This window comes from Actinoplanes sp. NPDC051388 (genome assembly GCF_055586225.1).
In genome coordinates this window covers 1-55920 of record NZ_JBVJIP010000006.1, presented here as the reverse complement: position 1 = coordinate 55920, position 55920 = coordinate 1, and the positions used below count along the sequence as shown (strand labels likewise).

Below are 55920 nucleotides of genomic sequence, written 5' to 3'. Positions count from 1 at the left end.
GGATGCCGGTGCTCGACGGGCTCGCGGCGACCAGCGCTCTGCTCGGCCCGGAGCGCGTCGAGGGGCATCAGCCGCGGGTGCTGATGCTGACCACGTTCGACCTGGACGACTACATCTACGAGGCGTTGCGGGTGGGCGCGAGCGGCTTCCTGCTCAAGGACAGCGAGCCGGAAGAACTGCTGCAGGCGGTGCGGGTGGTGGCGGCCGGCGAGGCGCTGTTGTCGCCGAGCGTGACCCGGCGCCTGATCGAGAACTTCGTGGCCGCCCGCCCGCGCCCGTCCACCGGGGCGACGGCGCTCAACGGGCTGACCGACCGCGAACGCGAGGTGCTGCGCCTGATCGCGCTGGGCATGTCGAACGCGGAGATCGCGGCGAGCCTGTTCATCGCCGAGCAGACCACGAAGACGCACGTCAGCCGCATCCTGCAGAAGCTCGGCCTGCGCGACCGGGTGCAGGCGGTGGTCTTCGGCTACGAGTCCGGCCTGGTCACCCCCGGAGCCCCGCGCTGAGCACGTTCGTGCACATGGCGATGTCTGTGCGCGAACGTGCACATCGGCTAGCACTGGGTAAGCCGCCGTCGGCGAAATATCAGAGTGAGGGCGGCCCCTCTCCCGAGCAGATCATCGAGCTGCTCCGCCGGGGGCGGGTCCGGGATCTGGCCGGGCGGCTGCCGGAGGCGTTTCGGGAGGCGGCCGGCGGCGAGGCGGTAAAGGCGTTGCGGTCGGGTTGCCCGGGCGCTTGGCTGAGCGGGTGGACGAGCATGCGAAGCGGTGCCTCGACGCTCTGGCGGAGTCGTGATCCGGGTGGCTCGGGCCGACGAGCTCGGGCGGCTGCAGGAGATCGAGCTGGCCGGCGGGCAGCTCTTCGCCACGATCGGGCTGGATGAGGTCGCGGGGCATCCGCCCTATTCGGTGGCTGAGCTCGAGCACTTCCGGGACGGCGGCGGGCTCTGGGTCGCCGGGGACCCGGCGATGGGTTACATCGCCACCGAGCGGGTCGACGGGTGCCTGCACATCGAGCAGGTGACCGTCCATCCCGAGCATGCCGGCCAGGGGATCGGGCGCGAGCTCATCGAGCACGTCGCGCGGCTGGACGGTGGGCCGGTCACGCTCACCACGTTCGTCGAGGTGCCGTGGAACGGGCCCTATTACGAGCGGCTCGGCTTCCGGCGGCTGGCCGACGACGAGGTGACCGAGGGGCTGCGCCGGATCCGGGAGCGCGAGGCCGCCATCGGCCTGGACAAGTGGCCGCGGATGGCGATGCGCCGCGAGTCAACTCCGGCGCAGGCGGGATAGCCACTTCCGCTCGATCTCGGCTTCCACGTCCGACCTCCTCCTGCAACTTCAGCAGGAACCAGGCGTCGTCCGGCTCGAACTCGTGCACCTCCGCGTAGCGACGCGAGATGGCGACGACGTCCTCGGTCAGCCCGCGCAGATCCATGCGCCGCACGCTAGCGGACGGTGATGACCACCTTGCCGCGGAACTCGCCCGCGGCTCCGCGAAGCCTAGGAAGCCGGCACCGGGGCGTCCGCCACGGTCGAGCGGATGAGCTCGGCCAGCCCCACCATCGGGTCGCCGTCGTTCGTGCCCAGGTGGTTCTTCAGGCACGCCACCGACAGGTTCAGATCCGGGTACATGCCGGCCAGGCTGCCGCCCATGCCGCCCCAGCCGCAGCGCTGACCGTTCACCTCGACCGCGTAACCCAGCGACTTGGGCCCGTCGCCGCCGAACGACCAGTCCGGCCCGCTGGTCTGCACGCTGGTGATCGTGCGCAGCCGGTCCGGCGAGATCAGCCGCACGCCGTCGACCTCGCCCATCAGCGCGGCGTACATGCGGGCGATGCCCTTGGCGCTGACCGTCCCGACCGCCGGGATGTCGGTGCGCAACACGTCCCGCCGATTGCCGAGCGCGGCGTCCGGGCGTACCCCGGGGGGTGCGATCTTGTCGAAGTTCTCCATGTGCGCACTGATCGTCTCGACCGCGGCGGACCAGTTGCGGTCGCTGAGCCGGGCCAGGTGGCCGAGCGGGATCTTCTCCGGCACTCCGAAGAACAACTCGCGCTCGGCGCTCAGCGGGCGCGCGACGTCTTCCGCCAGCACCCCGGGCAGCAGCCGGCCGGTGGCCCGGCGCACGGTCTCGCCGACCAGCCAGCCATAGGTCCACGCGTGGTAGCCCCGCTGGGGTGCCCGGCTCCCAGAGCGGCGCGGACATCGCGATGGTCCGGCACATCCGGTCCCAATCGAGAAATCCTCGGGCGTCGTGTACGACGGCAGCTGCGGCACGCCGGCCGAGTGGGTCAGCACGTGCCGAAGCGTCGTGGCGCCGTGGACCGCTCATGGTCGGGTTATCCATACCCTGGATCGACGTGTCAGCGGGATCGGCGGGAGTTCCCCGCACGCATAGGTTCAATGCCATGAACGCCTCCCGGATCCTTCGCCAGCTCGGCCAGGACACGCAATACGTTTTGCTCGGCTTCCCGCTGGGCCTGATCGCCGTGGTCCTCAGCATGGTTCTCTTCTGGCTCGGCGTCGGTCTGACCATCATCTGGATCGGGCTGCCGCTGCTGATGGCCGTGATGCTGCTGATGCGCGGGTTCGCCGTGCTGGAGCGGGCCCGGGTCGGCGCGGTGCTCGGCAAGCGGCTGCCGCACCCGAACTACAAGCGAGTGGTGGGGCCGAGCTTCTGGCGCCGCGTCTTCACCCCGATCTCCGACGGGCAGTCCTGGCTGGACCTGGTGCACGCGATGTTCCGGTTCATCCCCAGCACCATTGCCTTCTGCTTCGTGGTGACCTGGTGGGCGGGCGCTCTCGGCGGCCTGACCTTCCCGCTCTGGGACTGGTCGATCCCGCGCGGCCCGGACAACGTGGATCTGCCCGAGCTGATCGGTCTCGGCGCCGGCCTGGGCACCCGATACGAGTTCTACATGGCCGCCGGTCTGTTCTTCGCCCTCACGCTCTATCCGGTGCTCCGGGGCAGCGCGATGCTCGAGGCCGGGTTCGCCAAGATGCTGCTGAGCAACGTGAGCGAGCTGCGCGAGCAGGTCGCGGTGGCGCAGGCCGACCGGGACACCGCCCGGGCGCAGAAGGACGCCGCGGTGTCCGCCGAGGCGATCGCGCTGCGCCGGCTCGAACGCGACATCCACGACGGACCGCAGCAGCGGCTGGTCCGGCTGGCCATGGACCTGGGCCGGGCCGAGCAGCAGTTCAGCACCGACCCGGAAGCGGCCCGCGCGACCGTGGCCGAGGCGCTCACCCAGACCCGCGAGACGCTGGACGAGCTGCGTGCCCTCTCCCGGGGCATCGCGCCGCCGATCCTGGTGGACCGGGGCCTGCCCGCCGCGCTGACCGCACTGGCCGGCCGCTGCACGGTGCCGGTCGAGCTGGTGGTTCCGACGATCGGGCGGCTGGACCCGGCGACCGAGACGACCGCGTACTTCGTGGTGGCCGAGGCGCTGACCAACATCGCCAAGCACAGCCAGGCCACCGAGGCCCGGGTCGCGGTCGAGCAGTCCACCGGCCACCTGACCGTCGAGGTGATCGACGACGGGGTCGGCGGAGCCAGCCTGGCCAAGGGGCACGGGCTCGCCGGCCTGGACGATCGGGTGCGCGCGGCCGGCGGCTCGCTGAACGTGCAGAGCGCCGAGGGCGTCGGCACGCTGCTCCGGGTGGCCCTGCCGGTCTAGCGATAGGGCAGTATGGCGGCATGCGTGTAGTGATCGCCGACGACGCGGTGCTGCTCCGCGAGGGCCTGGTGCGGCTCATCGAGGAGAACGGGCACACGGTGGTGGCCGCCGTCGGCGACGGTCCCGCCCTGGTCGACGCGGTCGTCGAGCACAAGCCCGATGTGTCCATCGTGGACGTTCGCATGCCGCCCTCGCACACCGACGAGGGTCTGCGGGCCGCGGTCGAGGCCCGGTCCCGGGTGCCCGGCAGCCCGATCCTGGTGCTCTCGCAATATGTCGAGGTCTCCTATGCCGACGACCTGCTGGCCGACCGGGCCGGCGGGGTGGGTTATCTGCTGAAGGACCGGGTCTCCGAGGTCGCCGACTTCCTCGACACGCTGGCCCGGGTGGCCGGCGGCGGCACGGTGCTGGACCCGGAGGTGGTGTCCCAGCTCTTCGTGCGCCGCCGCCGCGACGATCCACTGCGGAGCCTGACGCCCCGCGAGCGCGAAGTGCTGGCGCTGATGGCCGAGGGCCGGTCGAACACCGCGATCGCCCGCAAGCTGGTGGTCACCGACGGCGCGGTGGAGAAGCACATCCGCAACATCTTCACCAAGATCGACCTGCCGCCGGACGACGAGCAGCACCGCCGGGTGCTCGCGGTCCTGGCCTATCTCCAGGGTTAGTAGGGGTAGCCCTACTACGGACCGGCCTGCTCGCCGGATCGAGTCCGGGCAGCGCAGTTCCTAGCGTCTCTGTCATGCAGAAGCAAAGGCAGATAAAGGGTCTGGCCGCCCGCGCGGCGGTCTGGAGCGCACGTCATCGCACCCTCGCCATCCTCGGATGGCTCGCCTTCGTGGTGGCCGCCAGCGTCCTCGGTGGACAGGTCGGCACGATCTCGGCCACCGACGCCGATCAGGGCCACGGCGACTCCGCCCGGGCCGACCGCATCGTGGCGGACGCGGGCTTCCCGATCGAACCGGCCACCGAGATGGTCATCATCCAGCGCGGCACCCCCGGCGACCGCGAGGACGTCGCCGCGGAGGTCGCCGCCGCCCTGAACGGCCTCGGCACGCCGGGCGAGCCGATCGTCTCGCCGGACGGGCAGTCCACGCTGGTCACCTTCACGCTGCCCGGTGACCCGGACACCGCCAAGGAAAGGGTGGCCCCCGCGCTGGACGCGGTGGCCGGCGTGCAGGCCGCGCATCCGGAGCTCTACGTGGCCGAGAGCGGCCCGGCCAGCGCCGACCTGCTGATCGACGACAAGCTGGAGAGCGGGCTCACCACGCTGGGCCTGCTGAGCATCCCGCTGACCCTGGGCATCCTGCTGGTCGCGTTCGGCGCGCTGGTGGCGGCGCTGCTGCCGGTGGCGCTGGCGGTGACCGCGATCATCGCCGCGGGTGGCCTGCTCGCCTTCGCCAGCCGGGCGGTGCCGGCGGTGGACGCCACCACGCACGTGATGCTGGTGCTCGGGCTGGCGGTCGGCGTGGACTACTGCCTCTTCTACATCCGGCGGGAACGTGACGAGCGGCGGGCCGGCGCCGATCCGGAACGGGCGCTGGTGGTCGCCGCGCAGACGTCCGGCCGGTCGGTGTGGATCTCCGGCCTGACCGTGGTGGTGGCGATGTCCGGCATGTACTTCACCCAGGACGCGACCTTCGCGAGCTTCGGGACCGGCACCATCCTGGTGGTGGCGACCGCCGTACTGGGTTCGCTGACCGTGCTGCCGGCCATCCTGTCGCTGCTCGGCGACCGGGTCGACGCGGTCAAGATCCCGGGTCGCTATCGCCGCCGGAACGACAACCGGGTGTGGCGCGCGATCGTCCGGGTGGCTCTCGCCCGGCCGCTGCTCTCCGCGCTGGCCGCCGGTGCGGTGCTGGTCACGCTGGCGCTGCCGGTCTTCGACCTGCGCACCAAGGCCGAGGGCATCGACGACCTCTCGCCGGGCGAGCCGGTGGTGGCCGCGGGACTGGCCACCCGCGACGCGTTCCCGGCCCGGGTGGGCCCGGCCGAGGTGGTGGTGCGGGGCACGGTGAGTGGGCCGGCGTTCGACGCCGCGGTGGCTCGGCTCTCCCCCGAGGGCGAGGTACGCGTGAACCCGGCCGGCACCGTGGCGATCATCCCGTCCCGGCTGCCCGTCGAGGAGTTGCGCGCAACGGCGCCCGGGGTGTTGCCGGGCGCCCTGGTCACCGGCGACACGGCCCGTGACCTGGACTTCAACAACCAGCTCGAGGACAGCGTCCCGTACGTGTTCGGCTTCGTCCTCGGCCTGGCGTTCATCCTGCTGCTGGTGTCGTTCCGGTCGGTGGTGATCGCACTGACCGGTCTGGTGCTCAACCTGCTCAGCGTGGCCGCCGCGTACGGAATGCTGGTCTGGGTCTTTCAATATGGCCACTTCACGTCGCTGCTCGACTTCACCCCGGCCGGCGGCATCACCAACTGGCTGCCGCTGTTCCTGTTCATCACACTCTTCGGCCTGTCCATGGACTACCACGTGTTCGTGCTCAGCCGGATCCGCGAGGGCCACGACCGCGGCCTGCCCACGAGGCAGGCGGTGGCCGAGGGGATCGGCGGCACGGCCGGCGTGATCACCAGCGCCGCGGTGGTGATGGTGGTGATCTTCGGGCTCTTCGCGACGCTGCCGATCGTCTCGATGAAGCAGCTCGGCGTGGGCCTGGCCGCGGCCGTGCTGCTCGACGCCACGATCATCCGCGCGGTGCTGCTGCCCGCGGTGATGGCGCTGCTCGGCAAGCACAACTGGTGGCTGCCGCGCTGGCTGCGGTGGCTGCCCGAGATCAGCCACGACGTCGCGACCACTTCGGCGCCGGCCGTCGACACCGAGGAGGAGCGCGAACTGGCGCGGGCGTGACACTTTCCTCGGTGGCGGACACATGCCAGTGGGAGGGGATGGCATGGACGACTCCGAGAAACGGTTCACCGCGATGTACGAGGCGCACTACGACTCGGTAGCGCGCTTCGTACGTCGCCGCGCGCCCGACGTGGACCTGGCCGACGTGCTGGCCAGGGTCTTCCTCGCGGCCTGGCAGCGATTCGCCGACGTGCCGCCGGACGCCGCGCTGCCGTGGCTCTATCGCACCGCGGGCAACGTGCTGGCCAACGAGATCCGCGGCCGGCAGCGCGCGGTGCGGCTCACCGAGCGGGCCGGGCTGCTGCACGAGACCGGGCCGGATCACGCCGAGCACGTGGTCGACCGGGTGGCGCTGGCCGCCGAGTTCGACCGGCTCGAGCCTCGCGACCAGGAGATTCTGCGGCTGATCGCGTGGGAGGGGCTGTCCGTGCGGGAGGCGGCGACGGTGCTCGGCCTGCGCCGGACCACGGTCGCGATGCGGGTGAACCGGATGCGGCGGCGGCTCCGGCCGGTCCCGTCCGATCAGGGGTCGTGGCTGTTCCGCGATGTCACCGAAGGGAGCACATCATGAACGCCGCCGATGAACTGCGCCGGCAGTGGCAGCCGCTGGATCCGGCGGCCGGGGAGACCGGGCCGGGGCTGGAGACGCGGGTCGACACGCTGGCCGGGATCCTGGCCACGCGGCCGGCGCGAGTGCGGCAGAACCCGGTGAGCCGACGGTGGGTTCTGGCCGGCGCGGGGGCCGCGGCCGTCGGAGCGGGGGTGGTCGCCGTGCTGCCGCGGGAGAAGAAGAAACCCGGCGAGGGTTATCGCATGACCCCGGCGATGTTGTCCTACGCGTCGTTCGACGGCGAGCAGGGCGCGCGGGCCCGGCTGGAGAAGATCGCCGACGCCGCGGCGGCCCGGCCGTTTTCGCCGAGCGGGCTGCCGGAACACCTGAAACGCAAAGGCTGGTACCTGTACACCGACGCCCGCCAGGGCTATTCGGCGACGTTCGTCCAGGAGATCGAGGTGTGGCGCCGGCCGGACAACTCGGGTGTCGAGGCGATCACCGAGGGCGACACCACGCGCCGCCTGGACCACGGACCCGGCAAGCTGGCCGGGATGTGGCCCGCCGGGAACGACCGGCCGCCGACCGGCACGGACGCCGCGAAGAAGTGGCTGGCGATCGGTCACCCGCCGGAGAACGGCCCGGCCGAGGTGATGACCGCGGTCACCGACCTCATCCGCGAGCGGGTGCTGACCCCGGCCGAACTGGCGGCGGTGCTGAGGGTGCTGGCCCAGCAGCCGGGGCTGACCGCGAACGGCGAGGTCGAGGATCGGGCCGGGCGGGTCGGGCAGGCGTTTTCGCTGGACTCGGACTACAGCGGCCTGATGACCCGATACACGCTGATCGTGGACCCGGCGACCGGCGTGGCGCTCGGCCACGAGCAGATGCTCACCACGAGCGCCGGCAAGCTCGGAGTGCCGATCCCGTCGGTGATCGGCTATGAGTCCTACCTGGTCAGCGACCACGCGGCGATCCCACCGAAGTAGGCGGCAGACCGGCGGCCGGGGCGGAGGTGGCGGCCTCCACCCCGGCCGGTCCGGAGTTGGTGCGTGGTCTCGCCGGTGCACGCCGCGGACGGGCGGCAAGCACCGAGGGGTCCACAGTAGGTGATGGCCGAGGGATGACGATCATCGAGATCATGCATCACAGCGAATCGTTACGCAGCACTACGCGAGAGTGAGCGGTCCTTCACTCTTCTCCGGGGAACAGCAGCTCACCCATGGCGCTGCCGGTCAGCGGCTCGGCGAAGTAGTATCCCTGACCCAGCTCGCAGTTCCCGTCGGTGAGCTCGGAAAGCTGGTCGGCGTCCTCGATCCCCTCGGCGATCGTGGACAGGTGCAGCGCCTGGCCGAGCTGGATGATGCCCAGGGTGAGCGCCGCCGCGGTCGGCTCGTCGCCGACGTCGTCGACGAACGACTTGTCGATCTTGATGATGTCCACCGGGAACCGGCGGAGGTACGCCAGCGACGAATATCCGGTGCCGAAGTCGTCGATCGCCAGGCGTACGCCGAGGGCCTTGACCCCCTCGAGCTGCCGCAGCGTGCTGGACCGATGGTCGACCAGCAGGCTCTCGGTCAGCTCGATCACCAGCAGCTGTGGCGCCAGGCCGCTGTCGGCCAGCACCGCGCCCACGAGGGCCGGCAGGTTGCCCTGGTCCAGCTGCACCGCGGAGAGGTTCACGCTGACCGTCAACGGGGCGTCGCGGCGCTCGTTCCACCGGGCCGCCTGCCGGCACGCCTCGCGCAGCACCCACTCGCCGATCGGCACGATCATGCCGGTCTCCTCGGCGAGCGGGATGAAGTCCAGCGGCGGGATCGTCCCGCGATCCGGGTGCTCCCAGCGGACCAGCGCCTCGAGCCCGGTGATCTCCTTGGTGCGCAGGTGCACGATCGGCTGGTAGCGCAGCTGGAACTCGTGCCGCACGATGGCCCGGCGCAGGTCCGCCTCCATCTGCAGGGCGGCCTGGAACTCGTCCTGCAGGGCCGGCTGGAAGATCTCGAAGCGGTCCTTGCCCTGTTTCTTCGCCTGGTACATGGCCAGGTCGGCGCGGACCATCAGCTCCTCGGCGTCGTGCTCACCGGTCTCGGCGAACGCGATGCCCACGCTGGAACTCACGTAGGTCTCCTTGCCGCCCAGGCGGAACGGCTCGCGGATCGCGTCCAGGATGCGCTGGGCCACCGGCACGACCTCCTCGACGCTGCTCACCGAGGGCAGCAGCACGGCGAACTCGTCGCCGCCGAGCCGGGCCGCGGTGTCGCCCTTGCGCAGGCACTGCTGGATTCGCTCGGCGACGCCCTGCAGCAGCTGGTCGCCGGCGGCGTGCCCGAGCGAGTCGTTGACCACCTTGAACCGGTCCAGGTCGACGAAGAGGGCGGCCACGCCGTGCGGCGTGCCGGCGAACGCCTTCTCCATTCGGGTGGTGAACAGCGCCCGGCTGGCCAGACCGGTCAGTGAGTCGTGGAAGGCCTGGTTCATCGCCTCCAGCGTCTTCGCGTCGGTGACCGCGAGGCTGACGTGCTCGGCGAACGCCTTGAGCACGTCCTGCGACGGCTTGTCCCACTCGCGCCCGGCGTCGTAGGAGCCGACCGCCAGGGCGCCGACCACCCGGCCGTTCTCGTGCACCGGCACCGCCATCACGGCCTTCATCCCGTGCACGGCGATGTCCGGGACCGCGATCGGCGACCCGTCGTAGTCCTCCACCGCGACCAGCTCGTCGCCCATGATGGCCAGCCCGGACACACCCGCCGAGGGCAGCGGCACGCGGGTCAGCCCGGCCTGCGCCGCCGCCGAGATGCCGATCCCGGAGACCATGCTGGCCACCGAGGGATCGTCCGGCTCCAGCAGGGCGAGGCAGGCGAAGGCGACGTTCAGCAGCTCGGCGGCACCGGCCGTGACGGTGTCCAGGATCTGCTGCAGCGGCGCTCGGCGCGCGATCGCCCGCTGGATCGCGGAGAGCTGCTCGAAGAGGCGCTCACGCTCGTGCAGCGAGTCGACCAGGCGGCCGTTCTCGGCCGCGTGCCGGCGCTCCGACTCGATGACCTCCAGCGCCTGCAGGCTCAGTTCGAGCACCCGGGCCATGCCGCGGAGCAGACAGATCTCCTCCGCACTGAACGCCGGGCCGCGCCGGGCCAGCACCAGCACGCCGGCCGCGAGCCCCCCGATCTCGGCGAAGGTCACCGCATGGGTGCCGCCGCCGATCTCCAGCGTGCCGCGCCGTCCGGAGGCGATCTCGGTCAGATCGTGTGCGGACACGAGGTCGGCCGGAATCCCGACCGCGGCCGTCACCGCGCCGTCCACCACGAGCACCGCGATCTCCGCCTCGAGCGCGAGAGCCGCGCACTCGACGGCAGCGTGCTGCGCGGCCGGTCCCGAGGGCCGGTCGGCGACGACGGACAGGAATTCCGTCAGTTGCTGGGTTGCGAGCGCCACGGTTCAAGAGGTCGGCGGGCGATCGCGGAACCTGAGTGCTTCCGGCCCTCGGCGATGACCGTTCGGACACGACCGCTTGGACCGCTCTCACACCACCGGGCATGCTTCGGGCACGCTTTCCGGGCAATCGGTCATGACCTTCATCCTGGTTCGTGTCGCGCTGGCACGATATCAAGGGTGTCGCGGTTGCCGGAAAACGGGCAAGGACACAACAAAGTTGCTTAGGCTGTGACGGGGACCACACGTTTCGCCGGTGTTACAAATGGTCCACGGCAGGCGCGGCACGAAAAACGCCTGCAGTGGCGGCCGGAGGTGCGGGTTGAATGCGGACGAGCGGCAACACCAGATTGTCACTCTGGCTCGGCGGCAAGGCGAGGTCGACGTCGCCAAACTGTCTACCGAGCTGACCGTTTCAGCCGAGACCATCCGTCGTGACTTGCGATTGCTCGAAAAGCACGGTCTGCTCCGGCGCACGCATGGCGGTGCGTACCCGGTGGAGACCGCGAAATTTGAAACCGACCTCGCGATGCGCACCACGCGCGGGGTTCCCGAGAAGCGTCGAATTGCGGCGGCCGCGGTCGCACTCATCGGCGATGCCGAAACCATTTTCATCGACGAGGGCTTCACGCCGCAGCTGATCGCCGAGGCGTTGCCCACCGACCGTCCGCTCACCGTGGTCACCGCCTCGCTGAACACGGCGGCCTGGCTGTCCACCAACTCGCCGGTCACGGTGCTGCTGCTCGGGGGCCGGGTCCGGGGTCGCACACTGGCCACGGTCGATCACTGGGCCAGCACCATGCTGGCCGGTTTCGTCCTCGACCTGGCGTTCGTCGGAGCCAACGGGATCTCCCGCGAGGTGGGCCTCACCACGCCCGACCCCGCGGTGGCCGACGTCAAGACGCAAGCCGTGCGCGCGGCCCGCCGGCGCATCTTCGCCGGCATTCACACCAAGTTCGGCGTACGCACGTTCTGCCGATTCGCCGAGATATCGGATTTCGAGTCACTGGTCACGGACACCGGCCTCCCGGCGTCCGAGGCGCATCGCTATTCACGGCTCGGGCCACAAGTGATCCGAGTCTAAAAACGCAACACGCGTCACCACACCGGCAAATAGTCTTCAGGTCGGTTGAATCGTGCATTTCTTAAAACGGAGGATCTGCCGTGCAGAAACCAGGTAGGAAACTGTCGCTCGTGCTGGCCGGCGCAATGGCCGGCTCGCTCGTGCTCTCCGGTTGCTCGGGCGCCGGTTCGACCGGCGGCGGGGGCACCGAGGGCGGCGACAACACCATCACCGCTCTGATGGTCGGCAACCCGCAGATGGAAGACATCCAGAAGCTCACCGCCGACAACTTCACCAAGCAGACCGGCATCACCGTGAAGTTCACGATCCTGCCGGAGAACGAACTGCGCGACAAGGTGACCCAGGACGTCGCGAACCAGGGCGGTCAGTACGACGTCGCCACCGTCGGCGCGTACGAGGTGCCGATCTGGTCCAAGAACGGCTGGCTGCACGAGCTGTCGACCCAGGCCGCGGCGGACAGCGCCTACGACCAGGCCGACCTGCTCAAGCCGATGGTGACGTCGCTGACCGGTGACGACGGCAAGATGTACGCGGCGCCGTTCTACGGCGAGTCGTCCTTCCTCATGTACAACAAGGACCTCTTCGCGGCGGCCGGCCTCACCATGCCGGAGAAGCCGACCTGGGCGCAGGTCGCCGACTTCGCCCAGAAGCTGAACAAGGGCGACGTGGCCGGCATCTGCCTCCGCGGCCTGCCCGGCTGGGGTGAGCTGTTCGCCCCGCTGACCACCGTCGTCAACACGTACGGCGGCACCTGGTTCGAGAAGGACTGGACGCCGAAGGTGAACTCGCCCGAGTTCAAGGAGGCCACCGACTTCTACGTGAACCTGGTCAAGAACTATGGCGAGTCCGGCGCCCCGCAGGCCGGCTTCACCGAGTGCCTGAACACGTTCGGCCAGGGCAAGGCGGCGATGTGGTACGACGCCACCTCGGCGGCCGGCACGCTGGAGGACCCGAGCGCCTCGAAGGTGGCCGGCAAGGTCGGTTACGCGTACGCGCCGGTGAACAAGACCGAGTACTCCGGCTGGCTGTGGACGTGGGCGTGGGCCATGCCGAAGACCACCAAGAAGGCCGACAACGCCTGGAAGTTCATCTCCTGGGCGACCAGCAAGGACTACGAGCAGCTGGTCGGCAAGAACCTCGGCTGGTCGCGGGTGCCGTCCGGCAAGCGCACCTCGACGTACTCCATCCCGGAGTACAAGGAATCGGCCAAGGCGTTCGCCGACATCACGCTGAAGTCGATCGAGAACGCCAACCCGCAGAACCCGGGTCTGCAGCCGCGGCCCGCGCTGGGCGTGCAGTTCGTCGGCATTCCCGAGTTCGCCGACCTCGGCACGAAGACCTCGCAGGAGGTCAGCGCGGCCATCGCCGGCAGCAAGACGGTCGACCAGGCACTAGCCGACGGTCAGAAACTCGCCGAAGACGTGGCGGCGAAATACAAGTAGGGCCAACCGCCGCCGCCGGACGTGAGTCCGGCGGCGGCGCGCCACAACAGGAAGGCTCTTTTCCGATGACCGATGTCATCCCCCGGGCGGACGAGAAGACCGAGACCCCGCCCCCCAGCAGCCCCCCGTCCGTCAAAGGCAGCGCCGGTGAACGTTGGTCGCGCCGCGCACCGCTCCTGCCGGCCCTGATCTTCGCCATCATCGTCACCCAGCTGCCGTTCCTGTTCACCATCTACTACTCCACCCTGAGCTGGAACGCGCTCCGGCCGGGCGTGCGGGATTTCGTCGGGATCGACAACTACGTCACCGTGCTCACCGACGACCGGCTGCGGTCGGCGCTGCTGAACACGGTGCTCCTCACCGCCGGCGCGGTGATCTTCTCGATCATCCTGGGCCTGTTCTTCGCGATCCTGCTGGACCGCAAGTTCTTCGGCCGGGGCATCGTGCGGACGTTCTTCATCACGCCCTTCCTGATCATGCCGGTGGCGGCCGCGCTGCTGTGGAAGCACGGCATCCTCAACCCCGACTACGGCCTGATCAACGGCGTCTTCGGCGGCGACACGGCGTGGACCACGTCCTACCCGAAGACCACGATCATCGCGGTGCTGGTCTGGCAGTGGACGCCGTTCATGATGCTGATCCTGCTGGCCGGCCTGCAGTCGCAGAGCAACGACGTGCTCGAGGCGGCCCGGGTGGACGGCGCCGGCGCCTGGCGGATCTTCACCACCATGACGCTGCCGCACCTGCGGCAGTACCTGGAGCTGGGCGCGCTGCTGGGCTCGATCTACCTGGTGAACACGTTCGACGCGATCTTCACCATCACCCAGGGCGGTCCGGGCACGGCGACGACGAACCTGCCGTACGAGATCTACCAGACCATTTTCAGCAAGTACGAGTACGGCGAGGCCTCGGCGGCCGGCGTGGTCGTGGTGATCCTGACGATCATCGTGGCGAACTTCGCGCTGCGCGTCATCTCGGGCCTGTTCAAGGTGGAGGAGGGCCGATGACCACGATCACCGCGGCGGCGACACCCGCCGCGAAGCGCCGCCAGTGGGGCAACGGCGTCTGGGGCGCGGTCGCCTGGATCGCCGCGATCATCTTCGTGTTCCCGGTCATCTGGATGGTGCTGACCGCGTTCAAGCAGTCCAACGACGTCACCACCAACCCGCCGGTGTGGATCTTCACGCCGACCGTGGAGCACTTCGAGACGGTGCTCGGCGGCAACATCGTGCCCTTCCTGCTGAACTCGCTGATGGCCAGCGTGTTCTCCACCCTGCTGGTGGTCGTCCTGGCCACCCCGGCGGCGTACGCGTTGTCGCTGCGGCCGGTGCGGAAGTGGACCGACGCGCTGTTCTTCTTCATCTCCACCAAGATGATGCCGCCGGTGGCCGCCGTGCTGCCGGTCTATCTGCTGACGGTGAAGATCGGCATGAAGGACAACATCTGGACGATGGTCATCCTCTACACGTCGATGAACCTGCCGCTGGCGATCTGGATGATGCGCTCGTTCCTGCTCGAGGTGCCGCGGGAGGTGCTGGAGGCGGGCGAGGTCGACGGCGCCGGGCTGGTGCTCTCGATCCGCAAGATCGTCCTGCCGATCGTCGCGCCCGGCCTGGCGGCGACCGCACTGATCTGCTTCATCTTCACCTGGAACGAGTTCTTCCTGGCGGTCAACCTGACCGACACCAACGCGAGCACCGCGCCGATCTTCCTGCTCGGCTTCATCTCCGGCCGGGGACCGTTCCTCGCCGACCTGTCCGCCGCCGCCACGCTGCTCTCGCTGCCCGTGCTGATCGCCGGCTGGGTCGCCCAGAACAAGCTGGTCCGTGGTCTGTCGATGGGCGCCGTCAAGTGAGGGCAGCCGTCGTCGTCACACCCGGCACGATCGAGATCCAGGAGGTGCCGGACCCGGCGCCCGGACCCACCGACGTGGTGGTCAAGCCGGCCGCCGTCGGGATCTGCGGCACCGACCTGCACATCATGGACGGCGAGTTCGCGCCCGCCTTCCCGATCGTGCCGGGCCACGAGTTCGCCGGCGAGATCGTCGCGGTGGGCTCGGCGGTCAGCGGCTACACCGTGGGCGACCAGGTCGCGGTCGACCCGTCGCTGTACTGCGGGCACTGCTACTACTGCAAACGCGCCCGCGGCAACCAGTGCGAGAACTGGAACGCGATCGGGGTCTCGGTCAGCGGGGGAGCGGCGGAGTTCGTCGCGGCCCCGATGGCCAACCTCTTCGCGCTGCCGCAGCACCTGGCCGCCAAGGACGCCGCGCTGATCGAGCCGTTGTCCTGCGCGGTCCGCGGCTTCGACCAGCTGCCCCGCAACATGGCGGACAACTTCCTCATCTACGGCTCCGGCACGATGGGCCTGATGATGATGGAGCTCGCCAAGCGGGCCGGCGCGGCGACGGTGTCCATCGTGGACCTCAACCCGCAACGGCTGGAGACGGCTAAGCGGCTGGGCTGCACGGCGGCGGTGACCAGCGCCGACGAACTGGAGGCGCCCCGCGGCTGGGACATCGTCATCGACTGCACCGGGGTGGCCGCCGCGATCCGGGACGGCCTCGGGCGGGTCGGCCGCGGCGGCACGTTCCTGCAGTTCGGGGTGGCCGGCTACGACGCGCGGGTGGAGATCGAGCCGTACGACATCTATCGGCGCGAGATCACCATCACCGGGTCGATGGCGGTGCTGCACAGCTTCGACCGGGCCGGCCAGCTGATGGCGGCCGGCGTGCTCGACCCGTCGGTGTTCGTCAGCCACCGGTTCCCGCTCGACTCCTATGCCGAGGCGCTCGATCAGTTCCGCCAGGGCGTCGGGCGAAAGATCCTGATCGAACCGTAGTTGCGACTGTCATTTCTGTCACCTTCAGTTATGCGTTGGTGACTTCGGGTTGTCAGGGCACTGCTCCACGGGTGGAATGGAGCAGTGCCCCCGCCCGCGACGCACCCCCTCGCCGCCGGCCGGCTCGGCGCGCCGGCGCTGATCTTCGTCGCCCTCGCCGCGGCCGTTCCGCTCTCCGTCGTCACGACCATCACCCCTTTCGGGTACGCGGACAGCACGATCCCGTTCGTACCGCTGGCCTTCCCCGCGGCCGCCGTGATCCTGCTGCTCTTCGCGGTGGGCTATGCGGCGATGGCCCGCCGCTCGCCGAACGCCGGCGCCCTCTACTCGTTCATCGCCCGCGGCCTCGGCCGGCCGATCGGCGTCGGTTCCGCCTGGCTGGCCCTGTTCTCCTACAACGCCCTGCAGATCGGCCTCTACGGCGCGGTCGGCATCGCGGCCGCGCCGATGCTGGACAGCTGGTTCGGGGTGGCCGCGCCGTGGTGGGCGGTCGCGGGCGGTTGCTGGATTGTGGTCACGCTCTGCGGCCTCCTCCGCGTCGAATGGGTCGGCGCGATCCTCGCCCTGGTGGTGCTCGCCGAGGTCGCGGTGATCACCGGTTTCGGCGCGGCGAACGTGCTCGAACCGGCCGGCGGCCGGGTCACTCTGGACACGCTCACCCCCGCCGGTTGGGCGACGCTGGACCGTCCGGCGCTGGGCGTGCTGCTGGTGGTCGCCGCGTTCAGCTTCGTCGGCGTCGAGACGACCGCGGCCTACGGCGAGGAGACCCAGCGCCCGCGCCGGTCGATCGTGCGGGCCACGTACCTGTCGATTTTGGCCCTTGGTCTGCTCTATGCCTTTTCGGCGTGGGCACTGAGCGTGGCCGCCGGCCCCGGCCGGATCGGAAACCTGTCCGCGGGACGCGGCGCCGAGCTGATGTTCGACCTGATCGGCGAGCGCCTGGCGCCGTGGGCGGTGACGCTGGGCCGGGTGCTGGTGCTGACCGGCCTGATCGCGGCGATGATCTCGCTGCACCACACCATCGCGCGCTACACGTTCGCGCTCGGCCGCGAGGGCGTCCTGCCGGGCCGCCTGGGCCGCACCGGCGCCCGCACCTCGATCCCGTTCACGGCGTCGCTGGCGCAGAGTGTGGTCGCTCTGCTGGCCCTGACCGGCGCCTACCTGGCGGGCTGGGACCCGTTCACCCAGCTCTACCCGTGGCTGACGACGGCCGGCGCGCTGGGCGTCCTGCTGCTGATCCTGGCCACGTCGCTGGCCGCGCTGCTGTTCCTCAACCGAGCCCCCAACGACGAGAACGCCTGGGTGCGTTTCGTCGCTCCCGCCCTGGCCACGGTCCTGCTGGGCGCACTGGCCTACCTGGCGTTCGCCAACCTGCCCCACCTGCTGGGCGTCCACGCCGGTCACTTCATGGTGATAGCGGTGCCGTCGGCGTATGCGTTGTGCCTGCTGTTCGGCGTTTCCTACGGGACGGCGTTGCGAGCGATCAGCCCGATCACCTATGCGGGGATCGGGCTGGGCGGCACGGCGGTGGTGGTGGCGCCGGCCGTCCCGCGCCCACGCCAGCCCGGAGCCCACCGCCCCGAACGCATCGAAAGCTGATCACGCCGGCCCGAGCCCCGCTCCCCCTGTCCACTCCCTGTCGATCGCCGATGTCCCAGCGGCGCCGTCGTAATATCGACGGCTCCCGACAGTCTGGCTCTCTGATCGGCCTGACCGGGTGCCGGCGGAGGGGTCAGATTCGTGTTGAACATCGAGCGGGGAATGACGTGCGATCACGTCGTGGAACTCATCGGACCGCCGCTCAGCACGATGAGTCGCGACGAATTCCTCGCTACCTACCAAAGGGCAACCGACGTGAGCTCGCCGCAACCGCGTGGGCTGCTCGCGCGTCTGCCCCGGCGACAGCAGCCGCGGCCTGAGCGCCCGCAGCCGCGGTCCGAGCCCATTACCTGGTATTACGCAAACGTTCCCGAAGGGCAATCGACGTCTGTCTCGTTCCGGCAGGGGGTCGTGGACACGGTCACCTCATCGCCTCACCTACCGGCCCGGGGCGGCCCACAGCATGACTACCTACCCGCGGAAACAAAAGGCTTTAGCGCGCTGGTCCCCGTTGATCTGCTGTCCGGCGAGGAGCGACGCGGAACTCTGCGGTGAGCCGCCGACCACTGGAATCTCCACCGCGCGCCACCAGGCGCCCGTAGCCGTAGGAGCGCCCGCCCGAAGGTGGAAGGGTGTCGACCGGCGAAACCTGACAATTGTCAGCGGTCCGTCTGACTCCACTCACCGTCAGCCGATGACAGCACTCACTGGGTTGAGCGCGCGCCGGCGATGAGGCTTGTCGATGACAGCAGAAGCCAGACGGATCATTCAGCAGGAGGAACGATGACGCATCGGCAACGACTAACGATGATCGTCTTTACGGTGCTCGCGGCGATGGGACTCACCCTCGCCGGCCCGGGCGTGGCCAGTGCCGCCCCGAGCCCCCAGGCGGCCGCGGCGCCGGTCACCGCCCTCACCACACCGGTCACCGGTACGGGCGACAACGGCTCCTTCGACGGCGCCTTCACCCCGACGTCCTTCATGGAGCAGAACGGGCAGCTGGTGGCCAACGGCGTGCTGACCGGCACGGTCAAGGACGCCGACGGCGACACCGTCGGCACCGTCACCCGCAACATCAGCGCGCCGGCGGCCATCGCCGCGGCGACGTGCCAGGTGCTGCACCTGGTCCTCGGGCCGCTGCACCTCGATCTGCTCGGCCTGACGATCGACCTGAACCGGGTGAACCTCCTGATCAACGCGGTGGCAGCGCCCGGCAACCTGCTCGGCAACCTGCTGTGCGCGATCGTCCACCTGCTCGACGGCAACCCCACCGCCGGTGGACTGGCCGCCCTGCTGAACTCGATCCTGGCTCTGCTCGGCCAGCCGTGACCCGTCCAGCTTGACCAGCAGACTGACGCAGCCGCACCCCGCCATGGTGCGGCTGCGTCGCCGTCTGGTCAGAGCCAGCCGGCGCCCTCGGCCAGGCGGACCGCCTCCAAACGGTTACGGGCACCGGTCTTGCGGAGGATCGTCGAGATGTAGTTGCGTACGGTGCCCGTGCTCAGGTGCAGCTCCGCGGCGACCTCGTTGGACGGCACGCCGGATGCGGCCACGCTCAGCACGTTGAGCTCGCGCGCGGACAGTGGACTTCGCGGGGCCGCCACCATCGCGACGGCCAGGTCCGCGTCGATGACCCGTTCGCCCTGCACCAGCAGGCGGATGCCGCGGACCAGCTCACACGGCGCGGCCTGGGTGCTGACGACCCCGCCGACACGCAGCTCGAGCGCCTGACCGAGCAGTGCCGACTCGTCCGGGCCGGCCAGCGCCAGGACCGCGCAATCCGGCAGCTCGGCGGTGAGCCGGGTGATCGTAGCCAGACCGTCGCCGGCCAGCAGAGCGATGTTGACCACGACCACGTCCGGCCGCACCGCGCGGGCGATGTCCAGCGACTGGTCGAGGTCGCCCAGCTCGGCGACTACGTCGAGTTCTTCCTCCAGGGACAACGTCACGGCGAGCGCGCCGCGGAGCAGATTAGTGGGTTCGATGAGCAGAATGCGGATCACGATTCGGCCTCCCAGCCAGGTCTTCGCTACGGCCGCACCAAGTGGTGCCGGCCGGATTCCGGTGGGAGGTCGTTCAGCTGGGAGGACCCGCGTAGCGGACGATGCGTCCGCAGGCGCGGAGATCAGTGGCCAGGCGATGGCCGGCGGCCGCCGCGTCAGGCCGCCACGACGACGAGACGGTGCCCATCGCGGGGGAGTTGCCGCCACCGGAGTCACGCGCTTGCCCGGTGAAAATCGAGCGGTCGACAGGCTGCCTCGGCGACGCGGGGAGCGGCGCTGAACCGGGGTGAGCCGACGGTGCCGGCGGCTTGGCCACGTCTGACACATCGGACGCAGGCGCGGGAGCCGGCGGTTGCGGGAGCGGGAGAATCTGCGCGGGCACCGGCGGTGCAAGCTGTGCCAGAGGCGGAATCGCCGGCGCCGTGACTCCGCTCAGCGTCGGCGCCGGAACCAGGCCGGGCTGTAGCGACACAGGCAGTTGCGGCAACGCGTGCAGTTCGGTCTGCGGCGGCGGCAAGGAGGGTAGCTGCGGCAACGCGGGCAGCTCGGCCTTCGGCAGATCCGTCAACGTCTGCCGGATGGCCGCCGTTCGCTTGTGCCGAGAGGTGTCGATCTTCTTGTTCGCCAGATGAGCTCTCGGCGGCCGAACCTCAGCCACCTTCACCGTCGGCCGGTGACTCCGCTGTGAGCGAGCCTTCGCCTTCGGCCGAACCGACTTCTGCTTCGAGACCACCTTGCCGGCTCCCCCGGCCACGGTCTTGATCGATGCGACTTGATCCGTCACACCGCTCTGCTTGATCGGCTGGTCGTTCGCCCCCGAATCGGCCCGCGCCGCGTGGTCGAAGAAGCTCAGCACGAAGAACGCAGCGACGGCTACGCCAAGCAGAACGAGCAGGCGAACAATGCGCCGAGTCTCCCCGGCCGCATCGTCCCCTCCTCGCACGCTCGCGCTCCGCATCCAACCTGCGGTACCCACTGCGGGCAAGCTGACACTCATCAGGTCCGCCGGAGTGGCGGCGGCGACGCCGACGCCGGGCTGTGGATCGCCTCGCCGTTGCCCACGGCCAGGATGGCTCGGGTCATCTCCTCGTAGTTCTGCGGAAGCCCGCGGCCGTCGTCGGTGAACGGGCGCTGTCTTTCGCGCCGAGAACCAGGTTCGGCAGGTCGAACTGTGGGACATCGGCGTGGGACCGCCGCACGGGTTAAGGTCGCGTGTTCGGCATGGGGGAGGGTGGATGGCGCGCGCCGGTGGGGTGTTCTGTGTCGAGGGGCAGTGGGACGACGATCTGACCCGGCAGGGCTCGGTGCTGCCATTGCTCGAACTGCTGGAGAGGCTCGGCCGGATCCGATTCATCCACCGGGACACGGCCACCCCCGACGAGCTGCACCACTACCTGGAAACGTGGCTGACCCGCCGCTACGCGACCTTCAAGGTCGGCTTCTTCGCCATGCACGGCAACCCGAGTCAGCTCTGCCTGACCGGCAAGCAGACGGTGGAGCTGGACGAAGTGGCCGGCTGGATGTCCGGCCGGTGCGCGGGCAAGAAGCTCTACTTCGGCGCCTGCTCGATCCTGCGCGCCCCCAACGGCGACCTCCAGGAGTTCCTGCACGAGACCGGCGCCACGATGCTCTGCGGCTACACGAAGCAGATCGACTGGATCGAGAGCGCCGCCCTCGAGACTCTGGTGCTGGACACCCTGGTCAACGGCGCTCGGGTGGACAGCCTGGAACGCCTGATGCACTCGGCGCGCTGGCGGACCCTGGCCGACCACCTGGGCTTCCGGGTCATCTATGCGGCCTGACCCGTCAGCCGAAGAACTCCTGGATCTGAGTCAGTGTCAGGTAGCCCTGCTGGTCCGGCCCGCGGGTGTCGCCGGACAGCGGCCGGGCGGTCACCTCGAGGTCCTGGGGCCGGGCCGGAAGCTCCGGCACCGGCGGGACCGGCGGCAGCGCGGTCAGCCCGATCGCCTCCCGGATCACCTCGAACATGCCGGTCAACTCGGCCGTCGCCAAGCCCACGATGTCCCCGCCGCCGGCGACCGGTGGCGCGCTGGTGAAATTTGCCCGCACCCGGTCGCCCGCCTTGCGGATGTCGGCGCTCGGGCGAAGATGATCAAGGCGGTCCTCGGCGACGATGCCCAGCTCACACGCCGCCATGCCGGAATCCTGCCACCAACGGCGCCAGGCGGGGTCGGCGTCCAGCGTGACGGCGACGTGTCGCAGCGCCGCCATGTATGCCCGCGGCGCCTGCCCGTCGCGAGTGGTCGTACCCAACTGCGGATGCAACCACGTATCCATCAGCGCATGGTGACAGTGCCGTCACGCATCTCGGGGGATCGCGCCGTGGCGCGTCGGGGTGGATGGTCATCGTCACACCCGCCAGGACTGCATAAGCCAGTGATATACATCAGGAGTGCAGCCAGTGGCCATGGAGATCGCCCCGGATCACGCGCGGATCATCGCCGGCTTCGAGCGCTTCTCCGAGGTGCTCCGCCGCCTGACGCCGCGCGAGGAGCTGAGTCTGACCGCCGCGTCGACACTGCGCCGGCTCGAGCGTTCGGGGCCACATCGGCTCAGCGAGCTGTACGTACCGGAGGGTGTCTCGCAGCCCGCGATGACCCAGCTGATCACCCGCCTGGAGAAGGACGGCCTGGCCCGGCGCGACAGCGATCCGGCCGACGGCCGCGCGGTGGTGGTCACCATCACCGAGGCCGGCCGGGCCGCCGTGGCCCGCCGCCGCGACGGCCGCGCCCAGGCCCTGTCCGCTCTGCTCGCGCAGCTCCCGGAGGCCGACCACGACGCTCTGCTGGCGGCGCTGCCGGCGGTGGAACGGCTGAGCGACCTGATCACTGAACGGTAAAGACTCGCCCACCCCGGCGGCGAGCGGCAATCAGTCGAGCTGACTGTCGATCAGGGTGGCGGCGATCGCTTTGGCGGTCGCCGCCGAGCCCGGCCGGTGATCCATCCGCGAGCCGACCATCGCGCCGTCATAGAGCAGCACGAGCTGCTCGGTCAGCGCCTCCGGGTCGCGGACGCCGGCGTCGCGGGCCAGCTCCACGAACAGCCCGCGGGTCCAGGCCCGGGTGCTGTCCGCGACCTCCTGCACCGGCCCGCCGCTCGGCGACTCCGCGGAGGCGTTGTAGAACGCGCAGCCCCGGAACGTCGGCTGATCGGTGACGTCGGCCATCACGTCGAAGATGCCGAGCAGCCGCTCGCGCGGGTCGGCGTATTTCGCCAGGCCCGCGAGCAGGCGCGCGCGGCGCCGCTCGTGCCTGCCCTCGAGATAGGCCTTGACCAGGCCGTCCTTGCTTCCGAAGGTGCTGTAGAGCGAGGCCTTGGCGACCCCGGCCCGATCGATGACCCGGTCGATGCCGACGGTGTGCACGCCCTCGGCATAGAAGAGCTCATCGGCCGCGGCAAGCAGTCGCTCCCGGGCCGGCGCCCGCTTGGGCTGGGTGGTCGGAGCCACGGCGGTGGTCGGAGCGACGGCGGTGAGTGATCCAGCTGACATGCCGTTGACGATAACAGACAGACCTGTCTAGTGTCCTGGATTCAGACAGACCTGTCTGTGCGGCGTGTCGAGGAGGAACTTTGTCCACCACCATCGAGGACCGCAGGGCGACATCGTCGCTGCCGTTCGTCGCGACTGCCGCGATCCTGATCATGTTCATGGCCGCGTCCGCCGCGCCGAGTCCGCTCTACGTCGTCTATCAGTCCCAGTGGGACTTCTCCGCAGGCGTGCTCACGGTGATCTTCGCGATCTACGTGCTCGGTCTGACCGCCACCTTACTGGTACTTGGCGGACTTTCCGACCATATCGGGCGTAGACCGGTTCTCGGCGCGGCGATCGCCCTCGAGGTCGTGTCGATGGCGCTGTTCCTGACCGCGGGCAACGTCGCCGTGCTGCTGCTCGCCCGGCTGCTGCAGGGCATCGCGACGGGCGCCGCCATCACCACGCTGGGCGCGACGCTGATCGACCTGAATCCGCCGCACGCACCCGGCCGGGCCGGGCTGATCAACGGCATCGCGCCGGTCTCCGGGCTGGCGGTGGGCGCGCTCGGCTGCGGCGCCCTGGTGCAGTACGCGCCCCAGCCCACCCACCTGGTCTGGGCCCTGCTGCTGCTCGGCATGCTGCTCGCCGCCCTGGTGGTGGCGTGGATGCCGGAGACCGCGATCCGCCGCCCCGGCCTGCGCGCGTCGCTCAAGCCGCGGCTCGGCGTGCCGTCCCGGCTGCGCGCCGACGTGCTCGCAATCAGCCCGATCATCGTGGCGAGCTGGGCCCTCGGCGGCCTCTACTTCGCGCTCGGCCCCTCGGTGTCGGCCGGCGAGCTGGGACTGAGCAGCCACCTGATCGGCGGCCTGGTGATCACCCTGCTCTGCGGCACCGGCGCGATCACCTCGTTCGCGCTGCGCCGCACGCCGGCCGCGCGGGTGCTCACCATCGCCGGCGCCGGCCTGCTGATCGGCACGGTGGTGAGCATCGCCGGCGTCGAGCTGGGCGACGTGCTGCTGGCGGCCGGTGGCACGGTGATCTCCGGCATCGGTTTCGGCGCCGCGGCGCTGGCCTCGTTCGGCACGCTGTCGTCGCTGGCCGCGCCCGACGAGCGCAGCGAACTGCTGGCGGTCTCGCTGGTGATCGCGTACGTGGCGTTCAGCGTCCCGGCGGTGATCGCCGGCGTGGCGGCCACGGCCGTCGGGCTGCACGTGACCGCGCTGGTCTACGGCATCGTGGTGGCCGCGCTGGCCGCCGCCGCGCTGGTCGCCCAGCGCGCTCGGGCTGCCTCGTAAGTCGCAATTCGCCCGTGTCGCGGCGTGGGCGGCCGTCATCCGTCGCGCGACCCCCGACCATATGGGGCGAAACGCGACGAGAGGGACGGAATGCGAAGAGTTGTGGTGGTTGCCGTGGCGCTCGGCCTGACTGTGGCCGGTGCCACGGTCACCGCGAGCGCCTGGGCCGAGGACGACCGTGGCAGGGACGTGGTCGCCGGCAAGGGGATCGCCTGGGGCAAGTGCACGGATCAGGCGCTGGCGTCGCGCAAGGCGGAGTGCGGGTTCGTCACGGTGCCACGGGACCATGCCCAGCCCAAGGGCGCCACGATCAAGCTCGCGGTGTCCCGGATCAAGCACACGGCCAAGGACTACCAGGGCGTGATGCTGGTGAACCCGGGCGGTCCCGGCGGTTCCGGGCTCGTCCTGTCGGCGCTCGGTGAGTTCGTGCCGGACGGGGCCGGGGCGGCGTACGACTGGATCGGTTTTGATCCTCGGGGTGTTGGTTCCTCTCAGCCGTCGTTGAGCTGCGACGGCGCCTACACGGGTTACGACCGGCCGGCCTACGTTCCGTCGACGCCGGCCGTCGAGAAGGCGTGGCTCAAGCGCACGAAAGGCTATGCCAAGGCTTGTGCCCAGGCGGGCGGGCCGCTGCTCGACCATCTGAAGACCGTGGACAACGTGCGCGACATGGACGCCATCCGCCACGCGCTGGGCGCCGAGAAGATCAACTTCTACGGCTTCTCGTACGGGACCTATCTCGGCCAGGTCTACGCCACCATGTTCCCGCAGCGGGTGAGCCGGATGGTGCTGGACGGCAACGTCGACCCGGGTCGCGTTTGGTATCAGGCCAACTTCGACCAGGACATCGCGTTCGACCGCAACATGAAGGTCTACTTTGCCTGGCTGGCCGCCCACGACAAGGTCTACCACCTGGGCAAAACCGGCCCGGCGGTGGAGAAGCTCTACTACGCGACGCTGGCCAAAGTGGACGCCAAGCCGGCCGACGGGGTGCTCGGCCCGGCCGAGTTCACCGACGTGTTCCTGCAGGCGGGCTACTACGTGTTCGGCTGGCAGTCGGTGGCCGAGGCGTTCGCCGCCTATGTCAACGACAAGAACCCCAAGCCGCTGCGCGCGCTCTACGACGACGGCAACCCGCAGGAGGACGGCGCGGACAACGGGTACGCGGTCTACCTGGCCGTGCAGTGCACCGACGCGAAGTGGCCGAAGTCCTGGGCGACGTGGCAGCAGGACAACGCCAAGGTGCACCAGCAGGCGCCGTTCGAGACCTGGGCCAACGCCTGGTACAACGCGCCCTGCCGCACCTGGGCCGCCAAGCCCGGCACGCCGGTCGCGGTGACCGGGGCCAAGGCGCCGCCGGTGCTGCTGATCAGCGAGACGCTGGACGCGGCGACACCGTTCAGCGGCAGCCTCGAGGTGCGCAAGCGGTTCCCGCAGTCGGCGCTGGTCGAGGGCGTCGGCGGCACCACGCACGCCGGGTCGCTCTTCGGCAACATGTGCGTGGACAACGCGGTCGCGGCCTATCTGAAGGACGGCAGCCTGCCCAAGCGGGTCAAGGCGAACACGTCGGATCTGAAGTGCAAGCCGCTGGCGCCGCCGGTGCCTTCGGTCGACGAGAAGCGTGCCGCGCTCAGTAGAGCGGACCTTCAGACGAGAGTCGGCGTGCGCTGAGCTCGGCACTCTGACGCAGCTCCGCCGGGATCAGCTCGAGCAGTTGATCCCGGCGCAGCGGCAGGTCGAGCAGGCTGAGCTTCACTCGGCTGCGGCTGGCGTGCGCGCCCGCGGAGAGCCGCACCACCTGGGCGGCGTCCACCCGCAGCCGGGCGGTGAGCAGGTCGTCGCGCGCCAACTCGCCGGCGGCGGTGCCGTCCACGTCGACCGCGACCGGCGCGCTGTCCGGCGAGATGGTCAGCGACACGTGGTCGCCGGCGCCGAGCACCACCGCGCGGCTGATCCCGGCCATCGGCGCGACTGGGGTGATCACCGTGCAGGCTGCCGAGGGGGAGAGCACCGGGCCGCCGGCCGCATAGTTGTAGGCCGTGGAGCCGTTCGGTGTGGACAGCACGACGGCGTCGCATTTGTAGTAGCCGTACTGCTGATCATTGACCGCGAGGTCGACGGAGACCGCGCCGGTGCGACCCAGCCGGGCCAGCACGACGTCGTTGAAACCGAACCGCGTGCCCAGCTCGACCCGCCCGGCGTCGGCCACCAGGCAGCCGTGCTGCTCGATGGTGAAGTCGCCGGAGGCCAGCTGCTCCAGCGCCGCGCTCAGCCCGCCGGGCGTGACCTCGACCAGAAATCCCAGGTTGCCGTGGTTGACCCCGAGCACCGGCACCGGCCGATCGACCACCAGCCGCATCGCGCCCAGCATGGTGCCGTCACCGCCCAGCGCCACCAGGCCGCCGACCCGGGCGACGAACTCCGCGTCGGACACCACCTCCACCCCGGCGGGCACCCGGCTGCCGTCCGCCTCGCGGGCGAGCACCTTGGCGCCGTGCGTGCCGGCCCAGGCCAGGATCGTGGCGATCGACTCGCCGACCGGCTTCGTCGGGTGCAGGGCCAGCCCGACCGTGTCCACCCCAGGTCCGTGAGTCACACCACCACCCTAGCCAGGCGGCCATGATCGCGCGGTAGTCTGGCAGCGCGAAGGGGAGTAGTCCTCAACGGCGTGGGTCGACACACTGAAGCGCTTCTGGCTTCCGGCCGCGCGGCCTCGATCGGAGGCGGACGAGACTTTCGGCTCGGTTGATCGTGTGCCGGGTCGAGGTCGCCCCGGCACAGACCGAGGAGCCCCTGATCCGGTGTGAGTCCGGAAAGGGCACTTCATGGACGGCTTCCTGGTGGCGACCGCGGTCAGCTTCGCGGTCATCTTCGTCGCCGAGCTGGGTGACAAATCCCAGCTCATGGCGCTCACCTTCGCCACCCGCTTCAAAACCTGGCCGGTGCTGATCGGCATCACCATCGCCGCCGCGGTGGTGCATCTGGTCTCGGTCGGTGTCGGATACGGCCTCGGCGCCGCCCTGCCCACCGGCTGGATTTCGCTGGTCGCGGCCATCGCCTTTCTCGCCTTCGGCGCCTGGACCCTGCGCGGCGACAAGCTCACCGACGAGGAGAAGACCAAGGCGGAACGTTCCACCGGCTCGGCGATCCTGGCCGTCGGCGGCGCGTTCTTCCTGGCCGAACTCGGCGACAAGACGATGCTGGCCACGATCACGCTGGCCACCCAATATGGCTGGTTCGGCACCTGGGTCGGCTCGACGGTCGGCATGGTCGCCGCCGACGCGCTGGCCATCCTGGTCGGTCGGCTGCTCGGGCGGCACCTGCCGGAGAAGGCCATCAAATACGGCGCCGCGGCCCTGTTCGCTATCTTCGGCATCTGGCTGCTCGTCGAGGCGGTCGTCGAGCTGACCTGACTCTGGGGGCCGTCATGCAGGAGTTCCGAGCAGAATTCGACGCCAAGGTCACGCTGAGCGACGGCGGGGCCCTCCAAGCCCGCGCGTTCCGCCTGGACATACCCCGCAGCGACGTCACAGAGGCCGAGATCGGCTCACTCTTCGTCGCCGCGTGCGGCTTGCGGTCGGTCACCCAGGTGCAGATCTCTTCGGTACGGGTGTACGCCTCTTCCTCGTCGTCGCCTGCGCATTCTTCGCCGCCTGCCGTGCGCCTGACCGAGTTGAGCCACGTGATCGGGGACGGGCTGATCACGTACCCAGGTCTGCCCGGCCCGGAGATCTCCGAGCACCTGACCAGGGCAGACTCGCGAGCCAACTACGCCGAGGGCACCGAGTTCTCGATCGGCCGCATCACCATCGTCGGCAACACCGGCACCTACGTGGACAGCCCGTTCCACCGCTACGGCGACGGCACCGACCTGGCCGGCCTGCCACTCGAAAAGCTCGCCGACCTCCCGGCCGTGGTGGTCCGCGCGACCGACGGCCCGCGCGGCGTGGACGTCCCCGCCCTGGAATCCCTGGCGGTCGCCGGCCGAGCGGTTCTGCTGCACACCGGCGGCGACCGGCACTGGGCCACTCCCGCCTACGCCGTGGACGCCCCCTACCTGACCGAAGCCGGCGCAACGTGGCTGGCCGAGCACGGCGCCACCCTGGTCGGCATCGACTCGGTGAACATCGACGACATCTCCCCGGCAGCGGCCGGCCGCCGCCCGGCACACAGCGTCCTGCTGGCCGCGGGCATCCCGATCTGCGAACACCTGACCGGCCTGGAACAACTCCCACCATCCGGAGCCCGCTTCACCGCCGCACCCCCGCGGGTAGCCGCTTTCGGCACCTTCCCGGTCCGCGCCTACGCTGCAGTCCCAGCCACGGAGAGTCACGATCACCTCAGGTCCGGCGGCTGGCTGCCGACAGCAGGCGAGTGACCCCCGATCACCCTGAACCCCCCGCCCACCCTTCCGCCCCGCGCCAAAGCGCAGCCAGCCGAGCCGCGGCGCACTGGTCCGTGCCCGGCGCTGCGCACCCCGGCGCAGACCCTCCCGCCGCCGCCCGCGCCGCCATGGACCACGCGGCCGCAGGCCGCCCCGGCACGGATCCTCCCGCCGGCGCTGGCTCCGCCTCGGGCTCTCCCGGAACCGGCTGGCCTGCCGCCGGCCGCTCCGCCTCGAGCTCGCCTGCCCTCGGGCGGCCTGCCGCAGGCCGGTCTGCCTCGGGCCGGTCTGCCGCGGGTCGGTCCGCCTCGGGTCGGTTTGCCGCGGGTCGGCTCGCTGCCGACGACGGCCGGTCCGACGGGGCGACCGCCGACCGCGCCGCGCGCAGGCGGACCCTCCTGGACCGCCTGATTCAGGACCCGAACGACCTCGAAGCCCGCCGCGACCTGGTGGCGCTGATGGCCGAGGTCGACGAGTCCCGGCATTCCACCGGCCTGGGCCTGCTAGCCGTGGTGGCCGTGCTCTGCGCGATCCTCGCGCTGTTCGCGCTGCTCAGCGGCCTGGACATCACTGCGGCCTTGCTCGCGGTGGCCGGCCTCTACACGGTCTGGATGATCCGCCGACGCCGCTGACCCCGCGCCCTTTGCTCTGCTTCCTCTGAGGAAGCGGTCGCGTGCCCTTTGCTCTGCACACATATATACGCAACACCCTGAGCAGGACCGCCTTGCTCCGCTCGTTTCAGGGAGTGGTGCGGTCTACTTGCTGTGCTGCCTGTGGGGAATCGACGGCATGCGCCGCCTTTGGATCGTGGATGGCGTGTGCTTGCTCTGCTTCCTTTGAGGAAGCGGGTCGCACGCATTTCTCCCTGGTGACAAGGGGTGCATACACTGTGCGGATCGCCCATAGACATTGCGCGCCCAGGCCGATGGCTTGCCTTCCTGGCCGCCGGCTTGTGCTTCTTTCCTCGCGGTGCGCGCCTACTCCCTCCTCGAGAAAGCGGCGATTCACGGCTGCTGCTTCCTTTGAGGGAGTAGGGGAAAGGGCACGTGGCCGCTTCCTCTGAGGAAGCAGAGCAAGCGGTTCGGATCAAGGTGTTGCGTATGGGTGTGCAGAGCAAGGGCACGCGGCCGCTTCCTCTGAGGGAGCAGAGCAACAGGCGTGCGGCTGCTTCCTCTGGGGGAGCAGAGCAAGGGTGCGTGGCCGCTTCCTCTTGAGGAAGCAGAGCAAGCGGTTCGGACCAGGGTGTTGCGTATGGGTGTGCAGAGCAAAGGGCGTGCGGCTGCTTCCTCTGGGGGAGCAGAGCAAAGGGCACGCGACCGCTTCCTCAGAGGAAGCAGAGCAAAGGGCGTGCGGCAAAGCGGTGCGCCGCCGGTAACGCGTCTTTGTGCTCAGAGCGGCCACACCAGGCCGTTGCGCATATGTATGCAGAGCAAGACCACACCGCGCTCGATGGGGCGAGAATTTCTGATTTGGCTTTGATCGTTGGCCGGGTTGCCGATGATGGGCCGTGTGAGCCCTAACCCCGGAGTGCGCCGATGACTGACCTCAAGCCGCCGACCGCGCCGGACGTGCACGTCGCGGCCACGCCGAGTGCCCCGCCGAGTGTCCCGCCGGACGGGATGTCGCCCACCGAGCTCGGCGTTGCGCGGGCGGCCGCCTTGTTCGAGCGTGTCGATCCCGGGCAGGCGGCCCAGCTTCTCGAGAAAGTCCTGGCCGACGATCCGCAAACGCCGGCCGGGTGGATTCTGATGGCTCGGATCCGGCTCGTGCTGGATCAGGTCGAGGCCGCTCTCGATGCCGCGGCCAAGGCGATCGCGCTGGCCGCTGAGGATCCGCGGCCGCTGGCCACCGCCAGCCGTGCGCTGACGTTGATGGGCCGGCACGAGGAAGCCGTCACGATGGCCTACCGGGCGGTGATCGTGGATCCGAAGAATCCGCTCTGGCACGACCGGGTCGCCTGGGCCCTGCTCGCCGCGGATCGGCAGATCGCGGATGCTGAGCAGGCCGCGCGCACCGCGATCATGCTCGACCCGAACGAGGCGCACTACTACTTCACGCACGGCGTGGCGCTCGATGCGCTCGGGCACGCCGATCAGGCGCGGCAGGCGCTGCTGATCTCGTTGAAGCTGGAGCCGGAGAACCCGGTCGCCCAGCACCGGCTGGCCGTGCTCAACGGGGAGAGCCAGCGGGCCGCCGAGCCGAAGAAGCGCGGCTGGAAATTGTTCGGTAAAGCCAACAAAACAGACACCAAGCGGCGGCGGCCGGAGGAATACCTCTAGCGGTTCTCCCCAGAAGCGAGTATCTGTTAGTCACTAACAAAACTTAGTGACTAACAGGAGGCTGTGATGGGCGTGTTGGTGGTGGGTGCCGGTCCGACCGGTCTCGCGCTGGGGGTCGGGCTGCTCGCGGGCGGCGCCGACGTGCGGATCGTGGACGCCGCGGACGGGCCGGCGACCACGTCGCGGGCGCTCGGCCTGCAACCGCGCGGGCTCGAGGTGATGGAGCGGCTGGGCGCGCTCGGCGATCTGGCCGAGCACGCGCTGACCGTGCGCGAAGTCGTGATCAACGTCGGCGGCGCGCAGATCGCCCGCCTCCAGGTCGGCGGCACCACGCCGCTGGTCACCCGGCCGGGCGCGCTGATGTCCCAGGCCGTGGTCGAGGGCCGGCTGCGTGACCGGCTCGCCGAGCTGGGCGGACACGTCGAGTGGGGCACCAGGATCGAGAGCCTCGATCACGACGGCTGGATCGTCGGCAGCGACGGCGCGCACAGTGCCGTCCGCAAGCTGGCCGGGGTCGGCTTTCCGGGCGTACCCCTGATTGAGAAGTTCTTGGTCGCGGACGTGCACGCGAGCCTTGGGCTGAGTCGTAACGCGGTGCACACCTACTTGAGCGGTGACCAGATGTTCGCGTTGTTCCCGCTGCCGGGCGCCGACCTGTGGCGGATCCTGACCCCGGAGCAGGACGGCCGCGAGCTCGGTGACCTGCTGACCGAGCACGCGGGCTTCCCGGCCGGCACGATCACCGCGGTCGACTGGGTCTCCACCTTCCGGATTCACCGCCGGCTCGCCGACACCTATCGCAAGGGTCACGTGCTGTTGGCCGGCGACGCCGCGCACATCCACAGCCCGCTCGGCGGCCAGGGCATGAACACCGGCCTGGGTGACGCCGAGAACCTGGCCTGGAAGCTCGCCCTGGTCGACACCGGACGGGCGGACGAGAGCCTGCTCGACACCTATCAGGCCGAGCGCCGGCCGATCGCCACCGAGGTGCTGAGCAACACCGGCTCGATGACCGGCATCATGCTGGGCCGCAGCGCCCTGAGCCGGATGGTGCGGGATCATGTCGTGGTGCCCCTGATGAACCGCGCGTTCGTGCAGCGCCGCATCGCCGAGACGTCGTCGCAGCTGCGCGTGTCCTATCGCAACGGGCCGCTGGCGACGAATCGGAGCGGCGACCGGGTGCCCGACCTGGCCTGCACCCGGCTCGACGGCACCCGCACCCACCTGCTGGCCGAGATGCGCGGCCGGTGGGCTCTGCTGACCGGTGACGACACGATCGCGCACGAGGTCGAGGCGTCGCTCGGCGCCGCCGCTGTGGTCACGCTGCGGCCGGCCGAGATCAAGACCGAGACCCTTCTGGTACGCCCGGACGGCCATCTAGCCGCCCGCGGCGACGCGATCCTCCCGTGGCTGGCCAAGGTGACGCACCCCCGGAAAGCGGTCGCATGAGCGGACTTCGCGAGCGCAAGAAGGCCGAGACCCGGCGGTCCATCCAGGAGCACGCGTTGCGTCTGTTCCTGGAGAAAGGCTATGACGCGACCACGGTCGAGGAGATCGCCGCGGCCGCCGGGGTCTCGCACATGACGTTCTTCCGCTACTTCCCGTCGAAGCCGGCGGTGGTGGAGAACGACGACTACGACCCGTTGATCGCGGAGCTGATCCGGGCGCGGCCGGCCGGCGAGGCGCCGCTGACCGCGATCGGCCGGGCGCTGTCCGGGGCGTTGCGGGCGATGCCGGCCGCTGAACTGTCGACGGTGCGCACCCGCGCCCAGCTCATCCTGGGGGTGCCCGCCTTGCGGGCTCGCCAGATCGAGTCGCAGGAAGCCACCCGCGCGCTGTTCGCCGGTGCGATCGAGGGACGCGGGGATGCGACCCCGTTTCAGCGCGAGGTGCTCGGCGCGGTGGCGCTGACCGCCTTGGCCACCGCGATCAACGCCTGGGCCGCGGGAGACGACGCTGCGGGAGACGGCGACGCTGCGGGAAACGGCGACGCTGCGGGAAACGGCAATGTGGATCTGCCGGATCTTGTCGATTGCGCGTTTGCGGTGCTCGAAGCCTGATCGCACGCAGTTTCGCGCAACACGTCCGCAATATTCGCGATCTCGTACGGACGCCCGTTGACAGTAGGTGATCTCGTCGGTACAACGAAGCCACCGCACTCCTTGGTGGCTTACCCAGCGACCCCCCATTTTCGCCGCAGAGGAGCATTTCCCGTGGCAGAGCTGTATGCCCCGGCCCCGGCTTCGGACGAAGTCGGTGTCAAGGCGCGCGTGCAGCGGTTCGGCGGATACCTCGCCGGAATGGTCATGCCCAACATCGCCGCGTTCATCGCGTGGGGCCTGATCACCGCTCTGTTCATCCCCGATGGATGGTTGCCGAACGAGAAGCTCGCCACGCTGGTCGACCCGATGGTGCACGTGCTGCTGCCGGTCCTCATCGGATATACCGGCGGCCGGATGGTGCACGGCCAGCGCGGCGCGGTGGTCGGCGCGGTCGCCACGGTCGGCCTGGTGGTGGGCGCCGAGGCGCCGATGTTCTTCGGCGCGATGCTGATCGGCCCGGCCACGGCGTACGTGCTCAAGCTGATCGACGGCGTGATGGCCGAGCGGATCAAGCCGGGCTTCGAGATGTTGATCGACAACTTCAGCGCCGGCATCCTGTCCGCGCTGGCCGCGATCGCCGGCGTGCTGGCCGTCGGCCCGGTGATGGAGTTGTTCACCAACGCCGCGGGCACCGGCGTGCGGTGGCTGATCGACAACTCGTTGCTGCCCGCCGCCGCGCTGCTGATCGAACCCGCCAAGGTGCTGTTCCTGAACAACGCGATCAACCACGGCGTGCTGGGCCCGCTGGGCGTCGCGGAGTCGGCGGACACCGGCCAGTCGATCCTGTTCATGCTGGAGACCAACCCCGGCCCCGGATTCGGCATCCTGCTGGCCTACCTCTGCTTCGGCCCGAAGGCGCTGCGCCCGAGCGTGCCGGCCGCGATGGCCATCCAGTTCCTCGGCGGCATCCACGAGATCTACTTCCCGTACGTGCTGATGAAGCCGAGCATGGTGCTGGCCGCGATCTGTGGCGGCGCGGCGGGCATCGCCACCTTCATGATCACCGGCGCCGGCCTGGTCGCCACCCCGTCCCCGGGCAGCATCTTCGCCTTCCTGACGAACACCCCGCGCGGCGACTACCTGGGCGTGCTGGCCGGGATCGTGGTCGCGGCCGGGGTGTCCTTCGTGGTCGGGTCTCTGCTGCTGGGATTCGGCCGGCTCAACCGCGACGAGGAGGGCCTCTGAGATGACCGGCATCGAGGGTCGGGACGTGCGGAAGCTGGTCGTGGCGTGTGACGCCGGCATGGGCAGCAGCGTGATGCTGGCCTCCACGCTGCGGCGCGACCTGAAGAAGCTGCCGGTCGCGGTCGAGCATCACCCGGTCGGCGCCATCCCGGCCGACGCCGACGTGGTGCTCTGCCAGGTGGGCCTGGCCGACCGGGTGCGCGCGGCGGCGCCCGGCGCGGTGGTCGTGCCGTTCCGGCTGTTCCTCGGCGACCCGGCGGTGCGGCAGGTGGTTGCGGCGCTCAAGCAGGGCGGCCGGGTCGTCGGCGCCACGGGGAGCTGACCTCGTGCTCGGCGCGATGCCGACCGAACAAGTGGTGACGATGCTCGGCGCGTCACCCCCGCACCGTGCCGTCCAGGTGCTGCTGTCCATGCCGCGCGACCGCATCGAGCGGCTGATCGCCGCGATGGACGGGCGGATGATCGCGCGGCTGCTGGTCGCCGCCGATCCGGCCCGGCGGTCGACCCTGCTCGGTCACCTCGATGACACCCGGCTGGCCGCCGAGCTGGCGCTGCTGCCGATGGCCGAGGCGGCCGAGGTGATGGCCGCGCTGCCGCCGGACCGGGCCCGCGCCCAGCTCGACCGGGTGGCCTCCGAGCACCTGGCGATGGTGTTGGACGCGATGCCCGGCCCGGCCCGCCGCCGGCTGGTCGACGTGCTGGACCCGTTGCGGCTGGCCGATCTGCGCCGGGTCACCTATGAGCGAGCGGTGATCGAATCGCTGCGCCGCACCTCGGCGAATCTCTCCTGGGTGCCCGGCGACCACGGCACCAACCTGTTCGCCGGGGTCTTCCACCGGCTCTTCGGGGTCGCTCTGTGTTATCTGGACACCGGCGCCCTGCAGAGCGCCTCGGTGGCGACCGCGCTGCAGGTGTTCCGCCAGGAGAACGTGCACGGTCTGCTGGTCATCTCGAACGCCCCGCCGAGCACCGAGTCGTTGCGCCTGATCGCCGACCCGCACTACGCGACCGCCCCGGGCATGGTCGTCACCTGGTCCGCCGACGACAATGACGGCGTGCTCGGACGGGCGCTGGTCAGGCTTGCCGGATGAGGTCGATCGGCGCGGTGCTGGAGCCGGCGGGCGTGCGCATGGCGGAGTCCGCGGTGGACCGGCTGGTGGCCGTCCACCGGTGCGCCGACGTGCTGGAGGAGATCGGCGCGGTCGAGCCGGGCTACCGCTTCGCCATGCTCGAGCGCGAGCGGCTGATGTCGACCTGGCTCGGCGAGGGCGTGGCGATCCCCCACGGAGTGGACGGCTCGCGCGCGCTGGTCCGCCGGGATTCGCTGGCGGTGCTGCGCTTTCCCGGCGGCGTGCCGTGGGACGGTGGCCGGGTGACGATGTGCGTGGCGATCGCGGTGCGTGGCGACGGGCATCTGGACGTGCTCTCCGCGCTGGCCGCGATCCTGCTCGATCCGCCGCGCGCGCGAGCGTTGCGGAGGGAGACCGACCCCGGCGCGATCATCGCGATGCTCAGCCCGGCCGGGGCGCCGTCATGATCCGGCGGGTGGTGGTGGGCAGCGCGAGCGGGTTGCACGCCCGGGCCGCGGGGCGCGTCGCGGCGGCTGCCGCTCAGGAGCAGACCGCGATCACGGTACGCCGGGCCGGCCGCGACCCGGTGCCGGCGGACAGTGTGCTGGCCCTGCTGACCCTGGCCGCGCCGCATGGGACAGAGCTGGTCCTGGAGGCCGGCGGCCCGGACGCGGCGGGCGCGCTGGCCCGGATCGCCGACCTGCTCGCCGCCGACCTCGACATCGGTGCCTCCCATGCCTGAGATCACCCGTCCGCCCGGCGCACTGAGCGGCCTGGGCGCCAGCGGCGGCACCGCGACCGGCCCGGCCTATCGGCTGGCCGACCCGCCGCGGCTGACCGCGCCCCGGCCGGTGATCGACCCGGAGGCCGAGGTGCGGCGGGTGATCGCCGCGCTGGAGACGGTCTGCCTCGACATCCGTGAGCGGGCCGAGGCGGCGGACGACCAGACCACCGCCGAGATCCTCAACGTGCAGGCGGCGCTGGCCGCCGACCGGGTGCTGCGGGCCGGCATCGTGGCCGCGGTCCGGGCCGGGCAGGAGGCGCCGCACGCGGCCGCCGCGGTGCTCGCCGAGCACCGGTCCGCGCTGCTGCAGGCGGGCGGCCTGCTCGCCGCGCGGGCGGTCGACCTGGACGATCTGCGGGACCGCGTGGTGGCCCGCTGCATGGGCCTGCCGATGCCCGCGCTGCCCTCGCCCGGGCACCCGTTCGTGCTGATCGCGGTGGATCTGGCGCCGGCCGACGCGGCGATGCTCGACCCGTCGCAGGTGCTCGCGGTGGTCACCTCGGCGGGCAGCTATGTCAGCCACACCGCGATCCTGGCCCGGGCCCGCGGCGTGCCGACCGTGGTCGCCTGCGCCGGCGCGCTGGACATCCCGGACGGCACCGTGGTCACCGTGGACGGCACCACCGGCCGGGTCATCGCCGGCACCGACGACCTGGCCGACGCCGAGCCGCGCCCGGTGCCGGTCGTGCGGGTGGACGTGCGGGGCGCCACCGGCGACGGTCATCCGATCGCGTTGCTGGCCAACATCGGCAGCGCCGCCGAGCTGAACGGCATGTCGGTCGAGGGTGTCGGGCTGTTCCGCACCGAGATGCTGTTCCAGCACCACCTCGACCCGCCCGGCCACGACGAGCAGGTGGCGGCCTATGTGGAGGTGTTCTGCGCGATGGCCGGGCGCCCGGTGATCGTGCGCACGCTGGACGCCGGCTCGGACAAGCCGCTGCCCTTCCTGCGCGACGCCCACGAGCCCAACCCGGCGCTCGGCATCCGCGGCCTGCGGGTAGCCCGCCGGCACGGGGACATCCTGCGCACCCAGATCGCCGCGCTGGCCACCGCCGCCCGCGCCGCCCAGGCCAAGGTCTCGGTGATGGCGCCGATGGTCACCACGGTCGCCGAGGCGGCCGAGTTCGCCGCGCTCTGCCGGGACGCCGGCCTGCCCACGGTCGGCGTGATGATCGAGGTGCCGGCCGCCGCGGTGCGCGCCGTCGAGATCCTCCAGGTGGTCGACTTCCTCAGCGTCGGCACGAACGACCTGAGCCAGTACGCGTTCGCCGCCGACCGCCGCAGCGGCGAGCTGGCCGACCTGCTCGACCCGTGGCAGCCCGCGCTGCTCTCGCTGGTCGCCCTGTGCGCTGCGGCCGGCGCGGCGGTGAGCCGCCCGGTCAGCGTCTGCGGCGAGGCGGCGGCCGACCCGGCGTACGCGGTGGTGCTGGCCGGCCTCGGCGTGACCAGCCTGTCGATGACACCGTCGGCGATCCCCGCGGTCGGCGCCGCCCTGGCCGCACACACCCTGGCCGAGTGCCGCTCGGCAGCCCAGGCCGCCCTGGCCGCCGCCGACCCGGCCGCGGCCCGGGCCGCCGCCTCCCGCCGTCGATAGCCGCACCGGAAGCACCCCCGTCCGGGGGGCGGGCCGGCGCGCTGCCGCCGGCGTCAGCCGCTCGCCGGACCCTGGTGCTCGGCCGCCCGGTCGTCCGTCGAGCTGTGCGCGTGTGCGCTGGTCAGCGTGCGGGCGGTGTCGATCAGCGGCACGTGGCTGAAGGCCTGCGGGAAGTTGCCGACCAGGCGCTGCTCGACGGTGTCGTACTCCTCGGCGAGCAGGCCGACGTCGTTGCGCAGCGCGAGCAGCCGCTCGAACGTCGTGCGCGCCTCCTCGTGCCGGCCCATCAGCGCATAGTTGTCGGCCAGCCAGAACGTGCAGGCCAGGAACGCGCCCTCGCCCGGCGGCAGACCGTCCACGTCGGTGTCGTGGTGCTGGGTGTAACGCTGCACGAAACCGTCCTGCATCAGGTGTTCCTCGATCGCGGCGACCGTGCCGGCGACCCGCTCGTCGGTGGCGGGCAGGAAGCCGACCAGCGGGATCATCAGCAGCGCGGCGTCCAGCTCGTCGGAGCCGTAGAACTGGGTGAACGTGTTGCGCTTCCGGTCGTACCCCTTCTCGAGGATGTCGGCCCGGATCTCGTCGCGCAGCTTGACCCACCGCTTGATCGGGCCGTTCAGGCCGAACTGCTCGACCGCCTTGACCGCGCGGTCGGCCGCCACCCAGGCCATCAGCTTGGAGTGGGTGAACTGCTTGGCGCCGCCGCGCACCTCCCAGATGCCCTCGTCCGGGTCCTGCCAGTGCGCCTCGACGAACTCCATCAGCTTGACCTGCAGACCCCAGGACGGGTCGTCGGCCTTGAGCCCGGCCCGCCGGCCCTGGTGCAGCGCGTCCATCACCTCGCCGTAGACGTCCAGCTGGAACTGCTCGGCGGCGGCGTTGCCGATCCGCACCGGGTTGCCGTCGTAGCCGGTCAGCCAGGTCGCGATGTATTCGTCCAGGCGGCGCTCGCCGGCCACGCCGTACATGATCTGCAGCTCGCTGGGGTTGCCGGCGATGGCCCGCAGCAGCCACTTGCGCCAGGCGGTGGCTTCGCTCTGGAAGCCCGAATAGAGCAGGCTCTGCAGCGTGATAGTGGCGTCGCGCAGCCAGCAGAAGCGGTAGTCCCAGTTGCGCACGCCACCGAGCTTCTCCGGCAGCGACGTGGTGGCGGCAGCCACGATGCCGCCGGTCGGGGCATAGGTGAGGGCCTTCAGCGTGAGCAGCGAACGCACCACCGCGTCCCGCCACTCACCCTCATAGGTGCACGCGGACACCCAGCCGCGCCAGTAGCCGTCGGTGACGCCGAGTTCCTCGACCGGGTCGATCGGCTCCGGGGCGGGCAGATGCGACTGCCGCCAGGTCAGCACGAACGGCATCCGCTCGCCCGGCCCGACCGTGAAGTCGGCGCGGGTGGCCAGGTTCTCGCCGCGCAGCTCGGCCGGCGTACGCAACCAGGCGGCATCCGGCCCGGCCACCGCCACCAGCGCGTCCCCCTCGCGATAGACCCACGGCACCACCTGCCCGTAGTCGAAACGCAGCCGCAGGACCATCCGCATCGGCACGCGCCCGCGCACACCCTCGACGATCCGCACCACGTCCGGCGCCTCGCCGCGCGGCGGCATGAAGTCGGTCAGCCGCACCACGCCCTCGGCGGTCTCGAACTCGGTCTCCAGCACCAGCGTCTCGTCGCGGTAGCGCCGCCGGACCGTGTACTCCGCGTCCGCCGGGGCAATGGTCCAGTGGCCGTTCTCCTCGTCGCCGAGCAGCGCGGCGAAGATCGCGCCGGAGTCGAACCGCGGCACGCACAGCCAGTCGATCGAGCCGTCGCGTCCCACCAGGGCGCAGGTCTGGGTATCCGCGATGATCGCGTAGTCCTCGATCGGCAGGGCCATGTGTCACGTTGTACCCGGCTGCCTCGTCCCGTGAACGGATAACTTGAGAGAAGCCCAGCCAGAAGGAAGGCCCTTGCCATGGCACGCCCACGGATCGTCATCGTCGGAGCCGGTTTCGCCGGGTTCACGGCGGCCCGCAAGCTGTCCAAGCTCTCCGGCGGCAGCGCGGACATCGTCATGATCAACCCCACCGACTACTTCCTCTACCTGCCGCTGCTGCCCGAGGTGTCGGCGGCGATCCTGGAGCCGCGCCGGGTCACCGTGTCGCTGGCCGAGACGCTGCCCGGGGTGAAGGTGATCCTCGGTGAGGTGGACGGCATCGACCTGGACGCGCGGACCGTGTCATATCAGGACCCGGACGGCGGGAAGAGCTCGGTCGGCTACCACCGCCTGGTGATCGCGGCCGGCAGCGTCAACAAGCTGCTGCCGGTGCCCGGCGTGACGGAGTACGCGCACGGCTTCCGCGGCATCCCCGAGGCGCTCTTCCTGCGCGACCACATCACCCGGCAGATCGAGATGGCGTCCACCGCCGACGACCCGGCCGAGCGGGACATACGCAGCACGTTCGTGGTGGTGGGCGCGGGCTACACCGGCACCGAGGTGGCCGCCCAGGGCGTGCTCTACACGCGGGAGCTGTGCGAGCAGCGGCCCGGCATCCGGCCCCGCTGGCTGCTGGTGGACACCGCCGACCGGGTGCTGCCGTCCCTCGACCATCGGCTGGCCGAGGCCTCCGACGAGGTGCTGCGCAAGCGCGGGGTGGAGATCCTGCTCGGCACCAGCGTCAAGGAGGCCACCGCGGAGGGCGTGCACCTGAGCAACGGCGAGTGGGTGCCCACCCGGTCCCTGATCTGGTGCGTCGGCGTGCGACCGGATCCGCTGGTCAGTGGCCTGGGGCTGGCGACGCAGCAGGGCCGGCTGGTGGTCGACGAGTTCCTCAACGTGCCGCAGCACCCGGACGTGTTCGCGTGCGGTGACGCGGCCGCCGTGCCGGATCTGACCCGGCCGGGGGAGATCACCGGGATGACCGCTCAGCACGCGACGCGGCAGGGGACCACGGTCGCGAAGAACATCGCCGCGTCCTACGGGAAGGGCAGGCGGCGGGCGTACAAGCATCATGATCTTGGGTTTGTGGTGGACCTGGGTGGTCTCGACTCGGCGGCGAACCCGCTCGGCGTGCCGCTCAAGGGGCTGCCGGCCAAGGCGGTGACCCGCGGCTACCACCTGCTGTCGATGCCGGGAAACCGGGTGCGGGTGGCCGCGGACTGGCTGCTCGACGCGGCGCTCGGACGGCAGGGAGTGCAGCTCGGGCTGGTGCCGGGCAGTTCGGTGCCGCTGGACAGCGCGTCCCCGGAGATCGAAGGGGAGGCCTGATGTCCGATCGGGCTCCGTGATCGACTCGATCGTCGGGGCGGTTCGTGATTGCGACAATCCGCCCACAAGTCATAATCTGGACATGCGATCTCGCCTGTCTGCTGTCGTTCTCGCCGCCGGCCTCCTGGCCGCCCTCCCGACGGCGCCGGCTGCCGCCATGCCGACCGATCCGGACGGCAGTCGCGCCACCGCGCCGGCCGCCGAGCCGCGCGCCGCGAGCGAGGCGCCGGCCGTGACAGGCAAGGCGGCGAGCCGGGTGGTCGCCCGCTACGACTTCGACGGCCGCACGGCCGCCTTGCCCGACGTCTCCGGCAACGGCCACACCATGCGGATGGTGGCCAGCCGGGGCGGCACGGTGCGCCGGGTGCCGCACGGCTCCGGCCAGGCCCTGCAGTTCCCGGCGCGGTGCCACGCCAAGAGCCGGAAGTGCCCGCACGCGGTGCTGCAGAGCCGGCACTCGGCGGACCTGAACCCGGGCCGCCGGCCGCTGCTGTTCAGCGCCACCGTGCGGCTGCCCGCCGGGCAGACCACCAAGGGGCAGAACGTGGTGCAGAAGGGCTATTCGGCTCGGGGCAGCCAGTTCAAGATGCAGATCGACGGGCTGATGGGCCGGCCCAGCTGCGTGCTGGTCGACCAGGCGAAGCGCGGCATCCGGATGGTTCGCAGCGCGATCTCGGTGGCCGACGGGTCGTGGCACACCGTGCAGTGCCGCCGGATCGGCTCGAGCTTCACGGTGCTGATCGACGGTTCGGTGCGCGGCGTCGCGCAGATCCCGTCCGCGCTGTCGGTGGCCAACAAGAACCCGCTGAGCATCGGCGGCAAGGGCGCCTATCGCGACAACGACCAGTTCCAGGGCGCGGTCGACGACGTCTGGATCCAGATCGGCTAGCGCTGCTGCAGGGCGTCGGACATCGCCCGCAGCAGCGTCGCGTCCTCGGTGTCGCCGCCCAGCTCCCAGGCGAAGGCGCCCCCGAGCGCGTTGCCGCGGGCGTACCCCATCTTGGTCTTGATCGTCTCGGGGGTGTCGTAGCTCCACCACTGGGCGCCGCACGCGGCATAGGACGTGCCGCCGATCGTGCCGGTGGGCGGGCATTTCACGCTCAGGACGCGGTAGTCCTCGAGGCCCTCGGCGAATCGGCCGGGCGCCGGTCCGGTGGCGGTCGCGCCGGGCGTGGGCGACCCCACGCCGGTCCAGCCGCGGCCGTAGAAACCCACGCCGAGAAGGATCTTCCCGGCCGGCACACCCAGGTCGCGCAGGGTGCGCACGGTGGTCTCGGCGGTGCCGCCGGCCCGCGGGATTCCCGGGTACGCGGTCAGCGCCGAATGTGCCGCGGTCGGTCCCCGCCCACCGGTGCCGAAGAAGTCATAGGTCATCGCGCTGAGCCAGTCGGCATGCCGTGCCGCGGCCGCGTAATCCGCCTTGCGCAGCTTGCCCGCGTCCCCCGGCACCGCGGCGCTGACCAGGCCGAACTCGCCGCGCAGCGCGCCCAGCAGGGCGGCCAGCGCACCCGGCCCGCTGCGGTCACAGGTCTCGCCGCAGGCGTTCGGATACTCCCAGTCGATGTCGATGCCGTCGAAGACCCCGGCCCAGCGCGGGTCCTTCAGCAGCGCCGCACAACTCGCCGCGAACGCCGCCGGGTCCCGGGCTGCCTCGGCGAACCCGGACGACCCGGTCCAGCCGCCGAACGACCACAGCACCTTGAGCCCCGGGTGGTCGGCCTTGAGCTGCCGCAACTGGGCGATGTTGCCGCCCGGCCGGCCCGCGATCGGCTTCTGGAAGTCGGCCCACGGGTCGCCCGCCGCGCATCTGCCGGCGGTCACCTTGCCGAACGCGTACAGCAGGTGGGTGAGCCGGTCGGCGGCGATGTCGGCGACCTGGAAGTCGCGGGCGTAGGTGGCCCAGTTGGTGTAGTAGCCGACGACCTTCATCGGGTCCTTCGGCTTCTCCGGAAGCGGCGCGGTGGAGCAGGCGGCCAGCAAGAGGACGGCGAGCAGGCTGATCCGGGGGCGCATCGGGGCGAAGCTACCCGTCCGCCGTCCGCCGCCGAGCCGTCGTTCCCCCGTTCGGGTACGTGTCCTTGGCGACGTGGGAACACCGCACCCGGCGGGCTGTGCGATCGTTTCCCGGTGACCCTGCGCATCGAATCCACCTGGAGTGAGGAGCTGCGGGCGCTGTTCGTCTGGCGCCGGATCCGCAACCGGATGCGGGCCGTGCTGCGCAGCGCGCTGGTCACGTTCGTGGTGCTCACCCTGACGCTGTGGCTGATGCCCGGGGTGGCCAGCGCCGACATCCTCGACACGCTCAACCTGGTGATCCTGGTCGCCGTGGTCGGCGCGGTGCTGCGCCCGCTGCTGCTGGTCGGCATCACCGCGCTGGGCGGGTGGGGCGCGATGCTGTTCGGCGTGGTGGCCCAGGTGGTGGTCATCGTGGTCGCCTTCGAGCTCGACCCGGGCGACCACGTCAGCGGCCTGCCCACGCTGGTGGTGGCGGCGATCCTGGCGGTGGTGTTCGCGGCCATCCTCGACTGGATGGCGGACAGCGGCTCCGACGACACCTTCGTCAAGGAGGCCAAGCGCCTCATGCGCGGCGTGCGGCGGCGACAGGGCCGGCGCTTCCGGTTCCCCACGCTGCGGCGGCCGCGGCCCGGCACCGAGCCCGGCATGCTGATCGTGCAGCTCGACGGGGTGGCCGAGCCGGTGCTGCGCTGGGCGGTGCGGGCCGGCAATCTGCCGACCATCGGGCACTGGCTGCGGTCCGGCAGCCATGCGCTGTGCGGCTGGCACACCGGCCTGCCGTCGACCACCCCGGCGTCCCAGGCCGGCATCCTGCACGGCGCCTCCGCGCAGATCCCGGGCTTCCGCTGGTACGAGAAGGACACCGGCCGGCTGATGGTGTCCAACCGGCCCCGCGACGCGGCGGTGATCGAGCAGCGGCTCAGCAACGGGCGCGGGTTGCTCGTCGACGGGGGCGTGAGCATCGGCAACGCGTTCAGCGGCGACGCCACCACCAACCTGCTGACGGTCAGCCACGCCGCGTTGCCCGGGCGCTCGGCGCGGGGCTGGGCCGCGTTCATGGCTTCGCCGTACGGCTTCACGCGGGCGCTCGTACTCGGAGTCGGTGAGGTGCTGACCGAGCTGCACCAGGCTCGCCTGCAGCGGCGCCGCAACCTGGTGCCCCGGGTCAGCCGATCCGGCGCCTTCCTCGCGCTGCGCCCGGCCTCGATGCTGCTGCGCGACGTGAACATCTCGCTGATCGCCGAGCAGATGGCCCGCGGCGCCCCGGTGATCTATTGCGACCTGGTCGACTACGACGAGGTGGCGCACCACGCCGGCCCGGCTCGGCCGGAGTCGATGCGCCAGCTGGAGAGCCTCGACCGGATGCTCGGCGTGCTCGAGCGGCTGGCGCCCGAGGCGGCCCGGCACTACCACCTGGTGGTGCTCTCCGACCACGGGCAGAGCCAGGGCGCCACCTTCCGGCAGCGCTGGGGCGAGACGCTCGACGAGGTGGTGAACCGCTTCGCCGCGCCGGACGTGGCGGACGCGCCCTCCTCGCCGGCCGAGCAGGAGGCGACCGCCGAGCCCGAGTTCCCGGTGGCCCCGCTCGCGCCGCTGCTCGTGGTCTCCTCCGGCAACCTGGCGCTGATCTATCTGACCCGCTCGAAGACCCGCGAGACCCGCGAGTCCATCACCGAGGCCTACCCGCGGCTGATCACCGGACTGGCCGCGCACCCCGGCGTCGGGCTGGTCGTGGTGCAGGACGAGGACGGCCCGGTCGCGCTCGGCACCGCGGGCAGCCACCGGCTCCGGGACGGCTTCGTCGTGGGCGAGGACCCGCTTGTTCCGTACGGGCCGCAGGCCGCCGCCGACCTGCTGCGCCACCAGGAGACCACGCACGTCGGCGACCTGGTGCTGATCAGCGCCGTGGACGCCAAGTTGGAGGAGGTGGCGGCGTTCGAGGAACTGGTCGGCTCGCACGGCGGGCTGGGCGGCTGGCAGACCGAAGCGATGCTGGTGCACCCGAGCGACTGGCCGCGGACCGGCGACGAACTGCTCGGCTCCGACGCCGTGCACCGCCAGCTGGTCGCCTGGCTGGTCATGCTCGGACTGCGTGCCGACCGGGCCGCGCTGACCGCCGATGACCCGGTGCACCTGAGCGATCTTCCCCGCGCGTCGGCGCGACTTTCGGAGAGCCGGAACAGTTAATGGGAGGGTGCGATTCCTCCGACTTGTCTGTCTTGTCCTCCTGCTGACCGTCGCGCTGCCCGCCCCCGCCCGGGCCGTCACGACCCTGCCGCAGACCGCGCCACAGTTCAACGGCAGCGTGTACGCGATCGCCTACCGCGGCAGCGTGGTCTATGTCGGCGGGTCCTTCACCAGCGTGGTGTCCGGTGGCCGCACCTTCGAGCGGCAGCGGCTGGCCGCGTTCGACGGGCGCACCGGGGCGATCCTGAGCTGGAATCCGGCCGCCGACCGGACCGTGCGGGCGCTGGCCGTGGCCGGGTCGTCGGTCTACGCCGGCGGCGACTTCGGGCACGTCTCCGGCGCGCGGCGGGACAACCTGGTCAAGCTGGACGCGGGCACCGGCGCGGTGGCGGCCTTCAAGCACGCCGTGTCGGGCGCGCCGTACGCCCTGACCGTGGCCGGCTCACGGCTCCTGGTAGCCGGCAGCTTCTTCGCGATCGACGGCAGCAAGCGCGGCAACCTGGCGGCCTTCTCGCTGGCCACGGACGCGCTGGACGGCGGCTGGCGGCCGAGCGCCGACGACTCGGTGCACAGCATCGCCGCGTACGGGTCGCGAATCTATCTCGGCGGCACCTTCCACCAGATCAACGGCGCCAGCCGGACGCTGCGCGTGGCGGCGGTGTCGGCCGCCAACGGTGCGGTCGACGGCGGCTTCCGGCCGACCGCTCCCGCGCAGGTCAACTCGCTGACCGTGGACGCCACCGGGGTCTACGGCGCCACCGGTGGGCAGGGCGGCCGGGCGATCGCGTGGACCACCGGCGGCCGGGTGCGCTGGCAGCGGCTGTTCGACGGGGATGCGACGGCGATCGCGCGACTGGGCGGGGTCACGTACCTCGGTGGGCATTTCGATCGGGGTTGCCTGACGCTCTCCAACGGTGCGCAGGGCACCTGCACCGACGGGTCGGTGCCGCGGGTCAAGCTGGCGGCGATCGACGGTTCCGGGCGGCTGACCTCGTGGGCGCCGCAGGCCAACGGCGTGATCGGCGTGCGGGCGCTGGCGGTCGACCCGACCCGCGCGGCGCTCACCGCGGGCGGCGACTTCACCGAGATGAGCGGTCAGGTGCGCAGGCGTCTCGCCCTGTTCTCATAGACCCGCTGGCTGATCGCCCAATAACGCGCCGGGGTCAGCCGGGCCAGCAGGTCGGCGGCCTTGGCGGTCTTGGTGATCACCAGGCGCGGGCGGCGCTCCTGCACGGCCAGCACGATCTGCCGGGCGGCCTCCTCGGGCGGCAGGGTGAGCGCCGCCTCGGCGAACCGGCGAGCCTCCTCGGCCTGCTTGCCGTCCGGGTCGGGGCCGCTCCGGCGGGAATTGTTGACGATGTTGGTGCGGATGCCGCCGGGATGCACCACGGTCACGCCGACGTCCCGGCCGACCAGCTCGTGGCGCAGCGCCTCGGTGAACCCGCGCACGGCGAACTTGCTGGTCACATAGGCCACCTGCCCCGGCGGCGCGATCAGTCCGAACAGGCTCGAGATGTTCACCAGGTGCGTGCCGGGCCGGGACAGCAGCTGCGGCAGGAACGCCTTGGTCAGCCGGATCACCGCGTGCAGGTTGATCTCCAACAGCCAGTCGACGTCGGCCATGCTGTTCTGCTCGAACGTCCCGCCCAGCGTCACACCCGCGTTGTTGATCAGCAGGTCGACGCCGCCGTGCCGCTCCTTGACGGCGGCCGCCAGGTCTTCGCGGTCGCCGCCGTCGGACAGGTCGATCGTGTGCTCCTCGACCTCGGGCGCGCCGACCTCCCGCGCCATCGCGGCCACCGTCTTCAGACCGGCCGTGTCCCGGTCGACGAGCACCAGGATCGCCTTGCGCCGGGCCAGTTCCAGGGCCAGCGCCGCACCGATCCCGCTGGCCGCGCCGGTCACCACACAAATCCGCCCGCCGAACGCGAACCGTCTCATCCGCTCATTATGTTGGCTCTCTAAGCCGGTTCCGCGGTCACCAGCGGGATCAGTTCGGAGAGGCTGCCGATCCGCACATCCCCGTCCAGCCCGCGCAACGCCGCGGTGCGCGCTCCGGCCGCCCGCGCCGCGACCAGTCCCACCTCGGCGTCTTCAACCACAAGACAATCCTCCGGGGGTACGCCGAGGAGCCCGGCCGCCTTCAGATAGCCCTCCGGGCTGGGCTTGCCGGCGGAGATGTCATCCGTGGTGACGAGCACCTTGGGGCTGATGCCGGCAGCTTCCAGGCGGGCCCGGGCGAGCCGGCCGTCCGCGCTGGTGACCACCGCCCAGGGCGTGCCGCGAGCATCGAGCGCGGCGATCAGCTCGTGCGCGCCCGGGGTGGCGGCAACGTCGGCCAGATCGTCATATTGCAGCTCCAACTGCCGGGCGACGGCGACCATGGTGGCGGCTTCGTCAAGATCGGGCCGAAGCCGCCGGACGGTGGGCTCGCTGGGGCTCCCATGCGCCATCGCGATGGCGTTCCGCGCATCGACACCGTGTTCGGCGGCCCAGGTGGTCCAGGCCCGCTCCACAGCACCATCAGACCCGACCAGTGTCCCGTCCATGTCGAACAAGACGGCCGCAAGCTCCATAACCACCACGTAACGCCTCCACTGGGCCGGCACAGTCGATCTCGCCAGTGTCGTACCCGAGGTTCCGATCCACCGAGAGGAAAGCGCCAACATGACGAAGGACACCACCTGATCCCCGACGTCCGGTCCCTCCCCAGCCATCGGCGACGCCCGCCGTTGCTGTCGTTGGGTTCGGGCGCGACCGCTTCCTCCCACCCACACCTTTCGTGGCTGGCGGCGAGAGGGCGGTCAGCGGAGCGGGTGGGTGGTTTCGATACTTCCTCTCGTCGGCCATGCCCCGCTGTCCTGGAGGAAGCAAAGCCGCTCTGCTTCCCCTGAGGGAGCAAAGCCGCTCTGCTTCCCCTGAGGGAGCAAAGCCGCTCTGCTTCCCCTGAGGGAGCAAAGCCGCTCTGCTTCCCCTGAGGGAGCAGAGCGGCTTTCGGCCGCTTGCATTCGGTCGATCGGTCAGCGCGTCGTGCGACGGGCCCGGGTCGCAGGCACTCCAGCACCGGCTGCCGTCTTGCGTGCCGCGGTCCGGACGGCGGCCGCTTTGCTCGCGTTCAGCTGCTCGGGCGCCGGGTCCGCGGCAGGCGTCCGGGTGCGCCTCGAGGCGGCAGTTCCCGCCCGCGCAGCCGTAGCCTTCGCCGCCGTCGCCCGTGCGGTCTGCCCGGCAGTCGCACCGCCGGCGGGAGCAGCGGCCTTCGAGGCCGGAGTCGCGGAGGTACCTCTCGCCCGCCTGGCAGTCGCGTTAGCGGCGGTAGTCCGCGCAGCGCTCCCGCTAGCCGGCGCCGCAGCGGTGTCATCCGCCGTGGTCTCGGCGGAGCTCTTCACATCATCCGCGTCTCCACCAGGCGCAGGCTTCGCCAAGCCGTTGGAACTCGCCGACGCCCGATCGCGTTCCTTCTCGCGTCGCACCAGATCGGCGAGCAACGCCTTGTCATAGCGACCTTCCGCGGCAGACGCCTTGGCCTCCGTCTTGTCGGCTTTCGCCAGCGCCTTCTTGCGCTGCTGGGAAAGGCGTGTGCGTTCCTTGGCGGCGTTCTTCAGCACGCGCTTGAGGCGAGTCGCCTCGGCTTCGGCGTTCCGCAGAGCGCGAGTCTGTTGCTTCTTCAGGTCGGCGTTCGTCTGCAGCCGGGCATCCAGCTCGGTGACGCCCGCCCTGGCCTGTTCCGCGGCGACCCCGGCTTGAGCCGCCTTCTCGCGACGACGTTCAAGGGCGTTCCCACGTCCCATATCGGCGGGTGCGGTCACAGTCATCACTCCTTCCGTCACTAAGAGCCCTACCCCTGAGCAGCCCCGCAAACCATCACAGCACCGCCAACCCCATCCCAACCCCAAGACGCGAATCCAAAGAAGCCCAGCGCACCGCCGCCCAACAAATCGGGCTCTGCTGCGGCCGTCCGCCGGTGCCCGTCAGCCGCATGATGCACAGGCAGGCCGGGCGGACCCGGCAAGGACAGCCAGGACTCGCACTGAAAGCGGTCAGACCCCGCGCCCCGCAGGCGTAATCCGCCCGCGGCCCTTTGCTCTGCACACATATACGCAACACCCTGGACGCCGGGGCCGGGGCCGGGTGCAAGCGGCAGTCCCACCGCCCGATGCCCTGCCGCTGATGCCTTCATCGCCTGCCGCTCACGCCGTCTGTCGTTCACGCCGCCTGTCGCTTTTCGCGCACGCCGCCTGCCGTTCATGCCGCCATTTGTTCGGTCTGACGCCAGCCCGTCGCTGCATGCCGCCCTGGCCCGCCGATCCTTCAACGCCTGCGGCCGGTTGCGTTGGTCGGAGCCGATCCCTCATCGGCTGCCGTGCGCAAGGCGCACACAGCGGTACCGTTTTCATACAGCCTCGCGGGAAGCTCAACGGTGGCTGAGCAGCCGCGACATCAAAGTGAAGGAATCCGGCGCGCGCCGGGGTGACGCGTATTTCTCCCATGAGCAAGGCGGGGCAGCACCAAAGTGTTGCGTATATGTGTGCAGAGCAAGCCCACCGGCGCGGGAGAGGCTAAGCGGCCGGCGGGCTAGACGTGGACGCCGGCGGCCCGGAGACCGATGCCGCGGGCAGCGGGTCCTCCTCAGCATCCGGCTCTCCGGCGGTGGCCTCCTTCGCCCGGCGCCGCCGGATGTGCCGCACATGCAGAACCACATACCCAGCGATGGCGAGCACCACCAAGGCGATCGCCCACCACTTGTAGCGGTGGGCGCTCTCGATGATCTCGATCAGGTGGGTGCCCAGCAGGTACGACACCGTCACCCACCAGCCCACCCACAGCGCCGCGCCGATGGCGTTGTACAGCAGGAAGGCGCGCCACGGCATGGCCGTGATGCCGGCGATCACGCCGTTCAGCTGGCGCAGGCCGTCGATGAAGCGGGCGACCACGACGATGCGGTTGCCGCGCCGGGCGAAGAACTTCTCCGCTCGCTCCAGGCGCTTCGGGGTGATGAACACGTACTTTCCGAAGCGGTGCACGACCCGGCGGCCGCCGCGCACGCCGATCCAATAGCCGACGTTGTCGCCGAGCACTGCCGCGACGAAAGCCACCGCTGCCACGCCGAAGACGTTCAGCCGCCCGGCGCCCGCATAGATGGCCGCGGCCACCATGATCGTCTGGCCGGGGGCGGGCACGCCGAAGCTTTCCACGCCGATCACTCCGGCGACCGCGAGGTAGCCCCAGCGGTTGAGGATCGGTTCGACGCTCGCGAGGAACCCGGGCAGCTCGGTTGAAGGTGGCATCGCTCCACACGGTAGCCGCCGCGGCAATTCTCGAACTCAGATCCGCGGGGACACGTCCGGCTGATCCTTCGTGAGGTGCAGCAACCAATTGACCCCGCCGGTGTGGATCAGCGCGTACCGCCGGCTCCGGTTTTGACCGTGCAGTGTGAAGACGAAACGTTTCGCGTTGCGGTCGTCCTGCTCCCACCAACCGATGTCGGCGATCGACTTGTTCTCGTCGGTATAGGTCAAATGCTCAAGATCATGATCCGGTACGGCCACCGCGAGCCGATTGCGCGAAGGATCGGTCGGCAACCCCCGTGGCACCGCCCAGCTCCGCAGCACGCCGTCCTCCTCGAGCCGAAGATCGAAGTGCGGCCGCGGCTTGCGGTGGTCGTGCAGCACGAACGATGGCCGGTCGGTCATGCGGGACATCCTCCCCGAGGAAGCGGCGATAAGCTGGAGAGTGGGCACACATCAGGAGTTCTTCCAGCGTTACATCCAGGCCGGCGCGATCCGGCGCGACTCGGCCGCGGTCGCCGCGATGTTCACCGAGGACGGCGTCTTCGAAACGCCGCTGACCGGCGAGCGGTGGACCGGCCGCGACGAAATCGCGGGTTACCAGGCACCGGCCCGGCCGCCGGGCACGTTAAATCTGCAGCGCACCCGTTTCGTGCTGCACGAGACCGCCGACCCCGACGTGTTCATCGCCGAGATCGACACGGCGTTCGACACCGACGACGGCCCGGCCACGTTCCCGCTGGTCCAGATCTTCCGCCTCCGCGACGGACAGATCGCACTTCTGCGGGACTACTTCCCACCGGGTTAGGGTCGCGGCATGGTCCTCGATCTTGATCGCGTCCGATCGGCCTATCCCGCGCTCGCCGAGGGCTTCGCGCACTTCGACGGCGCGGGCGGCACCCTGTGCGCCGAGCCGGTCGCCGCCGCGGTCGCTCAGGTCATGCGATCCGCCGTGTCGAATCGCGGGACCGCTTTCGAGCCGGCCCGCCGCTCCGGCGAGATCGTGGCGGCGGCCCGGGCGGCGGTCGCGGACCTGGTCGGCGGCGATCCCGGTGGTGTGGTCTTCGGCCCCAGCGCCACGGCGCTGACCTATCTGGTGGCCCGCACGATGGCCCGCGACTGGGCGCCCGGCGACGAGGTCGTGGTGTCCCGCCTCGACCACGACGCCAACGTGCGGCCGTGGGTGCAGGCCGCCGAGTCGGCCGGCGCCACCGTGCGCTGGGCCGACGTCGACGTCGCCACCGGCGCGCTCCCGGTCGGGCAATACTCGGGGCTGATCACCGAACGCACCCGTCTGGTCGCGGTGACCGGCGCGAGCAACGCGATCGGCACGGTGCCCGCGGTGCCGGAGATCGCGGCCCGCGCGCACGCGGCCGGCGCGCTGGTCTTCGTGGACGGCGTGCATGCCACCGCGCACCGGTTCGTCGACGTCGCGGCGCTTGGCGCGGACTTCTACGCGACCAGCGCCTACAAGTGGTCCGGCCCGCACTACGCGGCCGTGGTCGCCGATCCGGCGGTGTGGGAGACGCTGCGGCCGGTCAAGCTGGTGCCGTCCCCGGCGCATGTGCCGGATCGGTTCGAGTTCGGCACGCTGAGCTTCGAACTGCTGGCCGGCGTCACCGCGGCCGTCGATCACCTGGCCGGGCTCGCCGCCTCGGAAAGCCGGGACCGGCGGCAGCGGCTGGCCGCGAGCATGGCCGCCGCCGCCGAGCATGAGGACCGCCTGGCCGGGCGGCTGATCGAGGGGCTCGGCCGGATCACCGGCGCGACGGTCTGCCCGGCGCCGGCCGGCCGCTGCCCGACCGTCTCGTTCCGGATCGCCGGACAGGCACCCGCCGACACCGCGCGCATGCTCGGCGACCAGGGCATCTGCGTGTCCAACGGCGACTACTACGCGGCCGAATATTTCACCGCGGCCGGTCTGCGCGACACCGGCGGTGCGGTGCGCGCGAGCATCTACCACTACAACACCGAGCATGAGGTCGAACAGCTGCTCGACCGGCTGGCGTGAATCGCGGCAAGGGCGCCCTGGCGGCGCTGGCGCTGGGCACGTTCGCGCTCGGCATCACCGAGTTCGTGATCACCGGCCTGCTGCCGGACATCGCCACCTCACTCGGTGTGTCGATCCCGCGGGCCGGCCTGCTGATCTCCGGGTACGCCCTGAGCGTGGTGATCGGCGGTCCGATCGTCACCGCCCTGGTGGCGAAGCGCGGCCGCAAACCGGTGCTGGTCGCGCTGCTGGGCCTCTTCATCGTCGGCAACGTGATGTCGGCTCTCGCCGAGACCTACGCGCTGATGCTGGCCGGCCGGGTGGTCGCGGCGCTGTGTCACGGCGCGTTCATCGGCTTCGCCACCATCGTGGCCGGTGACCTGGTCGGGCCCGAGCGCCGCAACGCCGCGATCGCGACCATGCTCAGCGGCCTGACCATCGCCAACGTGGCCGGCGTGCCGCTGGGCACCTGGCTCGGTCAGGCCTTCAGCTGGCCCGTGACGTTCTGGGCGATGGCCGCCCTGGGTCTGGTCGCCGCCGTGGCCACCGCGGTCGCGGTGCCGGCGAGCAGGGGCGACGCCCCACCGGTACGCGAGCAGCTCGCCGCCTTCCGCAGCCGGCGCGTGTGGCTCGCCCTGCTGGCCACCGCGCTCGCCTTCGGCGCGGTCTACGCCCCGTTCACGTTCGTCGCGCCGCTGCTGGTGGACGTCGCCGGGTTCCGGCCGGGCGCCCTGCCCTGGCTGCTCGCGCTCTTCGGGTGCGGGCTGGTGGCGGGCAACGTGATCGGGGCGCGTGCCGCGGACCGCGACCTGTTCCGCACGCTGCTCGTCGCGTCCGCCGCCATGCTTGTCGTGCTGGTCGCGTTCGCGTGGACCTCGCGTGCGCCGCTGCCTGCCGCGATCACCCTGTTCGTGCTGGGCGTGGTCGCCTATGCCACCGTGCCGGGCCTGACCACCAACGTCGTGCTGAGCGCCGGCGGCGACGGGCAGAATCTGCTCGCCTCGTCGTCGGCGGTGTCCGCGTTCAACCTCGGCAACGCGGCGGGGGCCTATCTGGCCTCGGTGGCGATCACCGCGGGCTGGGGATACGCGGCCACGCCGCTGGTCGGCGCGGCCATGGAGGCGGCCGCGCTGGTGGTGATCGCGCTGCTCTACCTGCGGTCGCGTCAGCGCTCGACGATCGCGTAGCTGTGCGCCTCGACCCGCTGTCCGGCGAACTCGGCCGGCTCGTCGGCGGTGTTCAGGCAGACCAGCAGCGCCCGGTTGCCGTCGGTGGCCTCATAGGCGTACTGCTCGTTGGCCAGGTGGATCTGGCGGGTGCGGGCGCGGTGCAGCCAGGCGTGCCGGCGGCGCAGCCCGATCAGCTCCTGGTGCAGCTGATAGATCGGCCGGCCGAAGGGCGCGAGCTGGTCGGGGCTCGCCGGGAACGGCGGCCGCACCGCGTCGTCGCCGTGCTCGCGGTCCTCCTTGACGCCGGTGAAGCCCTGCTCATCGCCCGCATAGACACTCGGCGTGCCGCCCACGGTCATCAGCACGGCCAGCGCGAGGGACAGGTCGCGTTCGTCGGTCAGCTGGCTGGCGATCCGGGTCACGTCGTGGTTGCCGACGAAGGTCAGCGGCACGAACGACGACAGGAAGTCGTTGTGCCGCCCGAGCGCATGGTCCAGCTCATAGAAGTTGCCCTCGTTGAGCGAGCTCCAGATCGCCTTCCACAGTTCATATTGCGTGACCGAGTCCATCGTGGACCCGGCCACGAACTGCGCATAGTCGCCGTGGATGACCTCGCCGACGAAATACGCCCCGGGATGGCGTTCCCGCACTCTCGGCAAGACCTTGGCCCAGAACTCGACCGGTACGCCGTACGCAACGTCCAGGCGCCAGCCGTCCGCACCGCGCCCGAGCCAGTGGCTCATCGCCTCGACCACCAGGTCCGCGACGGCCGGCTCGTCGTGGTTGAGCGCGACCAGGGCGTCGTGCCCCTCGAAGTTGTCATATTCCGGCCCCGGCCAGCGCAGCCGGAACCAGCCGGCGGTCGGCGCGTCGGGGCCCTGTTCGAGCACCGCCTGGAAGGCCGGATGGTCCCGCCCGACGTGGTTGAACACGCCGTCCAGCAGCACCCGCAGCCCCCGGTCGTGCGCGGCCTTCACCAGCGCGTCGAAGTCCGCGTCGTCGCCCAGCCGCGGGTCGACGCGGAAGTGGTCGACGGTGTCGTAGCCGTGCGTCTCGCTGGCGAAGATCGGGCCCAGCGCCAGGCCGGACGCGCCGAGCTCGATCGCGTAGTCCAGCCAGTCACCGATGCGGCGCAGCCGATGACCGTCCAGATCCTCGTCCCGGGCCGGCCACGCGCCGGTGAACCCCAGGGGATAGACCTGCCACCACACGGCATGCCGGACCCACTCCGCTTCGTCCATGTGCTCCGTTTTACCCGAACCGGGCCCGGGATACGCTCGGCCGATGATCCTGGTCAGTGGCGCGACGGGAAATATCGGCTCGGAACTGCTCGGTCTGCTGCCCGAAGCGCGGCCTTTGGTGCGTGACGCGGCCCGTGCGCCGGCCGGCCGCGAGCCGGTGATCGGCGACCTGACCAGCCCCGATGCCATCCCGTTCGACGGCGTGCACGCGCTCTATCTGATGCCGGGCTATCCGGGCGTGGCGGAGGCGGCGGCCGCGGCCGGTGTCACCCGCATCGTGCTGCTCACCGGCAGCTCGGCCGAGGGCGGCCACCGCACCGACGCGCTGTCCAGCTACATGATCGAGTCCGAGCGGGCGGTGCACGCCGCCGGTCCGGAGTGGACGATCCTGCGGCCCAGCTCGTTCATGTCGAACGTGCTGCGCTGGATGCCGCAGGTGCGGGCCGGCGACCGGGTCGAGGTGCCGTTCCCGTCGGTGCCGGTGGCGCTGATCGACCCGCTGGACATCGCGGCGATGGCGGCCGCGGCGCTGACCGGCGACGGCCACGCCGGCCAGACCTATCGGATCACCGGGCCGGAGGCGCTGCTGCCGGCCGACCAGGTGCGGATCATGGGCGAGGTGCTGGGCCGCGACCTGACCGCGGTCGGGCTCAGCGATGAGGAGACCCGCCGCCAGATGGACGCCACCCTGCCCAAGCCGTACGCCGACGCGTTCTACAGCTTCTTCGCCGAGGGCAAGCTGGACGAGTCGGTGGTGACGCCGACCGTGCCCGAGGTGCTCGGCCGACCGGCCCGCACCTTGCGGCAGTGGGCCGACGCTCACCTGTCGTAGACACACGAACGGCCGGTCCGAGGACCGGCCGCCCGCGGCGGGGGAACATCAGATCGTGTCGGTCGCCAGGTGCGCGCGCAGCTTGGTGAGCGCCTTGGTCAGCAGCCGGGAGACGTGCATCTGCGAGATGCCGACCTGGTCGGCGATCTGCGACTGGGTCAGGTTGCCGTAGAAGCGCAGGGTGAGGATCTTCTGCTCGCGCTCGTCGAGGGTGGCGAGGGCGGGGCCGAGGGCGACCCGGGTTTCGGCGACCTCGAACTCGGAGTCCTCGCCGCCGAGGGTGTCGCCGAGTTC

The 55920-nt window shown here is 70.8% G+C and carries 53 protein-coding genes and 1 pseudogene (1 of these 54 only partly in view); 38 read left to right on the top strand and 16 right to left on the bottom strand.

Going from position 1 to position 55920, the window contains the following annotated elements:
- Positions 1-509: the 3' portion of a response regulator gene (locus tag ACZ6TI_RS16830; RefSeq protein WP_465345970.1), read on the top strand. 166 nt of this gene lie to the left of the window's left edge; the window shows 509 of its 675 coding nt (coding positions 167-675); the start codon falls outside the window, past its left edge; it ends in the stop codon at positions 507-509.
- Positions 510-770: 261 nt separating this feature from the next.
- The gene (locus tag ACZ6TI_RS16825; protein WP_465345969.1) at positions 771-1295 is read left to right on the top strand and encodes a GNAT family N-acetyltransferase; all 525 of its coding nucleotides are present in this window, start codon (positions 771-773) and stop codon (positions 1293-1295) included.
- 210 nt (positions 1296-1505) lie between these two features.
- Here the strand turns inward: ACZ6TI_RS16825 and ACZ6TI_RS16820 are convergent.
- Positions 1506-2312 (bottom strand): annotated as a pseudogene (locus tag ACZ6TI_RS16820) (serine hydrolase); the annotation flags it as partial.
- Between the two features lie 101 nt (positions 2313-2413).
- On the opposite strand from ACZ6TI_RS16820, the gene ACZ6TI_RS16815 reads away from it, so the two are divergent.
- From ACZ6TI_RS16815 to ACZ6TI_RS16795, 5 genes are all read left to right on the top strand, one after another.
- Positions 2414-3682, top strand: a complete 1269-nt coding sequence (locus ACZ6TI_RS16815; protein WP_465345968.1) for a sensor histidine kinase — start codon at positions 2414-2416, stop codon at positions 3680-3682.
- Positions 3683-3702: 20 nt separating this feature from the next.
- Positions 3703-4347 carry a response regulator gene (locus tag ACZ6TI_RS16810; RefSeq protein ID WP_465345967.1) on the top strand — a complete coding sequence of 215 codons (645 nt, stop codon included), beginning with the start codon at positions 3703-3705 and terminating at the stop codon, positions 4345-4347.
- 74 nt (positions 4348-4421) lie between these two features.
- Positions 4422-6530 (top strand): MMPL family transporter, encoded by a 2109-nt coding sequence (locus tag ACZ6TI_RS16805; protein ID WP_465345966.1) that lies wholly within the window; start codon positions 4422-4424, stop codon positions 6528-6530.
- Between the two features lie 43 nt (positions 6531-6573).
- Positions 6574-7101, top strand: a complete 528-nt coding sequence (locus ACZ6TI_RS16800; protein WP_465345965.1) for an RNA polymerase sigma factor — start codon at positions 6574-6576, stop codon at positions 7099-7101.
- Positions 7098-8066 carry a CU044_5270 family protein gene (locus tag ACZ6TI_RS16795; protein ID WP_465345964.1) on the top strand — a complete coding sequence of 323 codons (969 nt, stop codon included), beginning with the start codon at positions 7098-7100 and terminating at the stop codon, positions 8064-8066. Before ACZ6TI_RS16800 ends, ACZ6TI_RS16795 begins: the two co-directional genes overlap by 4 nt.
- Positions 8067-8268: 202 nt before the next feature.
- Here ACZ6TI_RS16795 and ACZ6TI_RS16790 read toward each other — a convergent pair whose 3' ends face one another.
- Positions 8269-10509, bottom strand: coding sequence for a putative bifunctional diguanylate cyclase/phosphodiesterase (locus ACZ6TI_RS16790; protein WP_465345963.1), 2241 nt, complete (start codon positions 10507-10509; stop codon positions 8269-8271).
- Between the two features lie 319 nt (positions 10510-10828).
- Between ACZ6TI_RS16790 and ACZ6TI_RS16785 the strand changes: the two genes are divergently transcribed.
- The 7 genes from ACZ6TI_RS16785 (at position 10829) to ACZ6TI_RS16755 (ending at position 18801) form a co-directional block, all read left to right on the top strand.
- Positions 10829-11590, top strand: coding sequence for a DeoR/GlpR family DNA-binding transcription regulator (locus ACZ6TI_RS16785; protein WP_465345962.1), 762 nt, complete (start codon positions 10829-10831; stop codon positions 11588-11590).
- A gap of 80 nt (positions 11591-11670) precedes the next feature.
- Positions 11671-13032 carry an ABC transporter substrate-binding protein gene (locus ACZ6TI_RS16780; RefSeq protein WP_465345961.1) on the top strand — a complete coding sequence of 454 codons (1362 nt, stop codon included), beginning with the start codon at positions 11671-11673 and terminating at the stop codon, positions 13030-13032.
- 65 nt (positions 13033-13097) lie between these two features.
- Positions 13098-14039, top strand: a complete 942-nt coding sequence (locus tag ACZ6TI_RS16775; protein ID WP_465345960.1) for a carbohydrate ABC transporter permease — start codon at positions 13098-13100, stop codon at positions 14037-14039.
- Positions 14036-14887: a carbohydrate ABC transporter permease gene (locus ACZ6TI_RS16770; RefSeq protein ID WP_465345959.1), complete on the top strand. Its 852-nt coding sequence runs from the start codon at positions 14036-14038 to the stop codon at positions 14885-14887. The genes ACZ6TI_RS16775 and ACZ6TI_RS16770 overlap by 4 nt, the downstream gene beginning before the upstream one ends.
- Positions 14884-15873: a zinc-dependent alcohol dehydrogenase family protein gene (locus ACZ6TI_RS16765; protein ID WP_465345958.1), complete on the top strand. Its 990-nt coding sequence runs from the start codon at positions 14884-14886 to the stop codon at positions 15871-15873. The genes ACZ6TI_RS16770 and ACZ6TI_RS16765 overlap by 4 nt, the downstream gene beginning before the upstream one ends.
- An 84-nt stretch (positions 15874-15957) precedes the next feature.
- Positions 15958-17472 (top strand): APC family permease, encoded by a 1515-nt coding sequence (locus ACZ6TI_RS16760; RefSeq protein ID WP_465345957.1) that lies wholly within the window; start codon positions 15958-15960, stop codon positions 17470-17472.
- A gap of 807 nt (positions 17473-18279) precedes the next feature.
- Positions 18280-18801 (top strand): hypothetical protein, encoded by a 522-nt coding sequence (locus ACZ6TI_RS16755; RefSeq protein ID WP_465345956.1) that lies wholly within the window; start codon positions 18280-18282, stop codon positions 18799-18801.
- A gap of 68 nt (positions 18802-18869) precedes the next feature.
- On the opposite strand, the gene ACZ6TI_RS16750 is transcribed toward ACZ6TI_RS16755, so the two are convergent.
- Both ACZ6TI_RS16750 and ACZ6TI_RS16745 read right to left on the bottom strand, forming a co-directional pair.
- Positions 18870-19475 carry a LuxR C-terminal-related transcriptional regulator gene (locus tag ACZ6TI_RS16750; RefSeq protein ID WP_465345955.1) on the bottom strand — a complete coding sequence of 202 codons (606 nt, stop codon included), beginning with the start codon at positions 19473-19475 and terminating at the stop codon, positions 18870-18872.
- Positions 19476-19548: 73 nt separating this feature from the next.
- Positions 19549-20433 carry a hypothetical protein gene (locus tag ACZ6TI_RS16745; protein ID WP_465345954.1) on the bottom strand — a complete coding sequence of 295 codons (885 nt, stop codon included), beginning with the start codon at positions 20431-20433 and terminating at the stop codon, positions 19549-19551.
- A gap of 277 nt (positions 20434-20710) precedes the next feature.
- Here ACZ6TI_RS16745 and ACZ6TI_RS16740 point away from each other — a divergent pair, with 277 nt between their 5' ends.
- A complete protein-coding gene (locus tag ACZ6TI_RS16740; RefSeq protein ID WP_465345953.1) occupies positions 20711-21277 on the top strand; it encodes a DUF6642 family protein in 567 nt (188 codons plus the stop codon).
- 4 nt (positions 21278-21281) lie between these two features.
- On the opposite strand, the gene ACZ6TI_RS16735 is transcribed toward ACZ6TI_RS16740, so the two are convergent.
- Positions 21282-21773: a hypothetical protein gene (locus ACZ6TI_RS16735; RefSeq protein ID WP_465345952.1), complete on the bottom strand. Its 492-nt coding sequence runs from the start codon at positions 21771-21773 to the stop codon at positions 21282-21284.
- A gap of 130 nt (positions 21774-21903) precedes the next feature.
- Between ACZ6TI_RS16735 and ACZ6TI_RS16730 the strand changes: the two genes are divergently transcribed.
- The gene (locus tag ACZ6TI_RS16730; RefSeq protein WP_465345951.1) at positions 21904-22335 is read left to right on the top strand and encodes a MarR family winged helix-turn-helix transcriptional regulator; all 432 of its coding nucleotides are present in this window, start codon (positions 21904-21906) and stop codon (positions 22333-22335) included.
- A gap of 30 nt (positions 22336-22365) precedes the next feature.
- Here the strand turns inward: ACZ6TI_RS16730 and ACZ6TI_RS16725 are convergent, their stop codons facing one another.
- Positions 22366-22986, bottom strand: a complete 621-nt coding sequence (locus tag ACZ6TI_RS16725) for a TetR/AcrR family transcriptional regulator (protein WP_465345950.1) — start codon at positions 22984-22986, stop codon at positions 22366-22368.
- An 80-nt stretch (positions 22987-23066) separates the two neighbouring features.
- Between ACZ6TI_RS16725 and ACZ6TI_RS16720 the strand changes: the two genes are divergently transcribed.
- Together ACZ6TI_RS16720 and ACZ6TI_RS16715 are read left to right on the top strand one after the other, a co-directional pair.
- Positions 23067-24263: an MFS transporter gene (locus ACZ6TI_RS16720; RefSeq protein ID WP_465345949.1), complete on the top strand. Its 1197-nt coding sequence runs from the start codon at positions 23067-23069 to the stop codon at positions 24261-24263.
- Positions 24264-24377: 114 nt separating this feature from the next.
- Entirely contained in the window at positions 24378-25934 is a 1557-nt protein-coding gene (locus ACZ6TI_RS16715; protein ID WP_465345948.1) for an alpha/beta hydrolase, read from the top strand.
- Here the strand turns inward: ACZ6TI_RS16715 and ACZ6TI_RS16710 are convergent.
- A complete protein-coding gene (locus ACZ6TI_RS16710) occupies positions 25894-26859 on the bottom strand; it encodes an NAD(+)/NADH kinase (RefSeq protein WP_465345947.1) in 966 nt (321 codons plus the stop codon). The two genes, ACZ6TI_RS16715 and ACZ6TI_RS16710, sit on opposite strands and share 41 nt — an antisense overlap.
- A 229-nt stretch (positions 26860-27088) precedes the next feature.
- On the opposite strand from ACZ6TI_RS16710, the gene ACZ6TI_RS16705 reads away from it, so the two are divergent.
- From ACZ6TI_RS16705 to ACZ6TI_RS16650, 12 genes are all read left to right on the top strand, one after another.
- Positions 27089-27676 (top strand): TMEM165/GDT1 family protein, encoded by a 588-nt coding sequence (locus tag ACZ6TI_RS16705; RefSeq protein ID WP_465345946.1) that lies wholly within the window; start codon positions 27089-27091, stop codon positions 27674-27676.
- Between the two features lie 14 nt (positions 27677-27690).
- Positions 27691-28641, top strand: a complete 951-nt coding sequence (locus ACZ6TI_RS16700) for a cyclase family protein (protein ID WP_465345945.1) — start codon at positions 27691-27693, stop codon at positions 28639-28641.
- 464 nt (positions 28642-29105) lie between these two features.
- The gene (locus tag ACZ6TI_RS16695; RefSeq protein ID WP_465345944.1) at positions 29106-29279 is read left to right on the top strand and encodes a hypothetical protein; all 174 of its coding nucleotides are present in this window, start codon (positions 29106-29108) and stop codon (positions 29277-29279) included.
- A 903-nt stretch (positions 29280-30182) separates the two neighbouring features.
- Positions 30183-30926, top strand: a complete 744-nt coding sequence (locus ACZ6TI_RS16690; protein ID WP_465345943.1) for a tetratricopeptide repeat protein — start codon at positions 30183-30185, stop codon at positions 30924-30926.
- 66 nt (positions 30927-30992) lie between these two features.
- Positions 30993-32375 (top strand): FAD-dependent monooxygenase, encoded by a 1383-nt coding sequence (locus ACZ6TI_RS16685; protein WP_465345942.1) that lies wholly within the window; start codon positions 30993-30995, stop codon positions 32373-32375.
- Entirely contained in the window at positions 32372-32986 is a 615-nt protein-coding gene (locus ACZ6TI_RS16680) for a TetR family transcriptional regulator (RefSeq protein WP_465345941.1), read from the top strand. The genes ACZ6TI_RS16685 and ACZ6TI_RS16680 overlap by 4 nt, the downstream gene beginning before the upstream one ends.
- Positions 32987-33139: 153 nt before the next feature.
- Complete coding sequence (locus tag ACZ6TI_RS16675) at positions 33140-34213, top strand: PTS transporter subunit EIIC (protein ID WP_465345940.1); 1074 nt, start codon at positions 33140-33142, stop codon at positions 34211-34213.
- A gap of 1 nt (position 34214) precedes the next feature.
- Positions 34215-34535, top strand: a complete 321-nt coding sequence (locus ACZ6TI_RS16670) for a PTS lactose transporter subunit IIB (protein WP_465345939.1) — start codon at positions 34215-34217, stop codon at positions 34533-34535.
- A 16-nt stretch (positions 34536-34551) separates the two neighbouring features.
- Positions 34552-35304, top strand: a complete 753-nt coding sequence (locus tag ACZ6TI_RS16665; protein ID WP_465345938.1) for a magnesium transporter MgtE N-terminal domain-containing protein — start codon at positions 34552-34554, stop codon at positions 35302-35304.
- On the top strand, positions 35301-35750 hold the full coding sequence (locus ACZ6TI_RS16660; RefSeq protein ID WP_465345937.1) for a PTS mannitol transporter subunit IIA: 450 nt from the start codon (positions 35301-35303) through the stop codon (positions 35748-35750). The genes ACZ6TI_RS16665 and ACZ6TI_RS16660 overlap by 4 nt, the downstream gene beginning before the upstream one ends.
- A complete protein-coding gene (locus ACZ6TI_RS16655) occupies positions 35747-36025 on the top strand; it encodes an HPr family phosphocarrier protein (RefSeq protein WP_465345936.1) in 279 nt (92 codons plus the stop codon). Before ACZ6TI_RS16660 ends, ACZ6TI_RS16655 begins: the two co-directional genes overlap by 4 nt.
- A complete protein-coding gene (locus ACZ6TI_RS16650) occupies positions 36018-37661 on the top strand; it encodes a putative PEP-binding protein (RefSeq protein WP_465345935.1) in 1644 nt (547 codons plus the stop codon). Before ACZ6TI_RS16655 ends, ACZ6TI_RS16650 begins: the two co-directional genes overlap by 8 nt.
- Before the next feature lie 53 nt (positions 37662-37714).
- Here ACZ6TI_RS16650 and ACZ6TI_RS16645 read toward each other — a convergent pair whose 3' ends face one another.
- Positions 37715-39535 (bottom strand): glycoside hydrolase family 15 protein, encoded by a 1821-nt coding sequence (locus ACZ6TI_RS16645; protein WP_465345934.1) that lies wholly within the window; start codon positions 39533-39535, stop codon positions 37715-37717.
- A 78-nt stretch (positions 39536-39613) separates the two neighbouring features.
- Here ACZ6TI_RS16645 and ACZ6TI_RS16640 point away from each other — a divergent pair, with 78 nt between their 5' ends.
- The gene (locus tag ACZ6TI_RS16640) at positions 39614-40906 is read left to right on the top strand and encodes an NAD(P)/FAD-dependent oxidoreductase (protein ID WP_465345933.1); all 1293 of its coding nucleotides are present in this window, start codon (positions 39614-39616) and stop codon (positions 40904-40906) included.
- An 82-nt stretch (positions 40907-40988) separates the two neighbouring features.
- Positions 40989-41795, top strand: a complete 807-nt coding sequence (locus ACZ6TI_RS16635) for a LamG-like jellyroll fold domain-containing protein (RefSeq protein WP_465345932.1) — start codon at positions 40989-40991, stop codon at positions 41793-41795.
- On the opposite strand, the gene ACZ6TI_RS16630 is transcribed toward ACZ6TI_RS16635, so the two are convergent.
- Positions 41792-42919, bottom strand: a complete 1128-nt coding sequence (locus tag ACZ6TI_RS16630) for a glycoside hydrolase family 18 protein (RefSeq protein ID WP_465345931.1) — start codon at positions 42917-42919, stop codon at positions 41792-41794. The two genes, ACZ6TI_RS16635 and ACZ6TI_RS16630, sit on opposite strands and share 4 nt — an antisense overlap.
- Positions 42920-43033: 114 nt before the next feature.
- Between ACZ6TI_RS16630 and ACZ6TI_RS16625 the strand changes: the two genes are divergently transcribed.
- Together ACZ6TI_RS16625 and ACZ6TI_RS16620 are read left to right on the top strand one after the other, a co-directional pair.
- On the top strand, positions 43034-45109 hold the full coding sequence (locus ACZ6TI_RS16625; RefSeq protein ID WP_465345930.1) for an alkaline phosphatase family protein: 2076 nt from the start codon (positions 43034-43036) through the stop codon (positions 45107-45109).
- 7 nt (positions 45110-45116) lie between these two features.
- The gene (locus ACZ6TI_RS16620) at positions 45117-46238 is read left to right on the top strand and encodes a PQQ-binding-like beta-propeller repeat protein (protein ID WP_465345929.1); all 1122 of its coding nucleotides are present in this window, start codon (positions 45117-45119) and stop codon (positions 46236-46238) included.
- Here ACZ6TI_RS16620 and ACZ6TI_RS16615 read toward each other — a convergent pair.
- From ACZ6TI_RS16615 to ACZ6TI_RS16595, 5 genes are all read right to left on the bottom strand, one after another.
- Positions 46205-47050 carry an SDR family NAD(P)-dependent oxidoreductase gene (locus ACZ6TI_RS16615; protein ID WP_465345928.1) on the bottom strand — a complete coding sequence of 282 codons (846 nt, stop codon included), beginning with the start codon at positions 47048-47050 and terminating at the stop codon, positions 46205-46207. The genes ACZ6TI_RS16620 and ACZ6TI_RS16615 overlap by 34 nt on opposite strands.
- 20 nt (positions 47051-47070) lie before the next feature.
- Complete coding sequence (locus ACZ6TI_RS16610; protein ID WP_465345927.1) at positions 47071-47685, bottom strand: HAD-IA family hydrolase; 615 nt, start codon at positions 47683-47685, stop codon at positions 47071-47073.
- A 444-nt stretch (positions 47686-48129) separates the two neighbouring features.
- On the bottom strand, positions 48130-48915 hold the full coding sequence (locus ACZ6TI_RS16605; RefSeq protein WP_465345926.1) for a hypothetical protein: 786 nt from the start codon (positions 48913-48915) through the stop codon (positions 48130-48132).
- A gap of 750 nt (positions 48916-49665) precedes the next feature.
- Entirely contained in the window at positions 49666-50394 is a 729-nt protein-coding gene (locus ACZ6TI_RS16600) for a DedA family protein (RefSeq protein WP_465345925.1), read from the bottom strand.
- A gap of 36 nt (positions 50395-50430) precedes the next feature.
- Positions 50431-50799: a DNA polymerase ligase N-terminal domain-containing protein gene (locus ACZ6TI_RS16595; protein ID WP_465345924.1), complete on the bottom strand. Its 369-nt coding sequence runs from the start codon at positions 50797-50799 to the stop codon at positions 50431-50433.
- Between the two features lie 40 nt (positions 50800-50839).
- Here ACZ6TI_RS16595 and ACZ6TI_RS16590 point away from each other — a divergent pair, with 40 nt between their 5' ends.
- From ACZ6TI_RS16590 to ACZ6TI_RS16580, 3 genes are read left to right on the top strand one after another with little or no spacing between them, the layout of a single operon-like run.
- The gene (locus ACZ6TI_RS16590) at positions 50840-51202 is read left to right on the top strand and encodes a nuclear transport factor 2 family protein (RefSeq protein WP_465345923.1); all 363 of its coding nucleotides are present in this window, start codon (positions 50840-50842) and stop codon (positions 51200-51202) included.
- 9 nt (positions 51203-51211) lie between these two features.
- The gene (locus ACZ6TI_RS16585; RefSeq protein ID WP_465345922.1) at positions 51212-52405 is read left to right on the top strand and encodes a cysteine desulfurase-like protein; all 1194 of its coding nucleotides are present in this window, start codon (positions 51212-51214) and stop codon (positions 52403-52405) included.
- Positions 52402-53571 carry an MFS transporter gene (locus ACZ6TI_RS16580; protein WP_465345921.1) on the top strand — a complete coding sequence of 390 codons (1170 nt, stop codon included), beginning with the start codon at positions 52402-52404 and terminating at the stop codon, positions 53569-53571. Before ACZ6TI_RS16585 ends, ACZ6TI_RS16580 begins: the two co-directional genes overlap by 4 nt.
- Here ACZ6TI_RS16580 and ACZ6TI_RS16575 read toward each other — a convergent pair.
- Positions 53550-54794 carry an alpha-amylase family protein gene (locus ACZ6TI_RS16575; RefSeq protein WP_465345920.1) on the bottom strand — a complete coding sequence of 415 codons (1245 nt, stop codon included), beginning with the start codon at positions 54792-54794 and terminating at the stop codon, positions 53550-53552. The genes ACZ6TI_RS16580 and ACZ6TI_RS16575 overlap by 22 nt on opposite strands.
- A 43-nt stretch (positions 54795-54837) precedes the next feature.
- Between ACZ6TI_RS16575 and ACZ6TI_RS16570 the strand changes: the two genes are divergently transcribed.
- The gene (locus tag ACZ6TI_RS16570) at positions 54838-55626 is read left to right on the top strand and encodes an NAD(P)H-binding protein (protein ID WP_465345919.1); all 789 of its coding nucleotides are present in this window, start codon (positions 54838-54840) and stop codon (positions 55624-55626) included.
- A gap of 48 nt (positions 55627-55674) precedes the next feature.
- Here ACZ6TI_RS16570 and ACZ6TI_RS16565 read toward each other — a convergent pair.
- The coding region (locus ACZ6TI_RS16565; protein ID WP_465345918.1) for a sigma-70 family RNA polymerase sigma factor at positions 55675-55920 on the bottom strand (246 nt) is incomplete at its 5' end.

Excerpts from the sequence above, each read along its gene's own strand:
- ACZ6TI_RS16815 (WP_465345968.1), top strand. The coding sequence starts at position 2,414 with ATGAACGCCTCCCGGATCCTTCGCCAGCTCGGCCAGGACACGCAATAC.
- ACZ6TI_RS16810 (WP_465345967.1), top strand. The coding sequence starts at position 3,703 with ATGCGTGTAGTGATCGCCGACGACGCGGTGCTGCTCCGCGAGGGCCTG.
- ACZ6TI_RS16805 (WP_465345966.1), top strand. The coding sequence starts at position 4,422 with ATGCAGAAGCAAAGGCAGATAAAGGGTCTGGCCGCCCGCGCGGCGGTC.
- ACZ6TI_RS16800 (WP_465345965.1), top strand. The coding sequence starts at position 6,574 with ATGGACGACTCCGAGAAACGGTTCACCGCGATGTACGAGGCGCACTAC.
- ACZ6TI_RS16795 (WP_465345964.1), top strand. The coding sequence starts at position 7,098 with ATGAACGCCGCCGATGAACTGCGCCGGCAGTGGCAGCCGCTGGATCCG.
- ACZ6TI_RS16775 (WP_465345960.1), top strand. The coding sequence starts at position 13,098 with ATGACCGATGTCATCCCCCGGGCGGACGAGAAGACCGAGACCCCGCCC.
- ACZ6TI_RS16770 (WP_465345959.1), top strand. The coding sequence starts at position 14,036 with ATGACCACGATCACCGCGGCGGCGACACCCGCCGCGAAGCGCCGCCAG.
- ACZ6TI_RS16755 (WP_465345956.1), top strand. The coding sequence starts at position 18,280 with ATGATCGTCTTTACGGTGCTCGCGGCGATGGGACTCACCCTCGCCGGC.
- ACZ6TI_RS16745 (WP_465345954.1), bottom strand. The coding sequence starts at position 20,433 with ATGCGGAGCGCGAGCGTGCGAGGAGGGGACGATGCGGCCGGGGAGACT.
- ACZ6TI_RS16740 (WP_465345953.1), top strand. The coding sequence starts at position 20,711 with ATGGCGCGCGCCGGTGGGGTGTTCTGTGTCGAGGGGCAGTGGGACGAC.
- ACZ6TI_RS16735 (WP_465345952.1), bottom strand. The coding sequence starts at position 21,773 with ATGGATACGTGGTTGCATCCGCAGTTGGGTACGACCACTCGCGACGGG.
- ACZ6TI_RS16730 (WP_465345951.1), top strand. The coding sequence starts at position 21,904 with ATGGAGATCGCCCCGGATCACGCGCGGATCATCGCCGGCTTCGAGCGC.
- ACZ6TI_RS16725 (WP_465345950.1), bottom strand. The coding sequence starts at position 22,986 with ATGTCAGCTGGATCACTCACCGCCGTCGCTCCGACCACCGCCGTGGCT.
- ACZ6TI_RS16705 (WP_465345946.1), top strand. The coding sequence starts at position 27,089 with ATGGACGGCTTCCTGGTGGCGACCGCGGTCAGCTTCGCGGTCATCTTC.
- ACZ6TI_RS16700 (WP_465345945.1), top strand. The coding sequence starts at position 27,691 with ATGCAGGAGTTCCGAGCAGAATTCGACGCCAAGGTCACGCTGAGCGAC.
- ACZ6TI_RS16695 (WP_465345944.1), top strand. The coding sequence starts at position 29,106 with ATGGCCGAGGTCGACGAGTCCCGGCATTCCACCGGCCTGGGCCTGCTA.
- ACZ6TI_RS16690 (WP_465345943.1), top strand. The coding sequence starts at position 30,183 with ATGACTGACCTCAAGCCGCCGACCGCGCCGGACGTGCACGTCGCGGCC.
- ACZ6TI_RS16685 (WP_465345942.1), top strand. The coding sequence starts at position 30,993 with ATGGGCGTGTTGGTGGTGGGTGCCGGTCCGACCGGTCTCGCGCTGGGG.
- ACZ6TI_RS16680 (WP_465345941.1), top strand. The coding sequence starts at position 32,372 with ATGAGCGGACTTCGCGAGCGCAAGAAGGCCGAGACCCGGCGGTCCATC.
- ACZ6TI_RS16670 (WP_465345939.1), top strand. The coding sequence starts at position 34,215 with ATGACCGGCATCGAGGGTCGGGACGTGCGGAAGCTGGTCGTGGCGTGT.
- ACZ6TI_RS16665 (WP_465345938.1), top strand. The coding sequence starts at position 34,552 with ATGCCGACCGAACAAGTGGTGACGATGCTCGGCGCGTCACCCCCGCAC.
- ACZ6TI_RS16660 (WP_465345937.1), top strand. The coding sequence starts at position 35,301 with ATGAGGTCGATCGGCGCGGTGCTGGAGCCGGCGGGCGTGCGCATGGCG.
- ACZ6TI_RS16655 (WP_465345936.1), top strand. The coding sequence starts at position 35,747 with ATGATCCGGCGGGTGGTGGTGGGCAGCGCGAGCGGGTTGCACGCCCGG.
- ACZ6TI_RS16650 (WP_465345935.1), top strand. The coding sequence starts at position 36,018 with ATGCCTGAGATCACCCGTCCGCCCGGCGCACTGAGCGGCCTGGGCGCC.
- ACZ6TI_RS16645 (WP_465345934.1), bottom strand. The coding sequence starts at position 39,535 with ATGGCCCTGCCGATCGAGGACTACGCGATCATCGCGGATACCCAGACC.
- ACZ6TI_RS16640 (WP_465345933.1), top strand. The coding sequence starts at position 39,614 with ATGGCACGCCCACGGATCGTCATCGTCGGAGCCGGTTTCGCCGGGTTC.
- ACZ6TI_RS16635 (WP_465345932.1), top strand. The coding sequence starts at position 40,989 with ATGCGATCTCGCCTGTCTGCTGTCGTTCTCGCCGCCGGCCTCCTGGCC.
- ACZ6TI_RS16630 (WP_465345931.1), bottom strand. The coding sequence starts at position 42,919 with ATGCGCCCCCGGATCAGCCTGCTCGCCGTCCTCTTGCTGGCCGCCTGC.
- ACZ6TI_RS16615 (WP_465345928.1), bottom strand. The coding sequence starts at position 47,050 with ATGAGACGGTTCGCGTTCGGCGGGCGGATTTGTGTGGTGACCGGCGCG.
- ACZ6TI_RS16610 (WP_465345927.1), bottom strand. The coding sequence starts at position 47,685 with ATGGAGCTTGCGGCCGTCTTGTTCGACATGGACGGGACACTGGTCGGG.
- ACZ6TI_RS16600 (WP_465345925.1), bottom strand. The coding sequence starts at position 50,394 with ATGCCACCTTCAACCGAGCTGCCCGGGTTCCTCGCGAGCGTCGAACCG.
- ACZ6TI_RS16595 (WP_465345924.1), bottom strand. The coding sequence starts at position 50,799 with ATGACCGACCGGCCATCGTTCGTGCTGCACGACCACCGCAAGCCGCGG.
- ACZ6TI_RS16585 (WP_465345922.1), top strand. The coding sequence starts at position 51,212 with ATGGTCCTCGATCTTGATCGCGTCCGATCGGCCTATCCCGCGCTCGCC.
- ACZ6TI_RS16575 (WP_465345920.1), bottom strand. The coding sequence starts at position 54,794 with ATGGACGAAGCGGAGTGGGTCCGGCATGCCGTGTGGTGGCAGGTCTAT.
- ACZ6TI_RS16570 (WP_465345919.1), top strand. The coding sequence starts at position 54,838 with ATGATCCTGGTCAGTGGCGCGACGGGAAATATCGGCTCGGAACTGCTC.